General features: G+C 64.2%; 46 protein-coding genes, 5 tRNA genes and 7 pseudogenes (2 of these 58 cut by a window edge). 37 read left to right on the top strand and 21 right to left on the bottom strand.

What is annotated here, in order from left to right; genetic code table 11:
* A protein-coding gene (locus NDY25_RS00475) for an Nramp family divalent metal transporter (RefSeq protein WP_168957681.1) crosses the window boundary here: on the bottom strand, positions 1–46 show its beginning. 1,301 nt of this gene lie to the left of the window's left edge; the window shows 46 of its 1,347 coding nt (coding positions 1–46); it begins with the start codon at positions 44–46; its stop codon lies off the left edge, out of view.
* A gap of 145 nt (positions 47–191) precedes the next feature.
* Between NDY25_RS00475 and mntR the strand changes: the two genes are divergently transcribed.
* The 3 genes from mntR (at position 192) to orn (ending at position 1,826) form a co-directional block, all read left to right on the top strand.
* On the top strand, positions 192–659 hold the full coding sequence (gene mntR, locus NDY25_RS00470; protein WP_168957694.1) for a manganese-binding transcriptional regulator MntR: 468 nt from the start codon (positions 192–194) through the stop codon (positions 657–659).
* A 14-nt stretch (positions 660–673) separates the two neighbouring features.
* Positions 674–1,171, top strand: a complete 498-nt coding sequence (gene tadA, locus NDY25_RS00465) for a tRNA adenosine(34) deaminase TadA (protein WP_115040309.1) — start codon at positions 674–676, stop codon at positions 1,169–1,171.
* Between the two features lie 70 nt (positions 1,172–1,241).
* The gene (gene orn / locus NDY25_RS00460; protein WP_023904122.1) at positions 1,242–1,826 is read left to right on the top strand and encodes an oligoribonuclease; all 585 of its coding nucleotides are present in this window, start codon (positions 1,242–1,244) and stop codon (positions 1,824–1,826) included.
* A gap of 192 nt (positions 1,827–2,018) precedes the next feature.
* Here orn and NDY25_RS00455 read toward each other — a convergent pair whose 3' ends face one another.
* Positions 2,019–2,990 (bottom strand): mechanosensitive ion channel family protein, encoded by a 972-nt coding sequence (locus NDY25_RS00455; protein WP_168957680.1) that lies wholly within the window; start codon positions 2,988–2,990, stop codon positions 2,019–2,021.
* Positions 2,990–5,372, bottom strand: a pseudogene (gene ppsA / locus NDY25_RS00450) (phosphoenolpyruvate synthase). The gene NDY25_RS00455 and the pseudogene ppsA overlap by 1 nt, the downstream one beginning before the upstream one ends.
* 142 nt (positions 5,373–5,514) lie before the next feature.
* Here ppsA and ppsR point away from each other — a divergent pair.
* From ppsR to NDY25_RS00435, 3 genes are all read left to right on the top strand, one after another.
* Complete coding sequence (gene ppsR, locus NDY25_RS00445; protein ID WP_168957678.1) at positions 5,515–6,336, top strand: posphoenolpyruvate synthetase regulatory kinase/phosphorylase PpsR; 822 nt, start codon at positions 5,515–5,517, stop codon at positions 6,334–6,336.
* A 204-nt stretch (positions 6,337–6,540) separates the two neighbouring features.
* Positions 6,541–7,044: a DUF1249 domain-containing protein gene (locus tag NDY25_RS00440; RefSeq protein ID WP_168957677.1), complete on the top strand. Its 504-nt coding sequence runs from the start codon at positions 6,541–6,543 to the stop codon at positions 7,042–7,044.
* Between the two features lie 98 nt (positions 7,045–7,142).
* Positions 7,143–7,631, top strand: a complete 489-nt coding sequence (locus NDY25_RS00435) for an NUDIX hydrolase (RefSeq protein ID WP_168957676.1) — start codon at positions 7,143–7,145, stop codon at positions 7,629–7,631.
* A gap of 192 nt (positions 7,632–7,823) precedes the next feature.
* Here the strand turns inward: NDY25_RS00435 and NDY25_RS00430 are convergent.
* A pseudogene (locus NDY25_RS00430) lies at positions 7,824–8,586 on the bottom strand (3-hydroxybutyrate dehydrogenase).
* A 133-nt stretch (positions 8,587–8,719) separates the two neighbouring features.
* On the opposite strand from NDY25_RS00430, the gene NDY25_RS00425 reads away from it, so the two are divergent.
* The 5 genes from NDY25_RS00425 (at position 8,720) to NDY25_RS00405 (ending at position 12,432) form a co-directional block, all read left to right on the top strand.
* Positions 8,720–9,334 carry a CDP-alcohol phosphatidyltransferase family protein gene (locus NDY25_RS00425; protein WP_043889235.1) on the top strand — a complete coding sequence of 205 codons (615 nt, stop codon included), beginning with the start codon at positions 8,720–8,722 and terminating at the stop codon, positions 9,332–9,334.
* 55 nt (positions 9,335–9,389) lie between these two features.
* Positions 9,390–10,559, top strand: coding sequence for a class III poly(R)-hydroxyalkanoic acid synthase subunit PhaE (gene phaE / locus NDY25_RS00420; RefSeq protein WP_168957674.1), 1,170 nt, complete (start codon positions 9,390–9,392; stop codon positions 10,557–10,559).
* Positions 10,556–11,632 (top strand): class III poly(R)-hydroxyalkanoic acid synthase subunit PhaC, encoded by a 1,077-nt coding sequence (locus NDY25_RS00415; protein ID WP_115040110.1) that lies wholly within the window; start codon positions 10,556–10,558, stop codon positions 11,630–11,632. The genes phaE and NDY25_RS00415 overlap by 4 nt, the downstream gene beginning before the upstream one ends.
* Before the next feature lie 114 nt (positions 11,633–11,746).
* Positions 11,747–11,947, top strand: a complete 201-nt coding sequence (locus NDY25_RS00410; protein WP_006450932.1) for a PspC domain-containing protein — start codon at positions 11,747–11,749, stop codon at positions 11,945–11,947.
* Positions 11,944–12,432, top strand: coding sequence for a hypothetical protein (locus NDY25_RS00405; RefSeq protein ID WP_168957673.1), 489 nt, complete (start codon positions 11,944–11,946; stop codon positions 12,430–12,432). Before NDY25_RS00410 ends, NDY25_RS00405 begins: the two co-directional genes overlap by 4 nt.
* Here the strand turns inward: NDY25_RS00405 and NDY25_RS00400 are convergent.
* Positions 12,390–13,601, bottom strand: a complete 1,212-nt coding sequence (locus tag NDY25_RS00400; protein ID WP_168957672.1) for an NAD(P)/FAD-dependent oxidoreductase — start codon at positions 13,599–13,601, stop codon at positions 12,390–12,392. The two genes, NDY25_RS00405 and NDY25_RS00400, sit on opposite strands and share 43 nt — an antisense overlap.
* A gap of 193 nt (positions 13,602–13,794) precedes the next feature.
* On the opposite strand from NDY25_RS00400, the gene NDY25_RS00395 reads away from it, so the two are divergent.
* Positions 13,795–14,022 (top strand): hypothetical protein, encoded by a 228-nt coding sequence (locus NDY25_RS00395; RefSeq protein ID WP_006450935.1) that lies wholly within the window; start codon positions 13,795–13,797, stop codon positions 14,020–14,022.
* 102 nt (positions 14,023–14,124) lie between these two features.
* Positions 14,125–16,491 (top strand): Tex family protein, encoded by a 2,367-nt coding sequence (locus NDY25_RS00390; RefSeq protein WP_251754971.1) that lies wholly within the window; start codon positions 14,125–14,127, stop codon positions 16,489–16,491.
* A gap of 606 nt (positions 16,492–17,097) precedes the next feature.
* Here the strand turns inward: NDY25_RS00390 and NDY25_RS00385 are convergent.
* The 3 genes and pseudogenes from NDY25_RS00385 to NDY25_RS00380 all read right to left on the bottom strand — a co-directional run.
* A pseudogene (locus tag NDY25_RS00385) lies at positions 17,098–20,088 on the bottom strand (PAS domain S-box protein); the annotation flags it as partial.
* Positions 20,089–20,130: 42 nt separating this feature from the next.
* Positions 20,131–20,397 (bottom strand): annotated as a pseudogene (locus NDY25_RS22900) (hybrid sensor histidine kinase/response regulator); the annotation flags it as partial.
* Between the two features lie 687 nt (positions 20,398–21,084).
* Positions 21,085–21,465 (bottom strand): response regulator, encoded by a 381-nt coding sequence (locus NDY25_RS00380; RefSeq protein WP_023904110.1) that lies wholly within the window; start codon positions 21,463–21,465, stop codon positions 21,085–21,087.
* A 139-nt stretch (positions 21,466–21,604) separates the two neighbouring features.
* Here NDY25_RS00380 and NDY25_RS00375 point away from each other — a divergent pair.
* Both NDY25_RS00375 and NDY25_RS00370 read left to right on the top strand, forming a co-directional pair.
* Positions 21,605–21,691, top strand: a tRNA-Leu gene (locus tag NDY25_RS00375).
* A 360-nt stretch (positions 21,692–22,051) separates the two neighbouring features.
* Entirely contained in the window at positions 22,052–22,228 is a 177-nt protein-coding gene (locus tag NDY25_RS00370; protein ID WP_104550866.1) for a hypothetical protein, read from the top strand.
* A gap of 79 nt (positions 22,229–22,307) precedes the next feature.
* Here the strand turns inward: NDY25_RS00370 and NDY25_RS00365 are convergent.
* The 6 genes from NDY25_RS00365 to NDY25_RS00340 all read right to left on the bottom strand — a co-directional run bounded on the left by NDY25_RS00365 (position 22,308) and on the right by NDY25_RS00340 (position 23,733).
* Positions 22,308–22,383 (bottom strand) — tRNA-Glu (locus NDY25_RS00365).
* 48 nt (positions 22,384–22,431) lie between these two features.
* Positions 22,432–22,507: transfer RNA gene (locus tag NDY25_RS00360), tRNA-Ala, on the bottom strand.
* A 180-nt stretch (positions 22,508–22,687) separates the two neighbouring features.
* Positions 22,688–22,763 (bottom strand) — tRNA-Glu (locus NDY25_RS00355).
* A 46-nt stretch (positions 22,764–22,809) separates the two neighbouring features.
* Positions 22,810–22,885 (bottom strand) — tRNA-Ala (locus tag NDY25_RS00350).
* 105 nt (positions 22,886–22,990) lie between these two features.
* Complete coding sequence (locus NDY25_RS00345) at positions 22,991–23,452, bottom strand: c-type cytochrome (protein WP_168957669.1); 462 nt, start codon at positions 23,450–23,452, stop codon at positions 22,991–22,993.
* Positions 23,453–23,460: 8 nt separating this feature from the next.
* Positions 23,461–23,733, bottom strand: coding sequence for a c-type cytochrome (locus NDY25_RS00340; protein WP_256627698.1), 273 nt, complete (start codon positions 23,731–23,733; stop codon positions 23,461–23,463).
* A 329-nt stretch (positions 23,734–24,062) separates the two neighbouring features.
* Here NDY25_RS00340 and NDY25_RS00335 point away from each other — a divergent pair.
* The 3 genes and pseudogenes from NDY25_RS00335 to NDY25_RS00325 form a co-directional block, all read left to right on the top strand.
* Positions 24,063–25,169: pseudogene (locus tag NDY25_RS00335) on the top strand (efflux RND transporter periplasmic adaptor subunit); the annotation flags it as partial.
* Between the two features lie 62 nt (positions 25,170–25,231).
* The gene (locus tag NDY25_RS00330; protein WP_256627697.1) at positions 25,232–28,714 is read left to right on the top strand and encodes an efflux RND transporter permease subunit; all 3,483 of its coding nucleotides are present in this window, start codon (positions 25,232–25,234) and stop codon (positions 28,712–28,714) included.
* Positions 28,711–31,797: an efflux RND transporter permease subunit gene (locus NDY25_RS00325; RefSeq protein ID WP_168957666.1), complete on the top strand. Its 3,087-nt coding sequence runs from the start codon at positions 28,711–28,713 to the stop codon at positions 31,795–31,797. Before NDY25_RS00330 ends, NDY25_RS00325 begins: the two co-directional genes overlap by 4 nt.
* A gap of 1,074 nt (positions 31,798–32,871) precedes the next feature.
* On the opposite strand, the gene NDY25_RS00320 is transcribed toward NDY25_RS00325, so the two are convergent.
* The 5 genes and pseudogenes from NDY25_RS00320 to zwf form a co-directional block, all read right to left on the bottom strand.
* Positions 32,872–33,531: a bifunctional 4-hydroxy-2-oxoglutarate aldolase/2-dehydro-3-deoxy-phosphogluconate aldolase gene (locus tag NDY25_RS00320; RefSeq protein WP_023904102.1), complete on the bottom strand. Its 660-nt coding sequence runs from the start codon at positions 33,529–33,531 to the stop codon at positions 32,872–32,874.
* A 51-nt stretch (positions 33,532–33,582) separates the two neighbouring features.
* A complete protein-coding gene (gene edd / locus NDY25_RS00315) occupies positions 33,583–35,499 on the bottom strand; it encodes a phosphogluconate dehydratase (RefSeq protein WP_023904101.1) in 1,917 nt (638 codons plus the stop codon).
* Between the two features lie 120 nt (positions 35,500–35,619).
* Complete coding sequence (pgl, locus tag NDY25_RS00310; protein WP_168957665.1) at positions 35,620–36,339, bottom strand: 6-phosphogluconolactonase; 720 nt, start codon at positions 36,337–36,339, stop codon at positions 35,620–35,622.
* Complete coding sequence (gene glk / locus NDY25_RS00305) at positions 36,336–37,343, bottom strand: glucokinase (protein WP_023904099.1); 1,008 nt, start codon at positions 37,341–37,343, stop codon at positions 36,336–36,338. The genes pgl and glk overlap by 4 nt, the downstream gene beginning before the upstream one ends.
* Positions 37,340–38,770: pseudogene (zwf, locus tag NDY25_RS00300) on the bottom strand (glucose-6-phosphate dehydrogenase). The gene glk and the pseudogene zwf overlap by 4 nt, the downstream one beginning before the upstream one ends.
* A 421-nt stretch (positions 38,771–39,191) precedes the next feature.
* Here zwf and NDY25_RS00295 point away from each other — a divergent pair.
* On the top strand, positions 39,192–40,280 hold the full coding sequence (locus NDY25_RS00295) for an ABC transporter ATP-binding protein (protein WP_168957663.1): 1,089 nt from the start codon (positions 39,192–39,194) through the stop codon (positions 40,278–40,280).
* Here NDY25_RS00295 and ygfZ read toward each other — a convergent pair.
* Entirely contained in the window at positions 40,277–41,149 is an 873-nt protein-coding gene (ygfZ, locus tag NDY25_RS00290) for a CAF17-like 4Fe-4S cluster assembly/insertion protein YgfZ (protein WP_251754996.1), read from the bottom strand. The genes NDY25_RS00295 and ygfZ overlap by 4 nt on opposite strands.
* Here ygfZ and NDY25_RS22890 point away from each other — a divergent pair.
* From NDY25_RS22890 to lolD, 10 genes are all read left to right on the top strand, one after another.
* Complete coding sequence (locus NDY25_RS22890) at positions 41,051–41,359, top strand: DUF1674 domain-containing protein (protein WP_306308862.1); 309 nt, start codon at positions 41,051–41,053, stop codon at positions 41,357–41,359. The genes ygfZ and NDY25_RS22890 overlap by 99 nt on opposite strands.
* Positions 41,360–41,415: 56 nt before the next feature.
* Positions 41,416–41,808, top strand: a complete 393-nt coding sequence (gene sdhC, locus NDY25_RS00285; RefSeq protein WP_006449605.1) for a succinate dehydrogenase, cytochrome b556 subunit — start codon at positions 41,416–41,418, stop codon at positions 41,806–41,808.
* Entirely contained in the window at positions 41,805–42,191 is a 387-nt protein-coding gene (gene sdhD, locus NDY25_RS00280) for a succinate dehydrogenase, hydrophobic membrane anchor protein (protein ID WP_023904094.1), read from the top strand. The genes sdhC and sdhD overlap by 4 nt, the downstream gene beginning before the upstream one ends.
* A 34-nt stretch (positions 42,192–42,225) precedes the next feature.
* Positions 42,226–44,016 carry a succinate dehydrogenase flavoprotein subunit gene (gene sdhA, locus NDY25_RS00275; protein ID WP_023904093.1) on the top strand — a complete coding sequence of 597 codons (1,791 nt, stop codon included), beginning with the start codon at positions 42,226–42,228 and terminating at the stop codon, positions 44,014–44,016.
* A gap of 9 nt (positions 44,017–44,025) precedes the next feature.
* A complete protein-coding gene (locus NDY25_RS00270; protein WP_425510755.1) occupies positions 44,026–44,229 on the top strand; it encodes a hypothetical protein in 204 nt (67 codons plus the stop codon).
* 16 nt (positions 44,230–44,245) lie between these two features.
* Entirely contained in the window at positions 44,246–45,028 is a 783-nt protein-coding gene (locus NDY25_RS00265; RefSeq protein ID WP_115040093.1) for a succinate dehydrogenase iron-sulfur subunit, read from the top strand.
* Positions 45,029–45,137: 109 nt separating this feature from the next.
* Positions 45,138–45,386 carry an FAD assembly factor SdhE gene (locus NDY25_RS00260; RefSeq protein ID WP_043907911.1) on the top strand — a complete coding sequence of 83 codons (249 nt, stop codon included), beginning with the start codon at positions 45,138–45,140 and terminating at the stop codon, positions 45,384–45,386.
* On the top strand, positions 45,337–45,807 hold the full coding sequence (locus NDY25_RS00255; RefSeq protein ID WP_168957661.1) for a YgfX family protein: 471 nt from the start codon (positions 45,337–45,339) through the stop codon (positions 45,805–45,807). The genes NDY25_RS00260 and NDY25_RS00255 overlap by 50 nt, the downstream gene beginning before the upstream one ends.
* 5 nt (positions 45,808–45,812) lie before the next feature.
* Positions 45,813–47,054 (top strand): lipoprotein-releasing ABC transporter permease subunit, encoded by a 1,242-nt coding sequence (locus NDY25_RS00250; RefSeq protein ID WP_168957660.1) that lies wholly within the window; start codon positions 45,813–45,815, stop codon positions 47,052–47,054.
* On the top strand, positions 47,047–47,781 hold the full coding sequence (gene lolD / locus NDY25_RS00245) for a lipoprotein-releasing ABC transporter ATP-binding protein LolD (RefSeq protein WP_168957659.1): 735 nt from the start codon (positions 47,047–47,049) through the stop codon (positions 47,779–47,781). The genes NDY25_RS00250 and lolD overlap by 8 nt, the downstream gene beginning before the upstream one ends.
* A gap of 220 nt (positions 47,782–48,001) precedes the next feature.
* Here lolD and NDY25_RS00240 read toward each other — a convergent pair whose 3' ends face one another.
* The gene (locus NDY25_RS00240) at positions 48,002–49,066 is read right to left on the bottom strand and encodes an SDR family oxidoreductase (RefSeq protein ID WP_168957658.1); all 1,065 of its coding nucleotides are present in this window, start codon (positions 49,064–49,066) and stop codon (positions 48,002–48,004) included.
* A gap of 167 nt (positions 49,067–49,233) precedes the next feature.
* Here NDY25_RS00240 and NDY25_RS00235 point away from each other — a divergent pair.
* The 8 genes and pseudogenes from NDY25_RS00235 to NDY25_RS00200 all read left to right on the top strand — a co-directional run.
* Positions 49,234–51,795: pseudogene (locus tag NDY25_RS00235) on the top strand (DNA internalization-related competence protein ComEC/Rec2); the annotation flags it as partial.
* Positions 51,689–52,351 (top strand): MotA/TolQ/ExbB proton channel family protein, encoded by a 663-nt coding sequence (locus NDY25_RS00230; RefSeq protein ID WP_023904085.1) that lies wholly within the window; start codon positions 51,689–51,691, stop codon positions 52,349–52,351. The pseudogene NDY25_RS00235 and the gene NDY25_RS00230, both read left to right, overlap by 107 nt.
* Positions 52,352–52,354: 3 nt before the next feature.
* Positions 52,355–52,819, top strand: a complete 465-nt coding sequence (locus NDY25_RS00225; protein WP_168957656.1) for an ExbD/TolR family protein — start codon at positions 52,355–52,357, stop codon at positions 52,817–52,819.
* Positions 52,816–54,585, top strand: a complete 1,770-nt coding sequence (gene msbA / locus NDY25_RS00220; protein ID WP_115040086.1) for a lipid A export permease/ATP-binding protein MsbA — start codon at positions 52,816–52,818, stop codon at positions 54,583–54,585. Before NDY25_RS00225 ends, msbA begins: the two co-directional genes overlap by 4 nt.
* A complete protein-coding gene (lpxK, locus tag NDY25_RS00215) occupies positions 54,582–55,619 on the top strand; it encodes a tetraacyldisaccharide 4'-kinase (RefSeq protein WP_256627696.1) in 1,038 nt (345 codons plus the stop codon). The genes msbA and lpxK overlap by 4 nt, the downstream gene beginning before the upstream one ends.
* A 319-nt stretch (positions 55,620–55,938) precedes the next feature.
* Positions 55,939–56,718 carry a 3-deoxy-manno-octulosonate cytidylyltransferase gene (gene kdsB, locus NDY25_RS00210; RefSeq protein WP_168957654.1) on the top strand — a complete coding sequence of 260 codons (780 nt, stop codon included), beginning with the start codon at positions 55,939–55,941 and terminating at the stop codon, positions 56,716–56,718.
* On the top strand, positions 56,715–57,179 hold the full coding sequence (locus NDY25_RS00205) for a low molecular weight protein-tyrosine-phosphatase (RefSeq protein WP_168957653.1): 465 nt from the start codon (positions 56,715–56,717) through the stop codon (positions 57,177–57,179). The genes kdsB and NDY25_RS00205 overlap by 4 nt, the downstream gene beginning before the upstream one ends.
* A gap of 23 nt (positions 57,180–57,202) precedes the next feature.
* Positions 57,203–57,320, top strand: partial view of a hypothetical protein gene (locus NDY25_RS00200; RefSeq protein ID WP_168957652.1) — the 5' end (the start) only. The gene runs 1,301 nt beyond the window's last position; the window shows 118 of its 1,419 coding nt (coding positions 1–118); the start codon lies at positions 57,203–57,205; its stop codon lies off the right edge, out of view.

Here is a 57,320-nt window from a genome sequence, read left to right as displayed (position 1 = left end):
GCGCAGGGTGGGGCGAATGGGTAGGTGAGAGGGTGTCGGCGGACATGCGAGACGGCATCGGCGAGGAATCGGAGCGATGATATAGCAACTGCTATTCTGTTGAGCATTGGCAATCTCAATCGTAATGATCGGCGGCGTGCTTCACACTACGCAGACCGGCACTGGCGCCGGACGTGATGATGAGGAAGAGGGTGGGCAAGAGCGAAGAACAGGAAGCCGCCGCGCCGGTGTTGATCGATGCGCAGGTGCATATGGAAAGCTTCCGTCAGGTGCGCGAAGCGCGCCGCGCCGAGTTGGTCGAGGACTATGTGGAGCTGATCTCCGATCTGCTGGTCGACGGTGGCGAAGCGCGCCAGGTCGATATCGCCGCGCGTTTGGGCGTGGCCCAGCCGACCGTGGCCAAGATGCTCAAGCGGCTGGTGCGCGATGGCTGGGTGGTGCAGCGTCCGTACCGCGGCGTGTTCCTGACCCCGGCCGGCGAGGCGCTGGCCGCGTCCAGCCGGCAGCGCCACCAGATCGTCGAGCGCTTCCTGCTGGCCCTGGGCATCGACGAGGCTACCGCGCGCCGCGATGCCGAGGGCATCGAGCACCATGTCAGCGAAGCCACCGTTGCTGCGTTCGCCGCCTTCCTGGATCGCCAGTGCGGCAGCGCCGCGTGAGCACATCGGTGGAGATGCCCTTCGACGCGGCGCAGTCGCCGATCGACCAGCAATGGATGCAGCGCGCCTTGCAACTGGCCGAGCGTGCCGAGCGCGACTATGACGAGATCCCGGTGGGTGCGTTGCTGGTCGATGCCGATGGCAACGTGCTGGGCGAAGGCTGGAACTTCAATATCGCCAGCCACGACCCTACCGCGCATGCCGAAATCATGGCCATGCGCGAGGCCGGCCGCCGGCTGGCCAATCACCGGCTGATCGGCTGCACCTTGTACGTCACCCTGGAGCCCTGCGCGATGTGTGCGATGGCCATGATCCATGCGCGTATCGCGCGGGTGGTGTTCGCCGCCAGCGACCCCAAGACCGGCGCCTGCGGCAGCGTGTTCGACCTGTTGGCCGACCCGCGTCACAATCATCGCGTGCAGGTCAGCGGCGGCGTGCTTGCAGCAGAAGCGAGCCTGCGGCTGACCAATTACTTCAGGGCCAAGCGTGGCAAGCCGCCCCTCGCGCCCTGAGCGGCGCGGCCGCGGTATGATGCGCGCCCTTCAGCATCTGGCCGGCGACGGCCCTCCACAGGACGGCGATATGGCAGACAACCTTGCGGGCAACGACCGACTGATCTGGATCGATCTGGAAATGACCGGGCTGGATACCGATCGCGACTCCATCATCGAGATCGCCACCATCGTGACCGATGCGCAGTTGAACGTGCTTGCCGAGGGGCCGGAACTGGCCATCGCCCACCCGCTGGAAAAACTCGAAGCGATGGACGAATGGAACCGCAATCAGCATCGCCGTTCGGGCCTGTGGCAACGCGTGCTCGACAGCCAGGTCACCCATGCGCAGGCCGAAGCGCAGACCGTTGCGTTCCTGAGCGAATGGATCCGCGCCGGCGCCTCGCCGATGTGCGGCAACTCGATCTGCCAGGATCGCCGCTTCCTGCACCGGCAGATGTCGCGCCTGGAGCGCTACTTTCACTACCGCAATCTCGATGTGTCCACCATCAAGGAGCTGGCACGGCGCTGGGCGCCGACGGTGGCCAATGGGTTTGCCAAGAGCTCGGCGCATACCGCGCTGAGCGACGTGCGCGATTCGATCGACGAGCTACGCCACTATCGCCAGTTCATGGGCGCGTTGGGTGGTGCAAACCAGGGTGGCGCGCAGGGATAAGGGCGGCACTGGTTCGCGGCACGCCGACGGCGTGCTGCGACTGGTGTGCAGCGAACGTTGCGACTTGGAAATTGCGTATCTTCAGACTCATCTGTTCGATGCAGCAGGGGCCAGAGACGCCACACAACAAAAAGGCCGCATCACTGGATGCGGCCTTTTGCATGACAGATTGCTTTACACGCGAAAACGCACTCAACGCGCCAACGACGGCCCCTTGCTCACATCGCCATCGTCGGCGATGCCTTTCAGCAGCAGATCCGAGATCGGCTTGCCGTCGGCATCGTGGTGATACACATGCAGGTCGCGCTGCGGGTACGGGATATTGAGCCCGTTTTCCAGCAGCTGGTTGCGGATCTGCTCCAGCGTGGTGCTCTTGGCCGCGCCGAAGTTGCCGTTGGTGGCATACGCAAACAACATCAGATCCACCGTGCTTTCGCCCAGGTTGGTGACCTGCACGAATGGTGCGGGCGAATCCAGCAGGTTCGGATTCTCCTTGGCGATCTGCAGCAACAGCTGTTGGGCTTTTTTCAGATCGTCTCCATAGCCCACGCCCACGGTCACTTCCAGGCGACGGTTGGGCAGGGTGCTGTAGTTGACGATCGGTGAGGTGGTGATCGTGCTGTTGGGCAGGGTGGTCATGCGTTCGTCGAATGAGCGCAGCCGGGTCTGGAAGATCCGGATCTCGTCCACGATGCCTTCCTGGCCTGCGATCACGACATGGTCGCCATCGCGCATCGGTCGCAGCACGATCAGCATCACGCCTGCGGCGATGTTGGACAGCGAGTCCTTCAACGCCAGACCGACCGCCAGACCGGCCGCGCCCAGCACCGCAATCAGCGAGGTTGGCGGCACGCCGATCTTGCTCAACGCGCTCACGAAGACCAGTACCAGCAACAACGCATACAACACGTTGCGCAGGAAGTTGGTCAGCGTGATCTCGATACGCGCGCGGGTCAGCGCACGATGCAGCCACTGGCTGAGCTGTTTGGCCAGCCACATGCCGACCACCACGATCAGCAGCGCCAGCCCCCAATTGAGCGCGTACTGCGCCCACGGGATGTTGGCCCAATTGAACGCCGGCTCCGCCACCTTGGTGGCCGCCGCTGCCGGCTTTGCGGCGACTGCTCCTGCAGCCGCCGCCCACACCACACCCAACATTCCCATCAGCTCTCGCTCTTCAACTTGGCCAGACGCAACCAGGTGTCGACCACGGTGTCAGGATTCAGCGACACCGACTCGATGCCTTCCTGCATCAACCACTCGGCCAGTTCCGGGTGATCCGACGGCCCCTGGCCGCAGATACCGACGTACTTGCCCTTGGCGCGCGCCGACTTGATCGCCATCGACAGCAGCTTCTTGACCGCCGGATTCCGCTCATCGAACAGATGCGCCACGATCGAGGAATCGCGATCCAGGCCCAATGTCAGCTGGGTCAGATCGTTGGAGCCGATCGAGAAGCCGTCGAAGATCTCCAGGAACTCATCGGCCAGCAGCGCGTTGGACGGCAGTTCGCACATCATGATGATCTTCAGGCCGGGCTTTCTCGCCCTTCTTCAGGCCGTTCTGCTCCAGCACCTCGATCACCTTGCGACCTTCTTCCAGCGTGCGCACGAACGGGATCATCACCCAGAGGTTGTCCAGGCCCATCTCGTTGCGCACCTTCAGCACCGCCTTGCACTCCAGCGCGAACGCCTTGGTGAAGGACGGGTCGACGTAACGGCTGGCGCCGCGGAAGCCGATCATCGGGTTCTCTTCATGCGGCTCGTAACGCGAGCCGCCGATCAGGTTGGCGTACTCGTTGGACTTGAAGTCCGACAACCGCACGATCACCGTGTTGGGCGCCACCGAGGCGGTCAGCGTGGCAATGCCCTCGGCCAGGCGGTTGATGTAGAAGCTCACCGGATCGCCGTAACCGGCGGTCTTGGCGTCGATCTTCTTGCGAACATCTGCGTCCTGCTTGTCGTATTCCAGCAGTGCATTGGGATGGATGCCGATATGCGCGGCGATGATCATTTCAAGACGCGCCAAACCGATACCGGCATTGGGCAGCTGACCGAAGTCGAACGCACGCTCCGGGTTGGCCACGTTCATCATGATCTTGAGCGGGGCAGGCGGCATGTTGCCCAGATCGGTGGTGGTGCGCTCGAACGGCAGCAGGCCGTCGTAGATGAAGCCGGTATCGCCTTCTGCGCAGCTGACCGTGACTTCCTGGCCATCGCTGATCATGTCGGTGGCGTTGCCCGAGCCGACCACGGCCGGCACACCGAGCTCGCGCGCGATGATCGCCGCATGGCAGGTGCGGCCGCCGCGGTTGGTGACGATCGCCGAGGCGCGCTTCATCACCGGCTCCCAATCGGGATCGGTCATGTCGGCGATCAACACGTCGCCGGCCTGCACGCGATTCATATCGTCCAGCGAGCGCACCACGCGTGCGACGCCGCTACCGATCTTGGCACCGACCGCACGGCCTTCGACCAGGATCTTGGCGTCCTTGGCATCCAGCGAAAAACGCTCGATCTGGGTGGCGTGACTGCGCGACTTCACCGTCTCAGGGCGCGCCTGCACGATGAACAACTTGCCGCTGACGCCGTCCTTTGCCCACTCGATATCCATCGGGCGGCCGTAATGCTTTTCGATCACCAGGGCCTGCTTGGAGAGCTCCTGCACGTCTTCGTCGCTGATCGAGAAGGTGTTGCGCAGTTCCACCGGCGTGTCTTCGGTGCGCACACGCTCACCGGGCACATCCGAATACACCATGCGGATCGCCTTGCTGCCGAGCGAGCGACGCAGGATCGCCGGCTTGCCTGCGCTGAGCGTGGGCTTGTAGACATAGAACTCGTCCGGGTTGACCGCGCCCTGCACGACCATTTCGCCCAGGCCGAAGCTGGAGGTGACGAACACCACATCGCGGAAGCCCGATTCGGTGTCCAGGGTGAACAGCACGCCGGCCGCACCCACGCCCGAGCGCACCATCAACTGCACGCCGGCCGAGAGGAACACGTCTTCGTGCTTGAAGCCGTGATGCACGCGATAGGCAATCGCGCGATCGTTGTAGAGGCTGGCGAACACTTCCTTGACCTTGTGCACCACATCGTCGGCGCCGGTCACGTTGAGGAAGGTTTCCTGCTGACCGGCGAACGAGGCATCGGGCAGATCTTCGGCGGTGGCCGACGAACGCACCGCCACGGCCACTTCGCCGCCGCCGTTTTCGGCGCACAGCTGTTCGTAGGCGGTGCGGATGTCGCGGTCAAGTTCGGGCTGCAGCGGCGCATCGATCACCCAGCCGCGGATTTCCTTGCCGGCGATGGTCAGCGCAGTGACATCTTCCACATCCAGCGTGGCCAGCTTGTCGAAGATGCGCTTGGATAGATCGTTGTGTGCGATGAAGTCCTTGAAAGCTTCCGCAGTGGTCGCATATCCACCGGGAACCGAAACGCCAAGCCCGGCCAGGTTGCCAATCATCTCGCCAAGCGAGGAATTTTTACCGCCTACGCGGGCCAGATCGACCAGGCGTAGCTCATGCAACCACAGGATATTCTCGTTCAAGCGCGATGCTCCGTAAGGCCATCGCCCGAGCGGGCTGGATGGCCGCGACCGTAGGAAGAAGCCGCTATGATGCAGTGCACAGCGGAATCTGCACAAGCATGAACCCGTAAGTTTTGAACACCAGTTCAAAGAGGTGGCCTTGATGTCAACAATTCGACCGGTGTTCTACGTCTCCGATGGAACCGGTATCACCGCTGAAACGATTGGGCATAGCCTGCTCACGCAGTTCAGCGGATTCAACTTCGTCACCGACCGCATGTCGTTCATTGACGATGCAGAAAAAGCGCGCGATGCAGCGCTGCGTGTGCGTGCCGCAGGCGAGCGGTACCAGGTGCGCCCGGTGGTGGTCAATTCGTGCGTCGATCCACAGTTGAGCATGATCCTGGCCGAAAGCGGCGCGTTGATGCTGGATGTGTTCGCGCCCTTCATCGAGCCGCTGGAGCGCGAGCTCAATGCGCCGCGGCACTCGCTGGTGGGCCGCGCGCACGGCATGGTGGACTTCGAGACCTATCACCGCCGCATCAATGCGATGAACTTCGCGCTAAGCCACGACGACGGCATCGCACTCAATTACGACGAGGCCGACGTGATCCTGGTCGCGGTGTCGCGCGCGGGCAAGACGCCCACCTGCATCTATCTGGCATTGCATTACGGCATCCGCGCCGCCAACTATCCGTTGACCGAAGAAGATCTGGAAAACGAACGTTTGCCACCGCGCTTGCGCAACTACCGCAGCAAGCTGTTCGGTCTGACCATCGACCCGGAGCGGCTGCAGCAGATCCGTCAGGAGCGCCGCGCCAATTCGCGTTACAGCGCGGCGGAGACCTGCCGGCGTGAAGTCGCCACTGCCGAGCGCATGTTCCAGATGGAGCGGATTCCCACCTTGAGCACAACCAATACCTCGATCGAGGAAATCTCCAGCAAGGTGTTGTCCACGCTGGGGCTGCAGCGCGAGATGTTTTGAGGCCGGGATTGGTGGGCGGGATTCGGGATTGGACAAGCAGGCGGCGCGTTCACACACAATCCGGGTGCTGCCGCGACGCGGCTCACGGCTTGCTGACAAGCCAAGCGAAATCAAGCGGGCGGGACAGTACTCGAATAAAGTAGGCCTGCCGATGGGCAGTCGTCAATGCTGCCCGTGCGGCAGCGCAGCGTGTAGGATCGGTTTATGGCGCAAGCACTGAGCAAACTCGAACGCATCCCCAAGTTGAGCCGATTTGGCTGGCTGATGGGCTTGTACGCAGAAAACTTCCAGCACCTGACCCGGCTGTTCGCGCCGGCCGACCTCGCTCCCGGTTCCTATGTGTCTTCGATCGGCGATGGGCTGAATCTGCGTTTGGACGTGATCGAGTGCCACCGCTATACGGTGGAGCTGCGGCTGACCTACGACCTGTGCGACCCGGTGACCGGCGAACCCGATCCTTCCGCCTATGTGCGGCTGTACCGCGATGCGCGCCAGGCCGAAACCACGCATTGCTATGTCGGCCGCCGCTGGCAGGACGTGATGGGCATGTTCCCGCCGCCGGCCGAGCTGATCAGCCACCGCATGCGCATGAATACGTTCCTGGGCAAGTGGCTGGACTATCTGGCCGAGCGCGGTCACGGTGTCGCCACGCTGCGCCGGGATCACGATTACGTTGCACCGCCGCGCGCCGGTTCGCAGATCGGTTGAGCGGGCGCGTCGCTGCCGTGCCCACTCGTTGTTGACGACGCGTCCGCTGTTGATGGCGCATCGGTCATACTGATGTGCTTCGTGTCAGATCGCGTGCCATGCCCTATACCCCTATCGTCGCCACACTTGGCTACCTGTTGTCGCCGGACGGCAGCCAGGTCCTGATGATCCACCGCAATGCCCGCCCCGGCGATCAGCACCTGGGCAAGTACAACGGGCTCGGCGGCAAGGTGGAACCGCATGAAGACGTGCTGGCCGGCATGCGCCGCGAAATCCGCGAAGAAGCGGGCGTGGAATGCGGCCAGATGCAATTGCGCGGCACCATCAGTTGGCCCGGCTTCGGCAAGCACGGCGAAGACTGGCTGGGCTTCGTGTTTTTGATCCGCAGCTTCGAAGGCACCCCGCAGGCCTCGAACCCGGAGGGCACGCTGGAGTGGGTAGCGCTCGATCGCATGGAGCAGCTGCCGATGTGGGAAGGCGACCGCAATTTCCTGCCGCTGGTGTTCGACGGCGACCCGCGTCCGTTCCATGGCGTGATGCCGTATCGCGACGGGCGTATGCAATCGTGGACGTACTCGCGCATCTGAGCGCGTGGGTCCGCTAGCGAGCGCGAGGGTGGTCTTTTCCCGCCTATCGAGGCTGCGTTGAACCCAGCTGTCGCACCGAGCACTTCTCCACATCCGCTGTGGATGAAAGCTGCGCAAGTCTGTGGACAACTGTGCACGCGCCTTGCGGCGCAAGGCTGTCAAGTCGACTGGTGAAATTTTCGCCAGTCGCGATTACTGCGCCGTCCAGCCGCCATCGATGGCGATCGACTGCCCGGTGATGTTGCGCGCGGCATGCGACATCAGGAACGCGACCGTGCCAGCCAGTTCGTCGTACGCGATAAAGGCGCCCTTGGGCATCGGCTTGAGCATCACATCGCGGATCACCGCATCCTCGGCAATGCCGCGCGTACGTGCTTGGTCGGCGATCTGCCGCTCCACCAGCGGCGTGCGCACATAGCTGGGGCACAACGTGTTGACAGTGATGTCGCAGTCGGCGGTTTCCAGCGCGATGACCTTGGCCAGCCCGACCAGGCCATGCTTTGCCGCGACATACGCACTCTTGTACGGGCTGGCCACCAACGAGTGGATGCTGCCGATGTTGACGATGCGCCCGTAGCCAGCTTCACGCATACCGGGCAACACTGCACGGCTGAGCCGTGCGGCGCCGGTCAGCATCACCTCCACCAGCAACGCCCAGCGCTGCATCGGGAAGTCTTCCAGCGCGGACACGTGCTGCAGGCCGGCGTTGTTGATCAGCACTTGTGGCGCGCGCGATGCGTTGGCCAGCGCACGTACAACGCTATCTTCATCAGTCACGTCCAGCGCCAGCGCGCGCTTCGGCCGAACCGCCGGCGTCGCGCAGAGCGCACGCAGTATGCTCTGCGGCCGCCAGGTCCATATCGCTGACGATCAGATGGTGACCAGCGACGGCCAGCTCGGTGGCGATGCCGGCGCCAATGCCGCTGCCTGCACCGGTGATCAGGATGCTGCGCATCGGGTGTCCTTCTCGGGAATCGTGCGCGGCCAGGGCGGCAACGCTGTCCGTCAGACTAGCCGAGTCCCGCGAAATGGTCGCCTGCGTGGCGCGCGCGCGTTACCCTTTGCGCCTCGATCACCTCAGGCTGCGCATGAAACGCCATTTCTCGATGCTGCGCGATTTCCAACTCGCGGACTGGTTCACCCTGGCCAACGCCTTCTGCGGCACCGGTGCGGTGTTTGCCTCGATGCGCTTTCTGCAAGAAGGCCATCGCGGGGACCTGCTGCTGGGCATGGCGCTGATTCCGCTGGCGTTCGTCTTCGATGCGCTGGACGGGCACGTGGCGCGCTGGCGCAAGGCATCTTCAACGCTGGGGCGCGAGCTGGATTCGCTGGCCGATGTGATCTCCTTCGGCGTGGCGCCGGCGGCGCTGGGCTATGCCTGCGGCATGCGCGGCGGCTGGGACTGGTTGGTGCTGAGCTATTTCGTCTGCTGCGGCGTGAGCCGGTTGGCGCGCTACAACGTGACCGCCGAAGAGATCGCAGGCGAAGCCGACAAGGTGCCGTATTTCGAAGGCACGCCGATTCCCAGCAGCCTGCTGCTGGTGATCCTGCTTGCGGTGGCCGCCAGCAGTGGCCATATCGGTCAAAGCCTGTGGTGGGGCCAGTGGCAGCTCGGGCCGTGGCAGCTGCATCCGTTGGTGCTGCTGTTTGCGGTCTCCGGCTCGCTGATGATCAGCAAGACGCTGCGTATTCCCAAACCCTGACCGGCACGCCGGGACACACGCGGTAGGATGGCTCGGTGAACAGGCACAGGAAGGGATGATGGCAAGCAGCGGTTCGGACAATGGCAACGAAGACAAGGCGCGCCAGTACTGGAACGCCTGGGGAGATGCCATGCGCCACGGCCAGTCCGGCTCCGCTGCGCCGCCGGGTGCGGTTCCAGGCATGGGGCCGGGCACGGACGCACCGCAGGACTGGCGCAAGGCGATGGACTGGTGGTCGCAGTTGTTGCCCACCCAGGCCGCACCGCAGGCGCAGGAGGCGATCGACCGCTTCCGCAATCAGGCCGGCGACTGGTTCGGCACCATGCAACAGGTGGCCGCGCAGTTTGCCGGGCGCGATACCTCGGCCAACGAAGTTTCCGATGCCTGGCGACAGGCCGTGCAAGGGCAGGGCGAACAACTGATGCAGTGGACGCTGGGCTCGTTGCGCGGCGGCAGCCCGGGCGGGTTCGATCCGTGGCTGCAGCAGGCAGCGCAGACCCTGGAAAAGTGGCAGCAGGAAAACGCGCCCTGGCTGCAGATGCCGGCATTCGGCTTGAACCGCAATCATCAAGCGCGCCTGCAGACGCTGGCACGCGCGCAGCAGGACTATCAGGCGCAGTCGCAGGCCTATGGCGAACAACTCAAGTCGGCCATCGAGCAGGCGTTCGGCCGGTTTACCTCCAAGCTGGGCGAGCATGAAAGCAGCGGCAGCCAGCTGACCAGTGCGCGCGCCCTGTTCGATCTGTGGATCGAAGCGGCCGAAGAGTCTTACGCCGACATTGCGTTGTCCGACCGGTTCCGCGAGGTGTACGGCGGCTTTGCCAACGCGCATATGCGCCTGCGTGCCGCACTGCAGGAAGAAGTGGAGCAAATGAGCGAGCGCTTCGGCATGCCGACCCGTTCGGAGATGGATGCTGCGCATCGCCGCATTGCCGAGCTGGAGCGCGCGGTGCGGCGGATGCTGCGCACTGCAGCCAGCCCGGCGAGCAAACCTGCGGCAGCGCCGGCAGCAGATCCGGTGGCATCGGCCACGGCCAAGCGTGCGTCGTCGTCCAAGGCGAGCGCAGTGTCCGAAGCAGCGCATGCAGCGAGCGCCGTCAAAAAGACCGCAGCTAAAAAGTCTCCGGCCAAACAAGCGACCGCTTCGAAACCGGTCTCCAGGCCAGCCACTGGCAAACCCGCCGGCAAGCAGACCGCACGCAAGCCACGTGGAGCGCAGGCATGAAAGGCCCGTTGGGATTCAGCGCCGAAGACCTGATGCAGGAAACCCTGTCGATGCAGCGCAAGCTGCGCGAGGGGCTCAAGCTGCTGCCCGGTGTGGAAGACGTGGATTACGGCGTCACCGAGCGCGAAGAAATCTGGCGCGACGGCAAGGTGGTGCTGTATCGCTTCGTTGGCGAACAGGCGCCGGTGGCCAAGACGCCGCTGTTGATCGTCTACGCGCTGGTCAATCGCCCGTACATGGTCGACCTGCAGGCCGACCGCTCGCTGGTCAAGGGCCTGTTGAGTCATGGCCAGGACGTCTATGTGCTGGACTGGGGCTACCCGGACCGCTCCGAACGTTACCTCACGCTCGAGGATTATCTGCTGCGCTATATCGACGGCGCGGTGGACCATTTGCGTGCGCAATCAGGTCTGGAAGCGGTCGATGTGCTCGGCATCTGCCAGGGCGGCACGTTCTCGCTGTGCTACGCCGCCTTGCAACGGCCCAAGGTGCGCAACCTGATCACCATGGTCACGCCGGTGGATTTCCACACCCCCGACAACATGCTCTCAAACTGGGCGCGCATGGTCGATGTGGACCTGTTCGTCGATACGATGGGCAACGTGCCGGCGGATCTGATGAACGCCAGTTACCTGATGCTCAAGCCGTTCCGGCTGAATCTGCAGAAGTACGTCGGCTTGCTCGACATTCTCGACGACAAGCAGGCGCTGGAAGATTTCCTGCGCATGGAAAAGTGGATCTTCGATTCGCCCGACCTGGCCGGCGAAGCCTTCCGCGAGTTCGTCAAGCTGTTCTATCAGCGCAATGGGCTGGTGACGGGGCAGGTGAGCATCGGCGGGCAGGCGGTAGATCTGCAGGCCGTCGACATGCCGGTGCTGAACATCTACGCCGAACACGATCACCTGGTGCCGCCCGATGCCTCGCGCGCGCTACGTGGCCTGGTCGGCAGCGACGATTACAGCGAGCTGAGTTTTCGCGGCGGGCATATCGGTATCTACGTCTCCGGGCGTGCGCAGCGCGAAGTGCCGGTGGCGATCCATCGCTGGCTGCAGGAGCGTGGCGGCAACGCGTGATGCATGTTTGGTAGCGCAATCCAGACGCCTGCCATCAAGCATGCCGCCGTCGCCATCACCACACGCTGTCGCCGGTCTTTTTAGACTACACGCAACGTTTGCAGGAGCCTTGCCATGTCCACCAGCACCACGCTGTCCCGTTCTCTCAACGATCGCATGATTGCTGGCGTTGTCGGCGGCATCGCACGCCGGCTCGGCTGGAGCTCCACGTTGCTGCGCGTGTTGTTCGTGATCGTGTCGATCGCTTCTGCCGCATTCCCTGGCATCCTGGTCTATCTGATCCTGTGGCTGCTGATCCCCAATCAGGCCGATTGACGTCCGCCCCGCGCGGGTGGCCCGCAGTGCAGGTGTTGGGCGCGTTGTGGACGCTGCCCAACACCGTGCTTGGCATCGTGATCGGTGCGGTGGGCAGCTGTTTCGGCGCACGCCCGCACTGGTCCAGCCAGGAGCTGGCACTGGTCTTCCACGCCTGGCCGTGGGGGCCGGGCGGGGCGATGACGCTGGGCAACGTGATCCTGTTGAAGGGTGCCTCGCTCGATCTGCAGTGCAGCACCTATGCGCATGCCGCCGGCCGCTGCCAGCATCCGCCGGTGCGTCTCGGCGATCACGAACGTGCACACGTCTATCAATACATGCTGCTCGGGCCGCTGTTCTTGCCGGTCTATGTCCTGTGCGGCGGCATCCATGTGCGCAATCCGCTGGAGCGGGCTGCCGATCACTATGCGATGCACGGCCACGGGTGGTGGCCGTGGTGGGTTCAGCCCAGTCGCGAGAACCCGAACAACTCGGACAAGGGATGAGATCTGCCCTCCAGTTGCGCGCGCAGTAACCCGGCGCCGATCGCGCTATAGGTGATGCCGTTGCCGCCGTAGGCCATTGCGAACGACACGCGCGGCCCGTATTGAGGGTGAGTGCCGAAGAACGGCAATCCGTCTGCGGTTTCGGCGAAGGTGCCGCCCCAGGCAAACACCGGGCGCAAGCTCACATCCGGCATCGTCTGCCGGATCTTCTTCAGCAGGGTCTTCAGCTTGCGCATGACGCGCGCATCGCGACGTGCCGGGAGATCGACGTTGTCGTCTTCGCCACCGGCCACCACGCGCCCATCCGGCGTGCTGCGCAAGTACAGATACGGACGCGCGGTTTCCCACATCATGGTGTGCTTGAGCGCACCCATCTCGCTGTCGTGCAAGGGATCGGTCACGAATGCGTAGCTGCTGCGATTGCGCGCCACGCGTTGCGATAGCCACTGCTGATTGCCATAACCGGCAGCCATGATCACGTGGCGCGCGCGCAGGCTGACACCGTCCTGGGTGCGCAATGCCACATGCTGGTCGTGAGGTTCGAGCGTGGCAATCGTGCTGCGGTCGTAGATGCGCGCACCGTACTGCTCGCACTCGGCGAACAGGCGATAGCACAGCCGGTACGGGTCGACGCTGGCGGCCAGGCGGCTGAGGATCGCACCCTCCGAGCGTACGCCGTAGTTGTGCCATAGCGGCGCGCGCTCGATCCACTCCACCGGCAAGGCATGCGCCTGGCGTGCCTTCAGCTCGCTGCGTAACTCCTTCAGATCGCGTGCCCGGCTCGCGTAATACAGGCTGTCCTGGCGGGTGAAGTCGCAGCCGCCCAGCGTATTGCACAGGCCTTGCAGGTCGAGGATGGCTTGCGCACAGGCGCTGTAAGCGAGCGCGGCCGCCGGCATGCCGTGTTGCCTGGCCAACTCGATCATCGGCGTATCGATTTCGTATTGCAGCAAGGCGGTGCTGGCCGAGGTGCTGCCCCAGCCGATCTCGCGTTGTTCGACCACCACCACATCGTGCCCGTGCTTGAGCAGTTCGTGCGCGATCAGGGCTGCGGTGACGCCGCCACCGACGATGGCGACCTCGCAGTGGGCGTCTTGTTCCAGGCGCGGATAGGCGCGCATCAACCCGTTGCGGATCGACCAGAACGGGTAGCCACTTTTGAGGTCCATGCGGTGTCGTCAGAGAGCGGGCGGTCTGCAATTTGACAGCCAAGCGGGGTGAAGCGGTCGTGCAGATCGAGCAGACCTGCGGCCGTCACCAAACCGCAAACAGCCGGCGTTAACGTGCGTGGAAAGCTCCTCACGGCACGGTCGTTATGCTCGCGCCACTAACGTAGTCACAGTTGTTAACGAGGGTGTGGGTATGTCGATCGTTCTGTACGTCGGTGGCAGCAAAGATGGCGACAAAGGCGTTGTGCCTTATGGGTTCAGCAAGTCGCGTGCTATGACCGATGCCGGCCCGGAGGTCTATGTGGAGCGCATGGTGCCGCTGAAAGACGTCGGAAAGATCCGTGTGATGGCGCTCGAATCGCTGCACGAAAGCATTCTGGTCGAGCGCGCAGCCACCCATTACGCGCGCCGCGTCAGCTGAGCGCGTCGGCATAGGTTTACGGGTGCCCTGTCAACGGGTTCCCGCGGCGGGCCAGCACTGCGAAAATGCTTTTTTCAGTGAAGCGGTTCTTACCGCGCCGTCATGATCGATAGTCAGCTTGCCCAGCAGATCGCTCGCACCATCGCCGATGAGATCGGTGCCCAACCCGCGCAGGCGCGCGCCGCCATCGCCCTTCTCGACGAAGGCGCCAGCGTTCCGTTCATCGCCCGCTACCGCAAGGAAGTCACCGGCGGTCTGGACGACACCCAACTACGTAATCTGGAAACGCGCCTGACCTATCTGCGCGAGCTGGAAGAGCGCCGCGCAGCGATCCTGTCCAGCATCGGCGAGCAGGGCAAGCTCAGCGACGAATTGCGTGATGAGATCGGCGCGGCCGACACCAAATCGCGACTGGAAGATCTGTATCTGCCGTACAAGCCCAAGCGCCGTACCCGCGCGCAGATCGCGCGCGAAGCCGGCCTGGAGCCGCTGGCCGATGGGTTGCTGGCCGATCCGAGCCAGGCGCCGGAAGTGGCCGCCGCGCCGTTCATCGATGCAGACAAGGGCGTTGCCGACATCAAGGCGGCGCTGGAAGGCGCGCGCGCGATCCTGATGGAACGCTGGGGCGAAGATGCCGCCCTGGTCGGCGAGCTGCGCAGCTGGTTGAACGACAACGGCGTGATTCGCGCGCGCGTGGCCGAGGGCAAGGAAGAGGCCGGCGCCAAATACCGCGATTACTTCGACCATGTCGAATCATTGGCAAAGATTCCCTCGCACCGCTTGCTGGCGCTGTTCCGCGCGCGTCGCGAGGAATTTCTGTATCTGGACCTAGACCCGGGCAGCGACGCCGAGGCCGGCCACCAGTACGCCGAAGGCCGGGTGGCACTCAGCGCCGGCGTGTCCAACCAGGGCCGCCCGGCCGACCGCTGGCTGCTGGACGCCTGCCGGCTGACCTGGCGGGCCAAGCTGCACATGCATCTGCTGCTGGACCTGTTCAACCAGGCGCGCGAAAAGGCCGAGGCCGAGGCGATCGCGGTGTTCGGCGACAACCTCAAGGACCTGATGCTGGCCGCGCCGGCCGGCGCACGCGTGGTGCTCGGGCTGGACCCGGGCATCCGCACCGGCTGCAAGATCGCCGTGGTCGATGCCACCGGCAAGCTGGTGGCGACCGAGACGATCTATCCGCATGAGCCCAAGCGGCAGTGGGATCAGTCGCTACAGACGATCAAGCAGCTGTGCCTGCAGCACAACGTGGAACTGATCGCGATCGGCAACGGCACCGCCAGCCGCGAGACCGACAAGCTGGCCGGTGAAGCGATCGCGCTGTGCGGCGCGGCCAAGCTGCAGAAGGTGGTGGTCAGCGAAGCCGGTGCGTCGGTGTATTCGGCGTCCGAATTTGCGGCCAAGGAATTTCCGAATCTGGATGTATCGCTGCGCGGCGCGGTGTCGATCGCGCGGCGTCTGCAGGATCCGTTGGCCGAGTTGGTCAAGATCGAACCCAAGGCGATCGGCGTGGGGCAGTACCAGCACGACGTGGATCAATATCGTCTGGCCAAGGCGCTGGAAGCGCGCGTGGAAGACTGCGTCAATGCGGTCGGCGTGTACGTCAACACCGCCTCGGCGGCGCTGCTGTCACGGGTGTCGGGGCTGTCGAGCACGGTGGCGGAAAACATCGTGCGCCATCGCGACGACAACGGCCCGTTCAAGCGCCGCAAGGACTTGCTCAAAGTGCCGCGCCTGGGCGACAAGACCTTCGAGCAGTGCGCCGGTTTCCTGCGCATCGCCGATGGCGACGAGCCGCTGGAGGTGTCGGCGGTGCATCCGGAAGCCTATCCGGTGGTGGAGCGCATCGTCGGCAGCACCGGCAAGCCGATCAAGGCGTTGCTGGGCGACGGCAGCTTTCTGCGCGGGCTCAAGCCGGAGCTGTTCACCGACGAACAGTTCGGTGTGCCGACCGTGCGCGACATCCTCAAGGAGCTGGAAAAACCCGGCCGCGATCCGCGCCCAGAGTTCAAGGCCGCGCAGTTTGCCGAAGGCATCGAGGACATCAAGCATCTCAAGCCCGGCATGGTGCTCGAAGGCGTGGTCAGCAACGTGGCCGCGTTCGGCGCCTTCGTCGATATCGGCGTGCACCAGGATGGTCTGGTGCATATCTCGGCGTTGTCGGACACCTTCGTCAAGGATCCACGCGATGTGGTCAAGGCCGGCGACATCGTCAAGGTCAAGGTGTTGGAAGTGGACGTGGCGCGCAAGCGCATCGCGCTGACCTGCCGCCTGTCCGACACGCCGCCGCCGGCCGATGCTGCGGCCCAGTCGCGTGATCAACGCGGCAATGGCGGCCCGGGGCAGGGCCGCCGCGACGGTGGTGGTGGGCGAGGCCCTGGGCAGGGCAACAACAAACCGCGCACCACTGCACCGCCGGCCGACAACGCGCTGGCAGCCGCGTTTGCACGCGCCAAGCGCACTTGAGGGATGTTGCCCGGCTGCTGTCTTGGGGGCGTTGGGTAGTGCTGCGGATAGATCAGTTGTAAGGCGGGGGATCTGCAGCTTGGCTGCAGGGTCCTTGCCCGCCCACCATTGCGGGACACGCCGCAAGTACGTCCATGTAGGCTCTTCTGCGGCATCCATGCCGCATAAGGTCCCGCAACGGTGGGCGGGCAAGGACCAGTCGGGATGGTCGGTGTTTCCGGTTGCGAGCAAGTGCATGACGTTTTAACTCGCTAGCTTTCATCTAGTGCTGCGAACTGCACAAGCAAGCCAACGCAACCCGCGAGATGACGCGATTTTTAAACCAGCTACCGACTAGCTTTCTGGTGCGGTGTCCTTACCGCTTGCGGGACCATGTGGCGGCATGGATGCCGCCACTGAGCCTCCACGGACGGATTCACGGCGTGTCCCGCGGGCGGTGAGGGCACCGCGCACTCGACTCAGTAGCTTTTGATCTACTAGCTTTTGACCTATCTCAGTAACGCACTAGCCGAGCAGCGCACGAAGCGGTTGAGCATCGTCAATGTCGGTCTAAAGTGCGCGCCCGATGGTAAACAAGGTCGTTTTAGTCAGCCGCTCCCAGCGATATCAAACCTCGTCCAGTAGCGCGCGCTTCGGCAACATCAAACGTTCGATCAGATCGACCAGACCGGGCGGCTCTACCGGCTTGCCCATGTGCGCATCGAACCCGGCGATGACGGCGCGGTCGCGGTCTTCTTCGCGCACATAGGCGGTCAGCGCGATCGCCGGAATATGCTGCGGCAGGTCGGCGCGGCCGGAGCGCACGGTGCGAATCAGATCGTAGCCATCGCGTCCCGGCATCGCGATGTCGCTGACCAGTATGTCGAATTGCCCTTGTGCCAGGCATTGTTCGGCGGCGTCCACCGAGCCGGCCGCATGCACCTGCGCGCCCGCGTGCATCAGGAACTGCATCACCGCCTCGCGTGAATCCTGGTCGTCGTCGACCAGTAGCAAGCGCACGCCCTCCAATCGCCCATGGCAATCGGCCGGCAACGGGCCGACCTGCTTGGTTTCTGTCGAGGCCGGACGTAGATCGCTGACGCCGTGCTGAAACGGCAGCACGATGGTGAACATCGATCCCTTGCCTTCGCCTTCGCTGGACGCGCCCAGACTGCCGCCATGCAGATCCACCAGCTGGCGCGAGATCGACAAGCCCAATCCCAGCCCGCCGACACGACGCGTGGTGCCTGCATCGGCCTGCCGAAAACGGTCGAACACGTGTGGCAGGAAGTCGGCCGCAATGCCCATGCCGCTGTCCTGCACGCATAGCCGCAGTCGCTCGTCTTCGATGTCCAACGCCACCCGCACCGTGCCGCCGGGGGCGGTGAACTTGAGCGCGTTGCTGAGCAGGTTGGTCAGCACCTGCTGCAGGCGCCCGGCATCGCCAAAGAACCACAATTCGCCTTGCGTGGGCGCATCCAGCTCCAATGTGATCTCGCGTGCGAATGCGGCCGGCTGCATCAATTCCACCGTGCTGCGCGCCAGCCCGGCGATGTCGAAATGCTCCGGCTGCAGGCGGAGCTTGCCGGACAGGATCGCGCTCATGTCCAGCAGGTCGTCGATGATCTGCGTTTGCGCACGCGCGCTGCGCTCGATGATGACCATGCCCTTGCCCAGATTGGCCGGCTCGAAGATGTCCGACTGCATCAGCCGCGACCAGCCCAGGATGGCGTTGAGCGGCGTGCGCAATTCGTGGCTGAGCGTGGCCAGAAACTCGTCCTTGACCCGGCTGGCATGTTCGGCCTGGCCGCGCGCGGTGGTTTCCGCTTGCAACGACAGCTTGAGCTTGGCATCCACGCGCGTGCGTTCGATGACGATGCCGGCCAGATGCGATGCAGAGCGCGCCATCGCCTGTTCGCGCAGCGAGGGCAGGTGAGTGCGGTCGTAATAGATGTTGAGCGCGCCCAGCACCTGGCCATTGCTGTCCAGGATCGGCGTCACGCAACAAGCCACGATGCCCAGTGCCGACGAGACGGCGTGATGGTCGCTGAAGCTAGGATCTGCCTGGATGTCCTCGCAGATCACCTGCCGCCCAAGGTAAGCCGAGCGCGCGCAGGGCGGCCCGCTCAGCCCGATCGGCGATGCTTCGAACGGCCCGCGGTACTCGATTGGAAAATGTGGCGCCGAGCCGAAGCTCAGTGTTTTTCGTACCTCATCCAGCACCATCACCGCGCAATACAAGGGGATTTCGCCACGCGCTTCCACGCTCAAGGCGATGGCGTCCAGCACCACCTGCAGCGGTGCGCCGGTGGTGATCAGACTCAGGATGGCGCGGTCCGAGGCAGTGGCATCTTCGATGTGCTTGCGTTCGGAGATGTCGGTGAGCGAACCGATGTGGCCCAGAAAACGTCCATCGCTGGCGAAGTGCGGCGAGGCGTTATCGATGCACCAGCGGTATTGCCCGTCATGGCGACGCACGCGGTATTCGGCCAGAAATTCACCGCGCTGCTGCAGCGATTGTTCGAACGCATCGCGCACGCGCGCGGCATCGTCCGGATGCATCACATCCCACCAGCCCTGATCCATGGCCTGGTCTTCGGCCTGCCCGGTGAAGTCGTACCAGCGCGGATTCCAGTACACGCAGTCGCCTTGCGCGTCGGACATCCAGATCATTGCCGGCACGGTCTCGCACAAGGCGCGGAAGCGCGTCTCACTTTCGCGCAATTGCTGCTCGAACGCGCGCCGGTCGTGGATGTCGGTATAGGTACCGATCCATTCGCTGATGCTGCCATCGTCACCGCGCACCGGCAGCGCACGCGCTAGATGCCAGCGCGTCTGGCCGTCGTGCTGCCGCAGTTCGCATTCGACCTCGTAAGCGCGCTCGCCACGCAATGCCTGCGTCCACGCCTGCGCGGACAGTTGCAGGCCGTCGGCGGTATGCGCTTGCTGCCATGCAGCCGCTTCGCTGTCTGCGGGATTCAGCCCGGTGTACTCGTACCAACGTTGGTTGAAGTAGTGCGGATGCCCATCCGCTGCGGCAATGAAAATGATCTGCGGCAGCGTGTCTGCCAGGCGGCGCAGACGTGCTTCGCTGGCAGCCAGTTGTTGCTGCGTCTTGGCCCGTTGCATGGATTCCCAGCAGCGTGCCGCGACCAGGCGGACCAGTTCGATCTCGGTCGACAACCAGCGTCGCGGTGCGCGCTGATGCACGCCGATCGCCGCGACCAGGCGGCCATGCTTGTGCAACGGAATGGCCAGCGATGCACGCAGGCCGGAGCGGCGATATTGCTCTGCCACGTAGTCAGGTGCACCGGGCGCGGTGGCATCGGTGGTGAACCAGGGGCGATTTTCCAGTAAGGCATCGCGCAGTCCTTGCGCCACTTCCAATGGGAAATCGCCTTGCAGGCTCGGCATGTCCTGCACGTGGTCGCTGATCACGTGCATGGTCTTGCCGTCCGCACCCGCCAGACCGAACGCACAGCGATTGGCCTGCAGATGTTCGCCGAGCAAACGCACGCTGGTGTCGATGATCTGGCGCGGATCGGAGACGTGCTGCAGCGCGTCCTCGAGCATCAACAGAAAGCTGTCGCGACTTTCGCCGCGGCGTTGTTGGGTGACATCGAATCCGTGCACCAGAATCGCATCGATACAGCCTTCGCTATCGCGCATCGGCTGATAGAGAAAATCCACGAAGGTTTCATCCAGCGCACTGCCGGGCGTGCGCTGCAGGTAGGCGGTCATCGATTCGCCAATGAAGGGCTGGCCACTGCGACGCATTTCATCGAGCAGACCCAGATAGCCCTGGTCGACGATTTCCGGCATCGCTTCGACCAACGGGCGACCAATCAGCAGACGGTCGCCAACCAGTTCGTGGAAGCGTTGATTGACGCTTTCGATGATGTAGTCGGGTCCGCGCAGCACCGCCATGAAGGCGGGCGATTGATCGAGTGTCGTGGACACGGCAAGCGGCTCGGGGTCGCTGGCGGCAGCGCGTACATTGGCGGCCGGTGTGCCGGCAACATACAAGGAGCCCACGCGTTCGCCGGCATCCAACACCGGGCTGCACGACCATGCCGCCAGATTCAGTGCAGGCGTCGCTTCGACACGCACGCCGTTGGAGGTGCGCGCGTCGATCGGTGTTGCAAGCGTCAGTGTTGCAAGCGGTTGTCCGAATGCGGCCGGGTGGCGCTCACCCAGTAACGCAATGCAGGCGTCGTTATAGATGCAGTGCGACGCCTCGCCCCAGACCAGCAGCATCGGAAGCTGCGCGTGCAGACACACCGACAAGGTGGTGCGCAACGCCGCACTGTTGCGCAACAACGTGTCGGCAGTGCACGTGGAGGCATGCAACAACACGGCAGTTTCGCTCGTCTCCGGCAGCAGGCCGGCAAACGGCAACACGGCGCTATCCATCCGGCGGCCCGCCTGTAAACCTTCAATCCACGATTCTAGTGGCAACCAGGGTGGTAGCGGCTGCTTTGGACCGGCTGATAAGCGCAGCAGGTGCCCACCATTTAGATGCGGGCACGCACAAACTGCGACATAGGTGGAAAACCTGCGGATTTCGAACGGCGGCCGCGCTCGCTTTGCGCTGTGGTGGTGCTGTTCGCTGCTTTAGCTGTTTGCGTCGCTCAGCTGCCGCGCCCTGGACAGAGCACCGACGAGTTCTTCGGACAAATAGGGCTTGGTCAGGATCACGCCGCGTTCGAAGCCGCTCGGGATGCTGCCGCTGGCAACACCGGTGGCCAGCACGAACGGAATTCCGAGCTCCGACAACAGCCGAGCGATCGGCTCGCTGGTCTGACCATTGCCGAGACGGTAATCCAGCACTGCAATATCGGGCGCGTCGGCATTGATCAGCTGCAACGCTTCGGCGACTTCTCCAACAGGGCCCAGCACGGCGGCGCCAGCCTGGACGAGCTGCAACTCGAGCAGCATGGCATTCATGTCATCGTTTTCGACCACGAGTACCCGAATTCCACGCAACACCGACATTGCCCACTCCTTCACGTAAGTCGGCCAGTATATCGACACCGGTTCGCCCACGGGTTGCAGACCCCGCTTGCAGCTGAATTCGTCAGGCACGTGCTGACACTGTTCGTTTCGCTCGCGAGTCGCTATACTGCGCGGCCGCGCCGAAGTGGCGGAATCGGTAGACGCAGCGGATTCAAAATCCGCCGCCCTTAAAAGCGTGTGGGTTCGAGTCCCACCTTCGGCACCAGGTTACTGCAGTACAAGCGAAAGCCCTTCCGGCGAAATCTGGAGGGGCTTTTTGCTTTGCGTGGTTCGGTGGTGATGGAGAGGGCGCGACTGGGTTGCTGATGTGCTTCATGACGCACGCTGAGGTTGTCGCATGCGGGGGCTTTTTCGCACCCTGCGGTCGAACCGTGCGATGTGGCGTATGTCTGTGTTGTGGCGCAGTGCGTTCTGTTCGCACGGGCGGGCACATGATCGGCATGGCATGGCGCAGTGCGAGCGCATGCACGCGAGATGATCTCGATACGCGTCGAGCGACGTGCAGGCACGCAACCATCACGCCCGGTCCGTACCGTGGAGGGCTCTTTACAAGCAGGTGACCTCCATGGATTTTGACTCTACGCAGCAACTGCGCATTCTTCGCGACATCCACGACACCACGCCGGTCGCCGACGAAGAAGCCAATTGGGCAGTGCGCGCCGGCTACGCGACGCAGGCCGAAGACGGCGATATCGATCTCACCCACGAAGGTCGCAAGGCATTGGATGACGGGCAGACCTGACGCAGCTTTTTGCGTAGACGTTCGCACACGTAAACGTCAGGCAAAAAAAGCCCCGGCAGTGCCGGGGCTTCTGGATGATTGGCGTCCCCACGGGGATTCGAACCCCGGTGTCCACCGTGAAAGGGTGGTGTCCTAGGCCTCTAGACGATGGGGACGCGTATCAAAACCTGGTTGTAGATTCCAGACGGCCTATGTCTAGAATTTGGTGGAGCCAGGCGGGATCGAACCGCCGACCTCCTGCATGCCATGCAGGCGCTCTCCCAGCTGAGCTATGGCCCCGCAGTGTTGCGAGCCGGCAATCATAGCGACATCGAGAGCACTTGGGAAGTAATTCGTAGAAAAATTTGCTGGATGCATCTGCCGCTGGATGCATCGACTAACTGCATCTGCTCGCCCGCAGTGGTCGCAACAAAAAGCACGCAAAAAAAAGCCCCGGCAGTGCCGAGGCTTTCAGATGATTGGCGTCCCCACGGGGATTCGAACCCCGGTGTCCACCGTGAAAGGGTGGTGTCCTAGGCCTCTAGACGATGGGGACGCGTATCAAAACCTGAGTTGTCATCCTGACGGCCTAATGCCAGGAGTGGTGGAGCCAGGCGGGATCGAACCGCCGACCTCCTGCATGCCATGCAGGCGCTCTCCCAGCTGAGCTATGGCCCCACGAAACTGAGAACGAAATGATAGCGGCCGGTTAAGGTTCGCGCAAGTGGTTTTTCATTCGGAATGAGACGGAGCGTGCGCCCGATACGGCACGCACGCTATGACTCAATTGACGCCGTGCAGATCGCGCAACTGTGTCTGCCGTGCACCGAAATACGCGGCCAGATCGGCGATGTCCTGGTCGCTCAACGCGGTGGCCTGCGCGGTCATCAACACGTGTTGGCGGTCACCGCTGCGGTAGGCCTGCAAGGCACGCGCAAGATAGTCGCCATACTGGCCGCCGAGTTTGGGATAGCTGGGGTCGATCGGCGCATTGCCATCGGCGCCGTGACAATCCACGCAGCTCTGGCCGGTGGCTTTGCCCTTCGCGTGAGCCAGCTTGTCGCCGGCGGCGGCGCGGCCGGTCGGCAGGCCGGCCGACGAGCCGGAGCCGTGTTCGCCGCTGGCGTGGCCGGCATCGCCAGCAGAATGATCGGTGGATTCCACTTGGGATTGGGAGCAGGCCGCCAGCATCAGGGCAGCGACCAGGGCGATGGCTAGACGCGGAGCGTACAGGGCGTTCGTCATGTGGGCGCTTATTTGAGGGTGGACAGGTAGGCGGAGATATCGGCGATATCCTGCTCGGAAAAGCTCTGTGCCTGTGCCTGCATGGTCGGGTGTTTACGCTTGCCCTGGCGATATTCGGTCAGCGCCTGCGTGAGGTACTGGCTGGACTGGCCGCCGATCTTGGGCACGCGATAACTGGGGTAGGCGTTCTTGTAGCCGGTCACGCCATGGCAGCCCTGGCAGGTGTAAGCCAGTAGCCGGCCATTCGACGGATTGCCGGTGGGCGCTGCAGGTGCTGCCACTGCCTGCCGCGGCGGGCGCAGGCGTGGACGGAACTGCAGGCGGGATTGACGGTGTCGCTGATGCGCCCCCAAACGGCAGGAAGACGACCAGAGCGAGACAAGCGGCGAGCGGCTGCGGGCGCATGGATTCGTATCCGGAAGACTGATTGAGCGTCCGCACGTGGGGGCGTGACGAACCGGTCCGAGTATGCCTGCGATTTGGCGCGGCGCAAACCGGGGGTGACTAGAGAAACTTGAACAGACCATGACCTTTGGCGCATTGGCGACATGATCGTTCGGGTGGTCTACTTGCCTACAACACCTGTTCACGCATCCACTAGGACACGACGATGTCGCCACTCTCTTTCTTGCCCGGCCGCAGCGGAATCTGCGCCGCCGCGTTGTTGATCACCACTAGCCTGCTGCTGGGCGGTTGCAAGACCGGAGACGGCGAGGCCAAGGCCGCCGAGGAAAAGAAAACCGTCGATGCGGTGCCGGTGGAAATCGCCAAGGCCGCGCGCCGTGCGGTGGCGGCCAGCTATACCGGCACCGCCGCGCTGGAGCCACGTGCCGAAGCACAGGTGGTGGCCAAGACGTCCGGCGTGGCGTTGGCGGTGATGGTGGAAGAGGGGCAAAAAGTGTCGGCTGGCCAGGCATTGGTAAGGCTGGACCCGGACCGCGCGCATCTGGCGGTGGCGCAAAGCGAGGCGCAATTGCGCAAGCTGGAAAACAGCTATCGCCGTGCCACGCAACTGGTCGGCCAGCAATTGGTCAGCGCCGCAGATGTCGATCAGCTCAAGTTCGATGTCGAAAACAGCCGCGCGCAGTACCGGCTCGCATCGCTCGAGTTGTCCTACACCACGGTGCAGGCGCCGATTTCCGGGGTGATCGCCTCGCGTTCGATCAAGACCGGCAACTTCGTGCAGATCAACACGCCGATCTTCCGCATCGTCGACGACTCGCAGCTGGAAGCCACGCTCAATGTGCCCGAGCGCGAACTGGCCACGCTCAAATCCGGCCAGCCGGTGACCTTGCTCGCCGACGCATTGCCGGGTCAGCAATTCATCGGCAAGGTCGATCGCATCGCGCCGGTGGTGGATTCGGGCAGCGGCACGTTCCGTGTGGTGTGTGCGTTCGGCCAGGGCGCCGAAGCGCTGCAGCCGGGCATGTTCGGGCGCATCCGCATCGATTACGACCAGCGCAAGGATGCCTTGGTGATCCCGCGCCTGGCGCTGCTGGACGATGGCGAACCGGCGGTGTTCGTGGTGCGCAATGGCAAGGCCAGCCGGGTGCCGGTGAAACTCGGTTATGCCGAAGGTCCGTGGCTGGAAGTGCGGCAAGGCCTGAAGGAAGGCGACCAGGTGGTCACCGCCGGCAAGGTGGCGCTACGCGATGGCACCGTGGTGCAGATCATCGGTCAGCCTGAGCGCAAGCCGGTGGCGGCGGCACCGGCAGCCGGCGACAACACCGGCAGCGATGAGAAACGCTCGCGAGCGATCACGGCAACGCGCACGGACCCGTGCACGACCCGCACGCGCCTCTGCACGGAGGCGGCGGTGGATTGGTTGCCTTCGCCACGCGGCGGCGGGTGACCATCGCGATGATCACCGTGACCATGCTGCTGTTCGGGCTGATCGCGCTGCGTAGCCTGAAGGTCAATCTGCTGCCGGATCTGAGCTATCCCACGCTGACCGTGCGCACCGAATACACCGGTGCAGCCCCTGCGGAAATCGAGACGCTGGTGACCGAGCCGGTGGAAGAAGCGGTCGGTGTGGTCAAGAACCTGCGCAAGCTCAAGTCGATCTCGCGCACCGGGCAAAGCGATGTGGTGCTGGAATTCGCCTGGGGCACCAACATGGACCAGGCCGGCCTGGAAGTGCGCGACAAGATGGAAGCCTTGTCGCTGCCGCTGGAAACCAAGCCGCCGGTGCTGTTGCGCTTCAATCCCTCGACCGAGCCGATCATGCGGCTTGCGCTGTCGCCCAAGCAGGCGCCGGCCTCCGACAGCGATGCGATTCGTCAGCTCACCGGCTTGCGTCGTTATGCCGACGAGGATCTGAAGAAGAAGCTCGAACCGGTGGCTGGCGTGGCCGCGGTCAAGGTCGGCGGCGGGCTGGAAGACGAGATCCAGGTCGATATCGACCAGCAGAAACTCGCCCAGCTCAATCTGCCGATCGACAACGTGATCACCCGGCTCAAGGAAGAGAACGTCAACATCTCCGGCGGCCGCCTGGAAGAAGGCTCGCAGCGGTATCTGGTGCGCACGGTCAACCAGTTCGTGGATCTGGACGAGATCCGCAACATGCTTGTGACCACGCAAAGCAGCAGCGGCAGCGCGGCGGAAGCAGCGATGCAGCAGATGTATGCGATTGCCGCATCCACCGGCTCGCAGGCGGCATTGGCTGCGGCGGCCGAAGTGCAGAGCACCTCGTCGTCGGCCAGCAGCAGCATTGCCGGCGGCATGCCGGTGCGATTGAAAGATGTGGCCGAGGTGCGCCAGGGCTACAAGGAACGCGAGGCCATCATCCGCCTGGGCGGCAAGGAAACGGTGGAACTGGCGATCTACAAGGAAGGCGATGCCAATACCGTGTCCACGGCGGCTGCGTTGCGCAAGCGGTTGGAGCAGTTGAAGGCGACCGTGCCCGGCGATGTGGAGATCACCACCATCGAGGACCAGTCGCACTTCATCGAGCACGCGATCAGCGACGTCAAGAAAGATGCGGTGATCGGTGGCGTGCTGGCGATCCTGATCATCTTCTTGTTCCTGCGCGATGGCTGGAGCACGTTTGTGATCAGCCTGTCGTTGCCGGTGTCGATCATCACCACGTTCTTCTTCATGGGCCAGTTGGGACTGAGCCTCAACGTGATGTCGCTGGGCGGCTTGGCGTTGGCGACCGGCCTGGTGGTGGACGATTCGATCGTGGTGCTGGAAAGCATTGCCAAGGCGCGCGAACGTGGCTTGAGCGTGCTGGATGCGGCGATTGCCGGCACCCGTGAAGTGAGCATGGCGGTGATGGCCTCCACGCTGACCACGATCGCGGTGTTTCTGCCGCTGGTGTTCGTCGAAGGCATTGCCGGGCAGCTGTTCCGCGACCAGGCGATGACGGTGGCGATTGCGATCGCGATTTCGCTGGTGGTGTCGATGACGCTGATTCCGATGTTGAGTTCGCTCAAGGGCGCGCCGCCGATGGCGTTCCCGGACGAGCCGAGCCATCCGCAGTGGCAGCCGGAGCAGCGCTGGCTCAAGCCGGTGGCAGCTGGTCGGCGTGGCGCGGGTGCGAGCGTGCGCTATGCGTTCTTCGGTGCGGCGTGGGCGGTAGTCAAGCTGTGGCGTGGTGTGGCACGGGTGGTGTCGCCGGTGATGCGCAAGGCCAGCGACCTGGCGATGGCGCCCTATGGGCGTGCCGAGCGTGGTTATCTGGCGATGCTGCCGGCGGCGTTGCGTCGACCCGGGTTGGTACTGGGATTGGCAGCGGCTGCGTTTATCGGCACGGTGTTTCTGGTGCCGATGTTGGGCGCGGACCTGATCCCGCAGCTGGCGCAGGACCGTTTTGAAATGACGGTGAAGCTGCCTTCCGGCACGCCGCTGGCGCAGACCGATGCGTTGGTGCGCGAGTTGCAGCTGGCGCACGACAAGGATCCGGGCATCGCCTCGTTGTACGGCGTCAGCGGCAGCGGCACGCGGCTGGATGCCAACCCTACCGAGAGCGGCGAGAACATCGGCAAGCTCACCGTGGTGATGGCCGGCGGCGGTAGTCCTGAAGTGGAAGCTGCGGCCACCGAGCGGCTGCGCAGCAGCATGGTCGGGCATCCCGGGGCACAGGTGGATTTCGCGCGGCCGGCGTTGTTCAGCTTTTCCACGCCGCTGGAAGTGGAGCTGCGTGGGCAGGATCTGGGCGAGCTGGAACGCGCAGGGCAGAAGTTGGCGGCGATGCTGCGGGCCAATGGCCACTACGCCGACGTCAAATCGACAGTGGAAGAAGGCTTTCCGGAAATCCAGATCCGTTTCGATCAGGAACGTGCCGGTGCGTTGGGGTTGACCACGCGTCAGATCGCCGATGTCATCGTCAAGAAGGTGCGCGGCGATGTGGCCACGCGTTACAGCTTTCGCGATCGCAAGATCGATGTGCTGGTGCGTGCGCAGCACAGCGACCGCGCCAGTGTGGAGGCGATCCGGCAGCTGATCGTCAACCCGGGCAGCAGCCGACCGGTGCGTCTGGCGGCGGTGGCCGAGGTGTTGGCGACGACCGGGCCGAGCGAGATCCATCGCGCCGATCAGACCCGCGTGGCGATCGTCTCGGCTAGCCTGCATGACATGGATCTGGGCGGTGCGGTGCGCGAGGTCGAGTCGATGGTGCGCAACAATCCGTTGGCTGCCGGTGTGGGCATGCATATCGGCGGGCAGGGCGAAGAGTTGGCGCAGTCGGTGAAGTCGCTGTTGTTCGCGTTCGGGCTGGCGATCTTCCTGGTCTATCTGGTGATGGCCTCGCAGTTCGAATCGCTGCTGCATCCGTTCGTCATCCTGTTCACCATCCCACTGGCAATGGTCGGCGCGGTGCTGGCCTTGCTGATGACCGGCAAGCCGGTGTCGGTGGTGGTATTCATCGGCTTGATCCTGCTGGTGGGGCTGGTGACCAAGAACGCGATCATCCTGATCGACAAGGTCAACCAGTTGCGCGAGGAGGGCGTGCCCAAGCGCGAGGCCTTGATCGAAGGCGCGCGTTCGCGTTTGCGGCCGATCGTGATGACCACGCTGTGCACGCTGTTCGGCTTCCTGCCGCTGGCGGTGGCGATGGGCGAGGGCGCGGAAGTGCGCGCGCCGATGGCGATCACCGTGATCGGCGGCCTGCTGGTGTCCACGCTGCTGACGCTGCTGGTGATTCCGGTGGTGTACGACTTGCTGGATCGCCGCGCGGACGCGTACTACCTGGAGCGCGGCCGGCGCATGGCGCGGCAGCAGGCGCAGGCGCGCGATAACACCGACGGACTGGAGGCGCTATGAGCGTTGCCGCCTTCAGCATCCGTCGCCCGGTCACCACCATCATGTGCTTCGTGTCGCTGGTGGTGGTGGGGTTGATCGCCGCCTTCCGGCTACCGCTGGAAGCACTGCCGGACATTTCCGCACCGTTCCTGTTCGTGCAACTGCCGTACACCGGCTCTACGCCGGACGAGGTGGAACGCAACCTGGTGCGGCCGGCCGAGGAAGCGCTGGCGACGATGACCGGCATCAAGCGCATGCGCTCCACTGCCACCGCCGATGGCGCGAATATCTTCATCGAGTTCTCCGACTGGGACCGCGACATCGCCATCGCCGCATCGGATGCGCGCGAGCGGCTGGATGCCATTCGCGATGATTTTCCGGAGGATCTGCAGCGCTTCCATATCTTCAAGTGGTCCAGCAGCGACGAGCCGGTACTCAAGGTGCGCCTGGCCAGCCAGACCGACTTGACCGGCGCCTACGACATGCTCGACCGCGAGTTCAAGCGGCGCATCGAACGCATTCCCGGCGTGGCCAAGGTGGAGATCTCCGGCGCACCGCCGAACGAGGTCGAGATCGCCATCGCGCCGGACCGGCTGACCGCGCACGACCTCAGCCTCAACGATCTGAGCGAGCGTCTGAGCAAGCTCAATTTCTCGGTATCTGCTGGCCAGATCGATGACAACGGCCAGCGCATCCGCGTGCAGCCGATCGGCGAACTGCGCGATCTGCAGGAGTTGCGCGATTTGGTGCTCAACGCAAAAGGACTGCGTTTGGGCGATATCGCCGAGGTGCGGCTCAAGCCGACGCGGATGAATTACGGGCGTCGTCTCGATGGACGCCCGGCGATCGGGTTGGATGTCTACAAGGAGCGCAGTGCCAACCTGGTGGACGTGTCCAAGGCCGCGTTGAAGGAAGTCGAAGATATCCGCGCCGAACCTGCGATGCGCGATGTGCAGGTCAAGGTCATCGATAACCAGGGCAAGGCGGTGACCTCCTCGCTGGCCGAACTGGCCGAAGCCGGTGCGGTGGGCTTGCTGTTGTCGATCACGGTGCTGTTTTTCTTCCTGCGGCATTGGCCCTCGACGCTGATGGTGACGCTGGCGATTCCGATCTGCTTTGCGATCACGCTGGGCTTCATGTACTTCGTCGGCGTCACGCTCAACATCCTCACGATGATGGGCTTGCTGCTGGCGGTCGGCATGTTGGTCGACAATGCGGTGGTGGTGGTGGAAAGCATCTATCAGGAACGCGAGCGCATGCCCGGCCAACCGCAGCTGGCTGCGCTGCTGGGCACGCGCAGCGTGGCGATCGCGCTCAGTGCCGGCACCTTGTGTCACTGCATCGTGTTCGTGCCCAATCTGTTCGGCGAGACCAACAACATCAGCATTTTCATGGCGCAGATCGCGATCACCATTTCGGTGTCGCTGTTGGCGTCGTGGCTGGTGGCGATCAGCCTGATCCCGATGTTGTCGGCGCGCATGAAGACACCGCCGATGGTGACCTCCGAACATGGCGTGATCGCGCGGCTGCAGCGTCGCTATGCCAAGGTGCTGGCATGGACGCTTGCTCATCGCGGCTGGAGCGTGGCCGGCATCGTGTTGGTGAGCGCGATCAGTCTGGTGCCGATGAAGTTGACCAAGGTCGACATGTTCGGCGGCGATGGCGGCAACGAGGCCTTCATCCAGTACCAATGGAAAGGCTCGTACACACATGAGCAGCTCGGCGAGGAAATCGGACGGGTCGAAAATTTCCTTGAAGCCAATCGCGACAAGTACCACATCACCCAGGTGTATTCGTGGTTCAGCGAGGTGGAAGGCAGCAGCACCACGGTGACCTTTGACGCGAGCAAGGTCAAAGACCTGCCCGCATTGCTGGAGCAGATCCGCAAGGCATTGCCGCGTTCGGCGCGTGCCGATTACAGCATCGGCAACCAGGGCGATGGCGGCAGCGGCAATCAAGGCGTGCAGGTGCAGTTGGTCGGCGATTCGACCCAGGCATTGCAGGCGCTGGCTGACGACGTGATTCCATTGCTGGCACAGCGCAAGGAATTGCGCGATGTGCACGTGGACACCGGCGACCGCACCAGCGAGTTGGCGATCCGGGTGGACCGCGAGCGCGCGGCGGCCTTCGGTTTCAGTGCCGAGCAGGTTGCGAGCTTCGTCGGGCTGGCGTTGCGTGGCACGCCGCTACGCGAGTTCCGCCGCGGCGACAACGAGGTGCCGGTATGGGTGCGGTTTGCCGGTGCCGAACAGAGCAAGCCTGAGGATTTGGCCAGCTTCACTGTGCGTACCAAAGATGGACGCAGCGTGCCGTTGCTCAGTCTGGTGGACGTGCAGATTCGCCCGGCGGCGACGCAGATCGGCCGCACCAATCGGCAGACCACGTTGACCATCAAGGCCAATCTGGCCGAAAAGGTGACCGTGCCCGAGGCACGCGCGGCGATGGAAAAACCGCTCAAGGCGATGAGCTTCCCGGCCGGTTACAGCTATACCTTCGACGGCGGCGATTATCAGAACGACGGCGAAGCGATGGGCCAGATGGTGTTCAATCTGGTGATCGCGCTGGTGATGATTTACGTGGTGATGGCGGCAGTGTTCGAGTCGCTGCTGTTTCCGGCGGCGATCATGAGCGGTGTGCTGTTTTCGATCTTCGGGGTGTTCTGGCTGTTCTGGATCACCGGCACCTCGTTCGGAATCATGTCCTTCATCGGCATTCTGGTGCTGATGGGGGTGGTGGTGAACAACGGCATCGTGATGATCGAGCACATCAACAATCTGCGCCGCCGCGGCATGGGCCGCACGCAGGCACTGATCGAAGGCTCACGCGAGCGCTTGCGGCCGATCATGATGACAATGGGCACCGCGATCCTGGCGATGGTGCCGATCTCGCTGACCAGCACCACGATGTTCAGCGACGGCCCACCGTACTTCCCGATGGCGCGCGCGATCGCGGGCGGGTTGGCGTTTTCGACGGTAGTGAGCCTGCTGTTCCTGCCGACGATCTACGCGATTCTCGATGACATGAGCAACGGAGCAGCAGCGCTGGTACGACGTGCGCGTGGTGTGCCGAAGACGCCGCAGGCGAGCGCTGCTTTGGAGTCCTGAGCAGTCAATCGTGCTGAGGTCTTTCATGGCGTAAGTCATCGACCAGTGTGCTGGAGTCTTCAAACAACCCCAGGTACATAAAGCCCCTCTCCCGTCGGGAGAGGGGTTGGGGTGAGGGTACGGTTTCTCCGGGTACAACCCGTCTGTAAGTTACTGGCTTCGGTAAGCGGCGCCAGCGCGGCCGGGGACTGGCTCCTCGGCTCGGTCAGACATCCTGTCTGACTCGCCGCCGCGGCACATCCCTGTGCCGCTCTCCGCCAATCCCCGGCCACGCTGCCGCCCCGGCGAGTCACTGCAACGCCTTAGTTAAGGCAAGCGAATTCCCTTTCCTGTTTTCCGTGACCTGCGCGATTTTCGATGACAGCAGCAGATCAGGTATCTGCTGGCGTGTCGTGGTGCGCCGAAAACGGCACCGCTACGTAGCGCTAGAGTCTTGAATGTCATGAGCCGCCTGAAGCCCCTCTCCCGTCGGGAGAGGGGTTGGGGTGAGGTACGGTTTCCGGGTACTGCCAAGTGCGCGCCTGTTGGTTACTGGCTTCGGTCAGGGGCGGCAGCGCGGCCGGGGATTGGCTCCTCGGCTCGGTCAGACATCCTGTCTGACTCGCCGCCGCGGCACATCCCTGTGCCGCTCTCCGCCAATCCCCGGCCACGCTGCCGCCTCGGCGAGTCGCCATCATGATCTTGATCAGGTAAAGCAATTTTTCAAAGCTTGGCGGGGAGCGTGCCCGACAGTAATCGCTGCTCCACGTTCCGCCAACACAGGAACATTCGAAGAGTGGTCCGCGGGCGCCGGGGCAGGACCTTACACGACATGGACGTCGTGTAAGAGCCCCCATGGATGGGTTCACGGCGTGTCCTGCCCCGGCGCCCGTGTACCGCTCCCACGCACAAGATCAAGGCGCCAGCTAACCACGCTTTCCTCAGCCAAATCAAAGCGCAAATAAACTGCGCTTTCCTCAGTCACCTGAAAGCGCTAGCCAACCAGGCTTTCCTCAGCCAACCAGCTTTTTGTCACTAAATCAGCTTTCCACCGCAGCCCGGCTTTTTCAACTCGCTGGATGCGGCGCCCAGAAATCAGCCCGCACGCACCTGTCGAACAATCGCCGCCGCCTTGGCCGAGCTTTCCTTGACCTTGTCCCACTGACCCTGGGCCAACCAGTCTTTGGGCACCATCCACGAGCCGCCGATGCACACCACGTTCGGTTGCGACAGGAATTCGGCCGCGTTGGCTTCGCTGATGCCGCCGGTAGGGCACAACTTGAGCTCGGACAGCGGACCTGCCAGGCCCTTGAGCATCTGCAAGCCACCCACGGCGGTGGCCGGGAACAGCTTGCACACACGGAAACCCAGGCCCATCAGGGTCAGCAGTTCGGTCGGCGTGGCCGCGCCAGGCACGGCCGGAATCGGCGCATCGGCGAGCAGGCGTGCCAGCGGCGCGGGGGTGCCTGGGGTGACCAGAAAGTCCGCACCGGCATCCACCGACTGACGCAGTTGCAGCTCGCTCAGCACGGTGCCGGCGCCGATCACGATGTTGGGCAGTTCGCGCTTGAGCATGGCCAGCGCTTCGATCGCGATCGGGGTGCGCAAGGTCAGCTCGATCGCGGGCAGGCCGCCTTCGAGCAGCGCATCGGCGACGCGGCGCGCCTGGTCCAGCGTATCGACGGTGACCACCGGCAGGATGCCGGCGTCGCGCAGCAGCTGTTCGGCGGTGTTTTGGGTCTGGGCAATCGTCATTGCAACTCCGTTAGACGGCGACCGCCAGGCGGTCGCTCAGAGGGAAGGGGATCAGGCGTCCTTGGACTCGTGTGGTGCCGCAGCAGCGGCGGCATCGGCACCGAGTTCGTACTCGGCGTCGTAGCTCCACAGTGCGCCGTCCTGATGGGTCGGGCCGCAGGAAATCGAGATCGCGCCCTGGTCTGCCGGGCCCACGACCTGGCGGTTGATGCCGAACAGGTTGCGGCCCAGGTCATTGCCGGCCACCGTGGTGTTCGGTGCGACTTCGCGCGATGCCCATTCTTCGGCCGAGACCAGCACTTCCAGCGTGCCGGCTTCGCCATCCAGGCGCACGATGTCGCCTTCGCGCACGCGCCCGATCGGACCGCCGCGTGCGGCTTCCGGGGTCATGTGGATCGCGGCCGGGAATTTGCCCGAGGCGCCGGACAAACGGCCGTCGGTGACCAGCGCCACACGCCGGCCCTGGTTCTGCAGCAGGCCCAGCAGCGGGGCCATCGAATGCAGTTCCGGCATGCCGTTGGCGCGTGGGCCCTGATAGCGCAGCACCACCACAAAATCGTGCGGCAGCACACCGGCGGCATGCAGTTTGTTGAGCACCTGCGGTGTATCGATCACTACCGCCGGCGCCTCGATGGTGCGGTGTTGCGGCTTGACCGCCGACAGCTTGATCAGCGAGCGGCCGAGATTGCCGCGCAGCAGACGCAGCCCGCCTTGCGATTCGAATGCGGCGCTGACCGGACGCGCCACGCTGTCGTCGGCGGTGGTCGCAGTGCCGGGCACGTACACGACCTTGCCGTCCTGCAGCCGCGGCTCGTTGGCGTAGGCACGCATGCCGCCTTCGACCACGGTGGGGATGTCGTCGTGCATCATCCCGGCGTCCATCAGCTCGCGGAACACGAATGCCGTGCCGCCAGCGGCCTGGAAGCGGTTCACGTCGGCCTCGCCGTTCGGGTAGACGCGGGTCAGCAGCGGCACGGTCTGCGAGATCAGATCCATGTCGTCCCAGGTCAGCACGATGCCGGCCGCACGCGCCACCGCAATCCAGTGGATGGTGTGGTTGGTCGAACCGCCGGTGGCCATCAGCGCGACCACGGCGTTGACGATGGCGCGCTCGTCGATCAGGCGGCCGAACGGGCGGAAGTCCTGACCCAATCCGGAAATCGCCAGCGCACGCGCGGTACCTTCACGCGTCAGCGCATCGCGCAACGGCAGTTCCGGGTTGACGAACGAGGCGCCGGGCAACTGCACGCCCATCGCTTCGAGCAACACCTGGTTGGAGTTGGCGGTGCCGTAGAAGGTGCAGGTGCCGGGCGAGTGGTAAGACGACGACTCGGCCTCCAGCAACTCGGCGCGGGTGGCTTCGCCGGCGGCATAGCGCTCGCGTACTTCGGCCTTCTGCTTGTTCGGAATACCCGGCGTCATCGGGCCGGCCGGCATGAACAGCGCCGGCAGATGCCCGAACGCCAGCGCGCCGATCAGCAGGCCCGGCACGATCTTGTCGCACACGCCCAGATACACCACGCTGTCGAACATGTCGTGGCTGAGGCCGATCGCCGCGGCCTGGGCGATGTTGTCGCGCGAGAACAGCGACAGCTCCATGCCGGCACGGCCCTGGGTCACGCCGTCGCACATCGCCGGCACACCGCCGGCAACCTGTGCGGTGGCACCGAGCGCACGCGCGGTTTCGCGGATCAGCTGCGGGTAATGCTCGAACGGCTGATGCGCCGACAGCATGTCGTTGTAGGCGGTGATGATGCCGAGGTTGGGCGTTGCGGCACCGCGCAGGCGCGACTTGTCGGTCGGCTCGGACGCGGCAAACCCATGTGCAAGATTGCCGCAGCTCAAACGGCTACGGAACGGCCCCTCACGCAGGGCGGCATCGAGACCGGCCAGATACGCCGCGCGCGACGGCGCGCTGCGCTTGCGGATACGGTCGGTGACAGCTTGGATATTCGGATGCAGGCTCATTGGCTACCGGCTATGAGAAACGGGGAAGAAAGTAATCACGCTCTTTTTGATACCCGCACAAGGATGTGCGGGCTTTTGCGAGGGATTCGCACAAAATCGGCTCTTGCGAGGGATTCGCACCTAAGAGCACCAGTGAACCCGCAAACGTGGACCCGGCTGCTGCAGCGCCACCCGGATCGGATATTCGCTGACATCGTCACCGGCCAATGCAGCCTGCAGCACGTCAAGCTTCTGCTTTCCGCGCAGCAATAGCAGGCGGGTCGGGATCGCAGCGAGCCCAGCCGGCGTCAGTGTGATGCGCAGCGGCCACTGATTGGAGCCTGGGCAGCCGGTGGCATCCAGTGAAGCGTACGGCTGCGGGCTGGCCAGCGCCTTGGGCAGATCGGTGGCGCCGGGAAACAGCGAGGCGGTATGCCCGTCGCCGCCCATGCCCAGCACCGCCAGGCAGGCGGGTTCGGCGTGCGTGGCCTGCAGGTTCGCGGTGTGCACGCACTCGGGCAACTGCTTGCCCGGGCGCACCAGCGGGATGAAGGTCGCTGCCGGCGCATGGCTCAGGAAGCTGTGATTCACCAGCCAGGCATTGCTGTCCTGATCCTGCGGCGACAGCCAGCGCTCATCGACCAGGCCCACTTCCACCCGCGACCAGTCCAGCGCACGGTGGGCGAGGGATTCGTACACCGGCGCCGGCGTGGTGCCGCCGGACAGCAGCATGCGCGCCTGACCGCGCCGCGAAATCTCCTGTTCCAGCAGATCGGCCATCTCGCTGGCCACCGCCTCGGTCCATTCGGCCGGGTCTTCGTAGCGCACCAAGGTGATGCGCGGATTGTCCTGCAGGCTCATCGCTGCTCTCCTGGATGCTGACGCTGCGCATCCACCGCATACGCGGCGGCGCCGAGCAGGCCGGCATGCGGATGCATGACGGCCAGCGACGGCACCCGCGACATGATCGCGGAGAAGCGTCCCTTGTGTTCGAAGCGCTGGCGGAAGCCGGAATGCTGCAGCGAATCCAGCACCTTGGGCACCAGCCCGCCAGTGAGGAACACGCCGTCCCAGGCGCCCTGCATCAACACCATGTCGCCGGCGATCGCACCGAAGATGGCGCAGAACAGATCGATGGTGCGCGACGAGCGCGGGTCGCCCGCAGCCGCACGCGCGGTGATGTCCTTGGGCTGCAGCGGGCCCGGGTCGACCCCGGCAATCTCGCTGAGCGCGCGATGGATGTTGACCAGGCCCGGCCCACAGATCAGGCGCTCGTTGGAGACCCGGCCGAACTGCTCGGAAAGGATCTCCAGGATGCGGATTTCTTCCGGCGTACCCGGCGGGAAGCTGACATGGCCGCCTTCGGTTTCCAGCGGAAAACAGCGCCCGTTGCGCACGATCAGACCACCGACACCCAGGCCGGTGCCGGGGCCGATCACACCGTAATTGCGCGGTTGATCGATCGCCGCCGGCCGCCAGCTGGCGCCGCCCACCTGCACCACGTCCTGCGGGCGCAGCAGGCTGATCGCCATGGCCTGCGCGGCAAAATCGTTGATCAGGTGCAGGGTGCTGAAGCCCAGCATGGCCGCGGTACGCGAGCGCGAGATCACCCACGGGTGGTTGGTGATGCGCGCCTCGTCGCCATCCACGCGGCCAGCCACGGCGAACACGCCCTGGGTAGCCTGCACGCCGATCTGGTCGAGGTAATACCGTGCGGCTTCGCCGAGCGAACCGAAATCGACCACCGCAAATTCGCGCGAGGTGTCATCCAGCAGCGGTACCGAGGCGTCGACGTCGGCCAGCGCGAAGCGCGCATTGGTTCCGCCGATATCGGCAACCAGCACCGGCTTGGAAGGAGCGGTCATGCGGTGTGTCCCTGTGCTTCGGTGGCCGGGGGCAGGAAGGGCGCCGCGCTATCGGGTCCCCAACTGCCGGCCGGGTAGGTCTGCAGCGGCAACTGCGCGTCTTTCCAGGCATCGCTGACGCTGTCGATCCACGACCAGGCGGCCTTGACCTCGTCGTCGCGCACGAACAGCGCCGGGTTGCCGTTGAAGGCGTCCACGAACAGGCGCTCGTAGGCGATGCGGCGGTGCAGGCCGGTGGGGACCGACAGTTCCAGTTCCAGCGGCTGCAGTTCGATCGCGCCCCATTCCGGGCCGGCGAGGCTGCTCATCAGGCCGAGCTCGATGTTTTCCTGCGGCTGCAGTTGGAAGGTCAGGCGGTTGGGCACCGCGTTCTGACGGTCCGGGCGCTCGAACAACCAATGCGTCACCGGCTAGAGCGTGACCACGATGCGGGTGGAACGTTCGGCCAGGCGCTTGCCGGTGCACAGGTGGAACGGCACGCCGGCCCAACGCCAGTTGTCGATATGCGCGGTCACCGCGACGAAAGTCTCCACGTCGCTGCCTTCCGGCGGGTGGTAGGCCTGAGCCGGCTGGCCGTTGATCGTCCCGGCGGTATAGCGGCCGCGCACGCTGTCGTGGGCGGCGTGTTCGGCGGTCATCGGGCGCAGCGCACGCAGCACCTTGACCTTCTCATCGCGGATGCGGTCGGCTTCCAGCGAGGCCGGCGGCTCCATCGCCACCAGACACAGCAGTTGCAGGATATGGCTCTGCACCATGTCGCGCAGCGCGCCGGAGCGGGCGTAATAAGCATCGCGCCCGTCCACGCCTTCGCTTTCGGCCACCAGGATCTGCACCGACTCGATGTAGGTGCGGTTCCACACCGCCTCCAGCAGCGTATTGCCGAAGCGCAGCGCGATCAGGTTCTGCACCGCCGCCTTGCCCAGGTAATGGTCCAGGCGGAACACGCGGTCTTCGTCGATCAGCGCGCCGATCGACTGCAAAATCTCGAGAGCGCTATCCGAATCATGGCCGATTGGCTTTTCCAGCATCAATCGATGCGGGGCGGCCAGCGCGCCACCCAGGGCCAGCCCCTGACAGGTGCTGATGTACAGGCCCGGCGGAATCGCCAGATAGCTTACGCACTGGCGGCTGGACAGCTCGCGTACTGCATTGGCCACCGACTCGGCGTCGCGCAGATCCACCGAGCGGTAATCGACCCGCTGCAGCAGCGTCTCGATCTGTTCGGGCGTGGCGATCGGCAAGGCCTGGGTCAGACGCGGCCGCAGCACCTCGCGGAAGGCCTCGGTGTCGTGCGGCGACAACGCCAGCGCACGGATACGGAAATCCTCCGGCAGCAGGCCGTCGACGAACAACCGCAACAGGGAAGGAAACAGATAGCGCTGGGCAAGATCGCCGGTGGCGCCGAACAGGATCAGGGTGTTGTGCATGGACCGAATTTCAGATTCTGGAGACATCGTTATCAGCAGCTTGTCGGAAAGGCGCCGGACAGCCGGCGGTCGGTACGTCTGTTCCTGAGCGACACTGACGTGCGCGCAGCGGAGGATGGACGCGCACGCCCAATCCCCGATTGTTGCAGCAAGTGGCCGTCAGCGGTTAGCGCTGCGGCGGTAGACCTGCACATGCGTGGCGAAATGCCTGGCCTCGCACGGTAGGCTGCACCGCTTGAAACAGCGGCGTGGGTAACTGGCGTCATGGTCCCTCCCGAGATCGATGTTGCCATGTGAAAACGATTACATGTCAGAATAAACCAATGCATTCGTTTGCAGGAGATTTCCTTGCAGGCGCATGTGGCGTCACCGCCGTCGGGAGGGCCGAGGGCAGGGCGCACAACTTACGTTGAGGCCGAAGATGGCGAAAGTGCAGTTGGAAGGTGTCCGCAAGGTCTACGAGAATGGCCAGGTCGCGGTGCAGGGCGCGAGCTTCGAAGTCGCCGATGGCGAGCTGATGGTGTTGGTCGGGCCGTCCGGCTGCGGCAAGTCGACCCTGCTGCGCATGATCGCCGGGCTCGAAGACATCAGTGCCGGCACGCTGAAGATCGGCGAGCGCGTGGTCAACGACGTGGCGCCGAAAGACCGCGACATCGCCATGGTGTTCCAGAGCTATGCGCTGTATCCGCACATGACCGTGGCCGAGAACCTGTCCTTCGGACTCAAGCTGCGCGGCCATCCCAAGCAGGTGATCGCCGAGCGCGTCAATAACGCCGCCGAATTGCTCGGCCTGACCCCGATGCTCGACAAGCTGCCCAAGGCGATGTCCGGCGGCCAGCGGCAGCGTGTGGCGCTGGGCAGGGCGATGGTGCGTGAATCGTCGGTGTTCCTGCTCGACGAGCCGCTCTCCAATCTGGATGCCAAGCTGCGCCACAGCGTGCGTACCGAGATTGCGCAGCTGCACCGCAAGCTCGGCACCACCATGATCTACGTCACCCACGACCAGGTCGAGGCGATGACGCTCGGCCAGCGCATCGTGGTGCTCAAGGATGGCGTGATCCAGCAGATCGACAGCCCGATGGCGCTGTACGACCGCCCGGCCAATCTATTCGTGGCCGGCTTTCTCGGCAGCCCGGCAATGAACATGCTGCAGGGGCGGCTGGACGAGCAGGACGGCCTGCATCTGGTCATGGCCGACGGCTGGCGAGTGCCGCTGGGTGCGGGGCGGGTGGATGGCTGCTGGTTCGGTCGCGAGGTGATCGTCGGCGTGCGCCCGGAGCATCTGCAGCCGTCGAGCGATGCGCTACTGGGCTTCGATGCGAAGGTGGAAGTCATCGAGCCGGTCGGCAACGAGATCTTCCTCAACCTGGATCGTGGCGGTCAGCCGCTGGTCATCCGCGTCGCGCCGCAGGCCTTGCCGGCGGTCGGTCAGCCACTGCGCCTGGCGTTGCGCAGCGAGGCGCTGCACTTCTTCGACCCGGCCACCGGCGAGCGGCTGGATCCAGCTTAACGCTCCAATCCAGGTGTCAAGGCAAGTGGGCGTGCGCTGTGTGCGCCTGCTTGCAGTGCGGTGTTGGCGTCCAATGTCAGCTCCAGCGGCAGCACCGTCAGCGCAAGAGTGCCGGCAACACTCACCAGCGAGCCGATGGCCGTGCCATCCAGCGTGACCGCATCGCCCGCCTCGATGGCGCCATCGACTTCCAATAGCTGCAAGGCGCGTTTGGCCTTGCCCAGGAAGTGCGTGCGCGCGACGATTTCCTGGCCGGGGTAGCAGCCTTTTTTCACGCTGAAGGCGTGCAGGCGATCCAGTGCCAGCTGTTGCGGTGTCCACTGCTCGCGTTGTGCATCGGGCAGGCGGACCAATCCCAGTTGCAGATCGGCGCGGCGCCACTGCGCATCCACACCCGGCACTTCGATAGGCGCTGCCAATGCCGGGTCGGTGTGCAACAGCAAGGTGCGGGGCAGGGCGGCCGTGCCCATATCCAATTCGATACGCTGCGTTCCGATATCGGCCTGTGCGCCCCGTGCGCGTTGCGCTGCTTCGAATCCACCGTAGGCAGATAGCGCTGCAACAACGATCTTGAGCTTGCGCCGGAACACGAAACGGCCCAGTTGCAAGGCGATCTCGGCCGCGTTGCCGTCGGGCAACAGCATCAATACGTGTGTGTCGTCCTCACGCAACAGTGCGAAGATGGCAATCACGCGCCCCTTCGCAGTCAACCACGCATTCCACTGCCACTGCCCAACCGCCAGCGCCTGTACGTCGTTGGCAAATTGCGCATGCGCGAACGCCACTGCATCCGTCCCGATCAAGCGGACGTATTGCATGTCGTGCAGGGAGCCAAAACCCTGCGGAATAAGATTCAGGTTGTCAGCCACGGAAGGGGAGGACTAAAATCGCACTGTTGTGAGACCACTATGATAGGCCATCCAACCCCCACCCCAGCGCAGGATTCCGAAACGCAGCCTTCTTCTCAGGAGCACATTCCCGAGAAGCAGCCACTGCCCAAGGAGATTGGTGGGCGCGACGGCCCTGAGCCAACGCGCTACGGCGACTGGGAAAAAAATGGACGCTGCATCGATTTCTGATCAGCTTTTAGCCACAGCGGCCTAGTGCCGCCCAGCCGAGATAATGAGCCCAGCGAATGGCGATCCGAGAACGTCCTCTTTCCCCGCATCTCCAGGTGTACCGCTGGCAGATACAAATGGTCACCTCGATCCTGCATCGAGCGACCGGCATCATTCTGTCAGGAGGAGCGCTGGTGATTGCCGCCGCTTTGCTGGTGTTGATGCTCGGCCAGGACCACTGGACCTGCCTCACGCAACAGCTTGGCGCCTGGTATGGCCAGCTGTTCCTGTTCGGTTGGACATGGGCATTTGCCTACCATCTGTCCAACGGCATCCGTCATATCGTGCAGGACTTCGGGTATGGCTACAGCATTCCCGCCTTCGTGCGTAGCGGCTGGGCCTCGGTTGTGGTCAGCCTGCTGATCACCGCTGCGATCTGGGCCTATGTATTAATTGGAGCTGGCGCATGAACCGTTACCGCACCCCGCTGAAAAATGTGCGCGGTCTGGGCGCGGCCAAGACCGGCACCGAGCATTTCGTTCTGCAGCGACTGACCGCCACCGCGCTGGTGGTGTTGTCGATCTGGTTCCTGGTCTTCGTGCTGAGCCTGCTCGGTTCGGACTACCCGACCGCCGTTGCGGCCGTGTCCAAACCCTGGAACGCGATCTTGCTGGTCGGCTTCCTGGTTGCGATGTTCTGGCATGCGCAGATCGGTCTGCAGGTCGTGCTCGAGGACTACATCCACAACTCGTTGCTGGCGCTGGCGTTGCAGACCACGGTCAAGTTCGTCGCCGCGCTCGGTGCGATCGTCAGCATTTTCGCAGTGGCGCGCATCGCGCTGGGCGGTGCCTGAGTCATCGGGCACCCAGAACAGGAATCCAGATTAGATGTCCGCTTATAAGATTACAGAACACAAGTACGACATGGTCGTGGTGGGCGCCGGCGGCGCCGGCCTGCGCGCCACGTTCGGCCTGGCCCAGAAAGGCCTGCAGACGGTCTGCCTGACCAAGGTCTTCCCGACCCGCTCGCACACCGTGGCAGCGCAGGGCGGCATTTCCGCCGCGCTCGGCAACATGGGCGAAGACGATTGGCGCTACCACTTCTACGACACCATCAAAGGCTCCGATTGGCTGGGCGACCAGGACGCGATCGAGTACATGTGTCGCGAGGCGATCCCGGCCATCATCGAGCTTGAGCACTACGGCGTGCCGTTCTCGCGCACCGAAGAGGGCAAGATCTATCAGCGCCCGTTCGGTGGCATGACCACCAAGTACGGCGAAGGCCCGTCTGCACAGCGCACCTGCGCGGCGGCCGACCGTACCGGTCACGCCATGTTGCACACGCTGTATCAGCAGTCGCTGGCGCATAACGCGCGTTTCATGATCGAGTACTTCGCGCTCGACCTGATCTTCGACGAAGAAGGCGTCTGCCGTGGCGTGCTTGCGCTGGACATGGCCGACGGCACCTTGCATCTGTTCCGCGCCCACGGCGTGGTGCTGGCGACCGGCGGTTATGGCCGTGCCTACTTCAGCGCCACCTCCGCCCACACCTGTACCGGTGACGGCGGCGGTTTGGTCATGCGTGCCGGCCTGCCGGTGCAGGACATGGAGTTCGTTCAGTTCCATCCCACCGGCATTTACGGTGCGGGCTGCCTGATCACCGAGGGCGTGCGCGGCGAAGGCGGCATTCTGCGCAACAGCAACGGCGAGCGCTTCATGGAGCGCTACGCACCGCATTACAAGGATCTGGCATCGCGCGACGTGGTCTCGCGTTCGATGACGGTAGAGATCCGCGAAGGCCGCGGCGTGGGCGAGCACAAGGATCACATCCTGCTCGACCTGACCCATCTCGGCCCGGAAGTCATCAACGAAAAGCTGCCCGGCATTGCCGAAAGCGCGCACATCTTTGCCGGTGTGGACGTGACCAAGCAGCCGATTCCGGTGCTGCCGACTGTGCACTACAACATGGGCGGCATTCCGACCAATTTCTACGGCGAAGTCGTGCGCAAGCAGGGCGACGACCCGGATGCGGTGGTGCCTGGCCTGTACGCGATCGGCGAAGCCGCCTGCGTGTCGGTGCACGGTGCCAACCGGTTGGGTTCCAACTCGCTGCTGGATCTGGTGGTGTTCGGCCGTGCGGTGGCAAACCGCTGCGCCGAGACGGTCAAGCCCAACCAGCCGCACAAGACGTTGCCTTCGGATGCCTGCGACAAGGCGCTTGGCCTGCTGGACAAGTTGCGCTACGCCAACGGCTCCACGCCGACCTCGGTGATCCGCGACAACATGCAGCGCACCATGCAGTCAGATGCTGCGGTGTTCCGCACCAGCAAGACGCTGAAGGAAGGCGTGGACAAGATGGCTGAGATCTTCGCCACCTTCGAAGACGTCAAGGTGTCCGACCGCTCGCTGGTCTGGAACTCGGATCTGATCGAGACCTACGAGTTGAACAACCTGCTGCTCAATGCGGTGGCGACGATCAATTCGGCCGAGCAGCGCAAGGAAAGCCGTGGCGCGCATTCGCACGAAGACTTCCCGGACCGCGACGACGTCAACTGGCAGAAGCACACGCTGGTCACCGTCGACGACAAGGGCAAGTGCGAGTTCGAATATCGCCCGGTGCACATGTACACGCTGAGTCAGGACGTGGATGTCGTCCCGCCGAAGCCGCGCGTCTACTGATCGATGCGCATGCAACGCTCCCTCGCTGCATTGAAGCCAGTCGCCGGGTTGTCCTGGCGCAGCGGCAATCGCTTGCAGCGGTCGGGGCGTTTCATCACGCAGGGGCAGCGCCGGCAATACGCCGGTCGCTGCACCGCCGCTTCGGTGGCGGGATCCATCGTCTTTACCTTCATGCGCACGGTGCGGCTGTCGTTCGCACCGCGCATCGCCTGAGCCAACGAGAGCAGCTATGGCAGAGTTCACCCTCCCCAAGAATTCAAAGATCGGCAAGGGCAAGCATTACCCTGCACAGGGCGCCAAGAATACGCGCACCTTCAAGGTCTACCGCTGGGATCCGGATGGCGACGCCAACCCGCGTACCGACAGCTATGAGATCGATCTCGACAAGTGCGGCCCGATGGTGTTGGACGCGCTGATCAAGATCAAGAACGAGATCGACCCGACGCTGGCGTTCCGCCGTTCGTGCCGCGAAGGCATCTGCGGTTCGTGCGCGATGAACATCGACGGCACCAACACGCTGGCCTGCACCAAGGCGATCGATGCCTGCGGCAAGGCCGAAGTGCCGATCTATCCGCTGCCGCACATGAGCGTGATCAAGGATCTGGTGCCGGATCTGACGCATTTCTACGCGCAGTACGCGTCGATCAAGCCGTGGATCCGTACCCAGACGCCGCCGCCGCCGGATCGCGAGCGCCTGCAGTCGCCGGAAGATCGCCGCAAGCTCGATGGGCTGTACGAATGCATCCTGTGCGCCTGCTGCTCGACCAGCTGCCCAAGCTACTGGTGGAATGGCGAGCGTTATCTGGGCCCGGCGATCCTGCTGCAGGCGTACCGCTGGATCGTCGATTCGCGCGATGAAGACACCGGCGCGCGTCTGGACGATCTGGAGGATCCGTTCAAGCTGTATCGCTGCCACACGATCATGAATTGCGCGCGGACCTGTCCGAAGGGGCTGAACCCGGCGCTGGCGATTGCCGAAATCAAGAAGTTGATGATGGCGCGCCGCGCCTGATCGCAGGGCAATGCCGCCCCGCCTTGGCGGGGAGGTGGTTCACAGCGGCACCGGCCCTTGGTCTGGTGCCGCTGTCGTTTTCGGCGCCGCGTCAGGCGAGGAGAGTGAGATGGACGAAGAAACCCTGCTGAAAAAACTGCGTTGGCGCTGCCGGCGCGGTATGCGCGAGCTCGATCAGTTGTTCGGGCGCTATCTGGATCAACGCTGGGCGCAGGCGTCCGAGCCCGAGCGCGCGGTTTTCCTACAGCTGCTGGATTGCGAAGACGATAAGTTGTGGCGCTGGTTCATGGGATACGAGGCCTGCCCCGATGCCGACAACGCCGCACTCATTGCCGATATCCGCGCCTTGCCAGCTTGAATGGCGGCCCTCGCGCGGGTTGGTTTGCGCACTCAGTGTGTTGAGCGCGCTGGCGCTGTGGGCGGTCTGGCGTAGTGGGGTGCCACTGTGGCTGGCAGCGGCGTTGTTTGCCTACACGCTGTTGGCAGGTGGGCGATCGTTGTGCGTGCTGTTGCGCTCGCCAGTGCGAGAAGTGATCGTGCCCTGGGGCGAAACGCCCGCTAGCGTTGACGGCGCGCAGGTGCAAAGCCTGCGGGTCGCATGGCGCGGGCCGATCGCGGTGGTGTCGTGGACGCGTCTGGATGCACGCCGCGAACGCCTGCATTTCTGGCCGGATACGTTGCCGGCAGCGCAACGACGTGAACTGCGTCTGGCCGCTCAGGCACACGCCATTTCGTCCGGGCCGCCGCAAGTGGCACCATGGCGTCCCTTTCCTGGTTGAACCGCATGTTCAAACCTATCCCGGTTGCCATCGGCTTGCGCTATCTGCGTGCCAAACGGCGCAATGGCTTCATCTCGTTTATCTCGATGGCATCGATCCTGGGCATTGCCCTGGGGGTGACGGTGCTGATCACCACGCTGGCGGTGATGAGCGGTTTCCAGAAGGAAATCCGCGATCGCCTGTTGCAAATGGCCGCGCATGCCACGGTCAGTGCGGACGGCGCGCCGATGCGCGACTGGCAGCATGCGGTCGAGGTCGCCACCGCTGACCCGCGTATCGCCGGTGCCGCGCCTTACATCGAAACCGAATCGTTGCTGCAGGGCCCGCGCAAGCAGCCGGCGATCGTGCGCGGCATCATTCCTGCCGAGGAAGGCAAGGTCTCGGTACTTGCCAAGAAGATGCAGCAGGGCTCGGTGGATAGCCTGACCCCGGGCTCCTACAACATCGTCATCGGCAAGGAGCTGGCAATCTGGCTGGGTGTGGACGTGGGCGACAGCATCGTCGTGTTGCTCAGCGATACCCAGGCCACGCCGCTGGGTGCGATGCCGCGGCTCAAGCGCTTCACCGTCAGCGGTATTTTCGAGGCGGGCTACAACGAGATCGACCGCGGTCTGGCGGTGGTCAACATGCAGGACCTGGCCCGCGTGCTGCGCATGGATGGGGTCACTGGCGTGCGGTTGCGGCTGCACGATATGGATCAGGCCTGGACGGTGGCGCGTGATCTCGCGATCAAGTTGCATGGTCCGTACCGAGTCAGCGACTGGACCCAGGAGAACGCCAATCTCTACCACTCGTTGAAGATGGAAAAGACCGTGATGGGCATCCTGCTGTCGTTGATCGTGGCGATGGGCGCGTTCAACCTGGTGTCTTCGCAGGTGATGCTGGTGACCGACAAACAGGCAGATATCGCGATCCTGCGCACGCTGGGTCTGTCGCCTGCGGGCGTGATGCAGGTGTTCATGGTGCAGGGCTCGCTGATCGGCTTCATGGGCACGATCATGGGGGTGATCGGCGGCATCGTGCTGACGCTCAATCTCGAGCGCATCCTCGGTGTGATCGAGACGATTTTCAACGTCAAGCTGTTGCCGGAGGACGTGTATTACATCACCGGACTGCCGACCGATATGCAGACCCAGGACGTGGTGGTGATCACCTTGGTCGCATTGGTGATGAGTTTTCTGGCGACCTTGTATCCGGCATGGCGCGCATCGCGTACACAGCCGGCGGAGGCGCTGCGTTATGAATGAGAACCGGGAATCGGCCGTGCAAAAGTCAGGTCAAGCAGAGACGGTGATCCGCGCCGAGGGTCTGGCCAAGACCTACGCCGAAGGCAAGATGCGCACGCCGGTGTTCGATGGATTGGACCTGTCGGTGGCGACCGGCGAAACGGTGGCGATCGTCGGTGCGTCAGGCGCGGGCAAGAGCACGCTGTTGCATCTGCTCGGCGGGTTGGATATTCCGACCTCGGGCGAGGTGTATGTGGCCGGGCGTCGCATGTCGGCGCTGTCCGATGGCGAGCGCGGCAAACTGCGCAATCAGGCGTTGGGCTTCGTGTACCAGTTCCATCATCTGCTGCCGGAATTCACCGCGTTGGAAAACGTGATGATGCCGGTGCTGCTATCCGGCAAAGACGTGTCGGTAGCCCGCGCGCAGGCATTGCAGTTGCTGGAATCAGTCGGGCTGGGGCATCGCATCGAGCACAAACCCAGCGAGTTGTCCGGCGGCGAGCGCCAGCGTGCTGCCGTGGCACGTGCGCTGGTGAACAAGCCGGGCTGCGTGCTCGGCGACGAGCCCACCGGCAATCTGGACGACAAGACGGCGGAGACCGTGTTCGAGCTGATGCTGGAACTCAATCGTGCCCAGCGCACCAGTCTGGTCCTGGTGACGCACGATCGCAGCCTGGCGCGGCGTCTGGATCGCGTGCTGGAGCTGCATCAGGGCAAGCTGCGCGAGTTGGCGCCGTCTGCGGTGTGAGCCACGCCCAGCTGTCGGAATCTCTGGCGGCGGGGTCGTGTTGAACTCCGGATTTCAGTTTGAAATCCTGATTCCGGTTGCCGATGTATCGGCGTGATGCATCGGCCGGATGTTGCAGCAACACGCTTGCTCATCATGTGGTGCTCGCAAGCGCTATCGAGTCAACCGTCGCTTCGACAACACGCGGTCGCCGCCACGCATGTGACGGCGACCTTGCGCATCAGGGAATGATGCGCTGCGCACGCAGTCGTGTGAACAGCTCCAGGAACGAGGCGCGGCTGTCGTAGAAGTCCAGAAAGCCCAGCTCGCGGCTCTTGGTCATATCGTTGACGCACTCGATCTCGCGGCCCAGGTCGGCGTCGGTATGCCACCACGATGCCAGTCGGTTGACGTCGGCTTCCGCCAAACCATGCTGCTTGGCGATCTCTGCCCACACGGCCGGCGCGGTCTCGCTCAAGCGTGCTTCCAGCGGTGCTGGCGTTTCGGGGCAGGGAAGCGCGTCAAGTCCGAAGAATTCGGCAATCTGGCCCCACATCCAGCGCCAGCGGAACACATCGCCGTTGACGGTATTGAAGGCCTGATTGCGTGCGGCCGGACTCAAGCCGGCCCAGGCCAGCTGCCGGCCGAGCAGGCCGGCGTCGGTGAGATCGGTGAGGCTGTTCCATTGCGCTTGCGAGCCGGGGAACACGAACGGCTGACCGGTGTGTTTGCACAGCGACGCGTACACCGCCAGCGTCACGCCCATGTTCATCGCATTGCTGCCGTTGGCCATGCCGATCATGGTGTGCGAGCGATGCACGCTCCAGCCGAAGCCGTGCCGCTCGGCGTTCGCGAACAACAGATCTTCCAGCGTGTAGTAGAAGTTTTCGCCAGGCTGGCGCGGCTCGCTTTCGCGAAACGGTGTTTCGGCCTTGCCGCTGCCGTAGTTCTCGAACGCACCCAGATAGTGCTTGGTGCCGGTGACCAGCGCCATATGCTGCAGCGGTGCATCGCTCAGCGCCTCGCACAGATGCCGCATCATCGCGCCGTTGGCCTCGACATTCTCACGCTCGGTATCGCGGCGTGTCCAGGTGCAGAAGAACACGTGGGTGATCGGCAGGCCACGTAGCGCGTTGGCGGTGCTCTCGGCATCCAGCAGATCGGCTGCCACCGGAATCACGCCGTCCTGGGCGAGCGGACGCCGTGCCAGGCCGTAGACGGTCCAACCATCGGCGACCAGCACGTTGGCGAGGTTGTAACCGGAAATGCCGGTCACGCCGACAATCAATGCAATGCCTTTACGCATGGGGGAGCTCCTCGAAGACAGCGTTGAACATAGCGCTGCGGCCATGAAATCGAGGCGAATGCATTGCGGAGTGATGCGTGTGTCACGTGCACAGCCGTCTTCCTACCCGCCAATGCGCCGATCGCCGCTGTGGTCCAGCTGTGCGATCAACTAGCTTGAGTCGGTGGATGAACCACAGACGGGAGGCGACCGGCAGCATGGATGTGTCAGCACCAGTGCCGTCGGCGCCGCGCGCCGGATCGGCGGTCGCCGCCGCAGCGGCGTTGCTGCTGGGCGTGGTGGCGTGCGCCTGGTCGCCTGCGGTGTTGCCGCGTGCGGTCTACGCGATCTTTGTGTGTGCAGGTGGGCTGGGTATCGGCTTGACCCTTTGGCTGAGGCCGCAGCGGATCTTGTTGCTGCTGGCGATGGCGATGGCACTGTGCGGCTTCGGTCTGATGGGGTGGCAGGTCGCCAGCACCTTGCAGGCGCAGCTGCTCCCGCAAGACGAAGCGCGCGAGCTGGCTGTGCGCGGCCAGATCGTCGGGCTACCGGTGGCCGAGCAACGACGCACGCGCTTTCAGCTGCGGGTGGATGACGACCACACACAACCCGCATCGCTGCGCGGCAAGCTAGTGCAGTTGGCCTGGTACGACGACTTTGGTGCCGAACACATCGGTCCACGCGCAGCACTGCGCGCCGGTGCAGGTTGGCAATTGCGCCTCAAGCTGCGGGCGCCGCGTGGCCTGCGCAATCCTGGCGGGTTCGATGCCGAACGTCAGGCCCTGGCGCAGCGCATTGCCGCGACCGGTTACGTGCGTGTCCCTGCTGCCGCACGGCAGATCGCGCCACCGCGTGGCGTGGATGCCTGGCGCGAACGCATGTCGCAGCGGATTGCCGAGCACGTGCCCGGGCCTTCAGCGCCTTATCTGCGCGCACTTGCGCTAGGCGACACACGCGGGCTGGACGATGCGGCCTGGGCGACGCTGCGTGCGACCGGGCTCAGCCATTTGATCGCAATCTCCGGATTCCATGTCGGATTGGTCGCCGCGTTCTTCGCGATGCTGGTGGCCGGACTCTGGCGAGTGTGGCCCGGTCTGGGAACGCGCCTTCCACGCCTCCACGCCGCGGCCATCGCGGCATTACTCGCCGCCGCTGCGTACGCGGTGCTGGCAGGATTGGCGCTGCCCACCGTACGCACGGTGTTGATGATTGCCGTGGTCGCGCTGGCGCGGGTGGTGCGCCGCCGTGCCACGACCGCGCAGATCCTTGCGCTCGCCTTGTTGGCTGTCGTGCTGTGGGACCCGCTGAGCGTCCTGGTCGCCGGCTTCTGGCTCAGCTTCGCCGGTGTGGCCTGGTTGGTGTGGTGCCTGCCGTCCGACGATCGCGCCATCCTGCGCGGCTTTTTGTCGGCGCAGACCGTCGCCACTGTGGGCCTGCTGCCGCTGACGGTCAGCCTGTTCGGGCAGGCGTCGTTGGTCGGACCATTCGCGAATCTTGTTGCAATCCCATGGTGGACCTTCGTGGTGGTGCCGCTCGCCTTGCTGGGCACTGCGCTCGAAGCGCTCCATCCAGGCGCGGGCGTGTGGGCATGGCGATTGGCCGGCTGGTGTTTCGAGCTGACCTGGCCGGGCTTCGTCTGGCTTGGGCAGACCTCGGTGGCGTTGTGGTGGGTGCCCGAATCCGATGCGATAGCGCTGGTGTTGGCCTTGCTCGGCGCGTTCTGGCTGTTGCTGCCGCGCGGTACGCCCGGCAAGTCACTGGCCTTGCTGTTGTGGTTGCCACTGCTATGGCCGGACCGTGAACTGCCTGCAGCCGGCGAGGCGGATGTGCAGGTGCTGGACGTGGGGCAGGGCCTGGCGGTGCTGGTGCGCACGCAACGGCATGCGCTGTTGTTCGATACCGGCCCTGCAGTGCGCGATGGCTTCGATGCCGGCGAGCGGGTGGTGCTGCCGGCATTGCGTGCGCTTGGCCTGCGCCGCCTGGATGCGATCGTGCTCAGTCATGCCGATGCCGATCATGCCGGCGGCTACGCGGCGGTACGTGCGGGATTGCCGGTTGCCATGACCACTGCGCCGCCGGATGCACCGCTGGACGTCAGCACGCGCTGCCATGCCGGCCAACAGTGGGAATGGGACGGCGTGCGCTTTCGCTTCCTGCATCCGAGTGCCGGTTTTCCGTATCTGCGCAATCAGTCCAGCTGCGTGCTGCGGGTGGAGACGCGGTATGCAAGCGCGCTGCTGCCGGGCGACATCGGCGAGATCGTCGAACGTCGATTGCTGCATGGGCATCTGTCCGAGCTACGCGCCGATCTGGTGATCGTTCCGCACCATGGCAGCGCCGACGGCTCGCATGCCGGGTTCATTGCCGCGACCGGCGCGCGGCTGGCGTTGGTGTCCTCCGGGCACGGCAATCGCTTCGGTCATCCGCGTGCGGAGGTGGTGCAGCGCTGGCAGGGCAATGGCGCCGAGCTGCTCGACACTGCGCAGGCCGGCGCGATCCGGGTCTGGCTGGGCGCCGACGGCCTGCAGGTCCGCGAGCGACGGCGCTGGCAGCCGCGGCTGTGGGATGCTGCAGAACGGCGGCGGTCGGCTGCTATCCTATCGGCCAGCGAATAGGCGGCCGCGTTGCCGGAGGAATCGAATCGTGTTGGAGCTGGTCAAGGCGGGCGGTTGGCCGATGGTGCCGTTGCTGTTGCTGGGCGTGATCGCCCTGGCGATCGTGCTGGAGCGTCTGTGGAGCCTGCGCCGCAACGAGGTGACTCCGCCAGGTCTGGGCGAAGAGGTCCGCAACTGGGCCGCGCGCGGCAAGCTGGATCCCGGCCATATCGAGTCGCTGCGTCGCAATTCGCCGCTGGGCGCCTTGCTCGCCGCCGCGTTGGACGTGCGTGGCCGCCCGCGCGAGTTGATCCGCGAACGTATCGAAGACACCGGCCGACATGTGGTGCATCGCATGGAGCGCTATCTGAATGCCTTGGGCACGATTGCCTCGGCTGGGCCGTTGCTGGGTCTGCTGGGGACCGTGGTTGGCATGATCCAGATGTTCATGGGCATCCTCGATCATGGTGTTGGCGATGTGAACCAACTGGCTGGCGGCATCGGCAAGGCCTTGGTGTGCACGGCCACCGGCATGATCATCGCAGTGCCCGCATTGATGGCGCATCGCTTCTTCAAGGGCCGCATCGCCGGCTACATCATCGAGATGGAGCAGGAAGCCACGTTGTTGCTGGATACGATGGATGGACGTGCGATGCCGGTCGCTGCGGCACCGGTTGCGGCGGGTACCAAGCCCGTCATGGCAAAGGGCTGACGGATGCGCATCGGCAGTGACCGAAGCCAGGACGAGCCGCATATCGACCTGGTGCCATTGATTGACGTCATTCTTGTCCTCATCATCTTCTTCGTGGTGACCACGACTTTCGACGCACGCTCCACGCTGCAATTGCAGCTGCCGACTGCCAGCGACCAACACACCAGTGCGCCGCCACGTGCGTTGAGCGTACTTGTCAATGCCGATGGGCATTACTTCATCAACGACCAGGAAGTGCTGCGCTCGGATGTCGATTCGCTCAAGCAGACCATCGCGCAGATCGCCGGCGATGACCGTGAGCAGACGGTGCTGATGCGCGCCGATGCGCGTACGCCATACCAGGCCGTCGTCACCGCGCAGGATGCCCTGGGGCAACTCGGCTTTCGGCGCATCGCGATTGCGACTGCGCCCGAAACCGGCACTTCCGGTACTACCGGCACGACAAGCAAGCACGGAACCCGCCAGTGAACATCTCCAACGACCGCCCGGCGCCAGTCTCGTCCTGGCGCACGTACCGTCGCCTGCTGGCCTTCGCCAAGCCGTACCGTCTGTTGCTGATCGCCGCGCTGATTGCCGCGCTGGTCGAAGCGGCGGGCACCACCGGCTTTCTGGCGTTGATGAAGCCGATCACCGACGAAACCTTCATCTACAAGAACGCCGAAGTCAGTCGCTGGCTGCCGGTGCAGATCATCCTGTTGTTCGTGGTGCGCGGCATTGCCGGTTACATCACCGATATGGCGATGGGCAAGTCCGCACGCAGCATCGCGCGCGATCTGCGTGTCAAGGTGATGTCCAAATATCTGCGCCTGCCGGGATCGCGGTTCGATTCCGAACCGGTGCCGTCGATGCTGATCCGTCTGGGCTCGGACTCGGACCAAGTGGCGCAGGCGGCGGTGGATGCGGTCAAGGTGATGATCCAGCAGTCGTTGCAGGTGATCGGTGCGTTGGCACTGATGCTGTGGCATAGCTGGCAGGTCACGCTGACCATTCTGGTGCTGGCACCGGTGCTGGCCTGGGTGATGGACAAGGTGGCGCGGCGGTATCGCCGCATCAGCCACAGCATCCAGGAGAGCGGCGCGCATCTGTTGCAGGCAGCCGATCAGACCTTGTCCAGCCATCAGGAGGTCAAAATCTACGGCGCGCAACAGACCGAAATGGAGCGCTACGGCGCGCTGGCCGACCGCAATCTGCGTCTGGCGATGAAGGTCGAATCCACGCGTGGCATTTCCACTGCCACGGTGCAGATGATCGGTGCGATCGGTTTGTCGGCGCTGTTGTTCGTGGCCGGTGCGCAGGCACTGGCGGGGCGGCTGACCGCAGGCGACTTCGTGGTGCTGATGACCTCGATGCTGACAATCATTCCTGGCCTCAAGCAGCTGACCAATGTGCAGAACATGGTGCAACGCGGCCTGGCGTCGGCCGAGCGCTTGTTCTCGGTGCTCGACAGCCCCGACGAGCCGGACCAAGGCGCCATCCCGCTCAAGCGTGCGAAGGGCTTGATCGAATTCCGCGATGTCACCGCGCGCTATCCGGGTCAGGTGAATCCGGCGCTGGCGGGGGTGAGTTTTGTTGCGCAGCCGGGCACGGTGACGGCGATTGTCGGGCGCTCGGGCAGCGGCAAATCCAGCCTGATCAAGCTGATTCCGCGCTTCTACGAGGCCGAGGCCGGGCAGATCCTGCTCGACGGTCATCCGGTGCAGGCGTACTCGTTGGCCGATCTGCGCCGGCAGATCGCGCTGGTCGGCCAACAGGTGATGTTGTTCGACGGCAGCATCGCCGACAACGTGGCCTATGGCGAAATGCGCAGCGCAGATGCGAGCCAGTTGGAGCGCGCGATTCTGGGTGCCAATGCGATGGAGTTCGTCGCGCAGTTGCCGGACGGTTTGCAATCGCACGTGGGCACCAAGGGCGGGCGTCTGTCCGGCGGGCAGCGCCAGCGCTTGGCGATCGCGCGCGCGATGCTCAAGGATGCGCCGATCCTGATTCTGGACGAAGCCACCGCCGCGCTGGACAACGAGTCCGAGCGGCTGGTGCAGGATGCCTTGCACAAGCTGATGCCGGACCGCACAACGCTGGTGATCGCGCACCGCCTGTCCACCATCGAACATGCCGATCAGGTACTGGTGATGGATCAGGGCCGCATCGTGGAGCGTGGTACGCACAGTGAATTGCTGGCGCAGGGCGGGCTGTATTCGCACCTGCACGGCATGCAGTTCCGCGAACGGCAGGCATGAGCAAGCGCGGCGCCCGCACGCCGGGCTATTGGTACGACAATGCGCCGATTCCGCTATCGGCGCGCATGCTTGCGCCGGTCTACGGTGCCGCCATCGCGCTGCGACGCGCGCTGTATCGCCGCGGCTGGCGCAAGCGCCACGGCGTACCGGTGCCGGTGATCGTGGTGGGTAACGTCACTGCCGGCGGCACCGGCAAGACGCCGCTGACGATCGCCTTGGTGACCAAATTGCAGGAAGCCGGTTGGACGCCGGGCGTTGCCAGTCGTGGCTATGGCCGTGACGAATCGGGCACGGCGCGTTGGGTCGAAGCGGACACGCCTGTGGCGCTCGGCGGTGACGAGCCGGTATTGATCGCCTGGAAAACCGGCGCGCGCGTGCGCGTGGATAGCGATCGTCCGGCCGCGGCGCGTGCCTTGGTCGAAGCAGGTTGCGACATCGTCGTCTGCGACGACGGGTTGCAGCATTACCGGCTTGCGCGCGATGTGGAAATCGAAGTGGTCGATGGTCAACGCCGCTACGGCAACGGGCGCCTGCTGCCGGCCGGGCCGCTACGCGAACCTGCAGCGCGTGCGCGCGATTGCGATTTCCGTGTGGTCAATCTGGGGCAGGGCAGCGCTGCGGCGACACCGCAGACAGCTGAAGACGCCGGTTTCGGCGAGTGGCAGATGCGCCTGAGCATCGACAGCGTGCAACCGATGGATGGCAAGCGTGTGCAGCCGTTGAGCATGCTTGCCGGGCAACGTGTGCACGCGGTGGCCGGGATCGCGCATCCGGAACGCTTCTTTGCGATGCTGCGCGCGCGCGGCATTGGCGTGGTGCCGCATGCCTTCCCCGATCATCACGTGTATCGCGCTGCGGATTTCAGTTTCGGCAGCCGCTTGCCGGTGCTGATGACCGAAAAGGACGCAGTGAAGTGCAGGCCGTTTGCCGACGAGTGGTTGTACAGCGTGCCGCTCAAGGCGGAGTTGCCGGCCGCGTTCTGGGTGAGTCTGCTGGATCGTCTGGACAAGTTGGCGAGTCGGCAGGGTGTGTGAGTGCGGTTTTTCTGGCAATGGTGATCTTGGTTCGGCTGCAGGGTCCTTGCCCGCCCACCGTCGCGGGACACGCCGCAAGTACGTCCCTGTAGGCTCTTACGCGGCATCCATGCCGCGTAAGGTCCCGCGACGGTGGGCGGGCAAGGACCAGTCGAGATGGTCGGTGTGCATGTGCGAGCAGTGTATGCAGCGGCGTCCTAGTGATGTAGCGCATCGCTGCTCCAACCGAATACCGCTATTTCGCTCAATCACATAGATACATCATGCTATTCGGTTATCTCGTTTCTCCAAATCTTCCTGGCTCCCAGAGCGCGTACGCATGACCACCACAACGCCTGCAGATTTCGTCGTCGCCATTCCCGCGCGCTATGCCTCCACGCGGTTGCCGGGCAAGCCGCTGCAACTGATCGGCGATCGCCCGATGATCCAACATGTGGCCGAGCGGGCGCTGCTCGCAGGTGCGCGCGAGGTCTGGGTGGCCACCGACGATGCGCGCATTGCCGAGGCGATCGAAGGCCTGGCCGGCGTGCATGTGGCGATGACCGGCAGCGAGCACATGTCCGGGACCGACCGGCTTGCCGAATGTGCACGGATCGCCGGCTGGGAGGCCGAGACCTGTGTGGTGAATCTGCAGGGTGACGAACCGTTTGCGCCTGCTGCCGGTATCCGCGCAGTCGCCGAGCTGCTGCTGCGCTCCGGCACTGAAATGGCCACGCTTGCCGCGCAGGTGGATAGCGCGCACGAGCTGTTCGATCCGAATGTGGTCAAGCTGGTGCGCACGGCGCACGGCGATGCGCTGTACTTCAGCCGCGCGCCGATTCCCTGGCATCGCGACAGCTTCGCTAATCAGCGTGAGAGCTTGCCCGATGACGGTCAGTGGCTGCGCCATATCGGTATCTACGCGTACAGCGCCGGATTTCTGCAGCGTTTTGCGGCGATGCCGCCCGGCCTGCTGGAGCGCATCGAATCGCTGGAACAATTGCGCGTGATGGAGGCAGGCTACCGCATCGCGGTGGCGTTGACGCCGGAGCAGTTTCCGCCCGGCATCGATACGCCGGACGATCTGGCGCGTGCGCAAACGCGGGTGGCGTCGGCATGAAGGTCTTGATCGTATGTCTGGGCAACATCTGCCGCTCGCCGATGGGCGAGGGCGCCTTGCGTGCGCGGCTGGACGAAGCGCGGTTGTCGCGGCGTGTCGAGGTCGATTCGGCCGGCACCGGCGACTGGCATGCCGGCGAGCCACCCGACCCGCGCGCCATTCGCTGCGCACGCGGTCATGGCGTGGATATTTCCGGATTGCGCGCCCGTCAGGTGCGTGCAGCGGACTTCGAACACTTCGATTGGGTGCTGTGTGCCGACAACAGCAATCTGCGCGATTTGCAGCGGCTTGCCCCGGCGGCGCTGCGCGACAAGGTCGCACTCTGGCTGCCATGGGCGGGCGTTGCAGAGCGCGACGAGATCCCCGACCCCTACACCGGCGGCATGGACGATTTCGAGCATGCCTGGCAGCTGGTCGATACCGCTGCAAGCCAGACCGTGGCCAGGCTCACCCGCAGCTAATCGGGCTTGGGCATAATTACCGGATGACTGCCCAGCTCACTCAGGAACTGCCGGAATTCCCTACCTGGCTCAACGCCAGGCCATCCACCTTGCAGGAGCATCGTGGACGCGCGCTGGTGCTGGCGTTCGTCAATGCCAGCT

The sequence above is a fragment of the Xanthomonas hortorum pv. pelargonii genome, assembly GCF_024499015.1.
GTDB classification, from domain to species: domain Bacteria; phylum Pseudomonadota; class Gammaproteobacteria; order Xanthomonadales; family Xanthomonadaceae; genus Xanthomonas; species Xanthomonas hortorum_B.
The sequence above is the reverse complement of the archived record's forward strand: the minus strand, read 5'-3'. Positions and strand labels throughout refer to the sequence as shown.

Bases quoted from the DNA above. Each gene is read 5' to 3' on its own strand.
- sdhA (WP_023904093.1), top strand. From the start codon at position 42,226: ATGTCCGCTTATAAGATTACAGAACACAAGTACGACATGGTCGTGGTG.
- lpxK (WP_256627696.1), top strand. From the start codon at position 54,582: ATGAGCAAGCGCGGCGCCCGCACGCCGGGCTATTGGTACGACAATGCG.
- NDY25_RS00295 (WP_168957663.1), top strand. From the start codon at position 39,192: ATGGCGAAAGTGCAGTTGGAAGGTGTCCGCAAGGTCTACGAGAATGGC.
- NDY25_RS00390 (WP_251754971.1), top strand. From the start codon at position 14,125: ATGATCGATAGTCAGCTTGCCCAGCAGATCGCTCGCACCATCGCCGAT.
- NDY25_RS00415 (WP_115040110.1), top strand. From the start codon at position 10,556: ATGAAAGGCCCGTTGGGATTCAGCGCCGAAGACCTGATGCAGGAAACC.
- tadA (WP_115040309.1), top strand. From the start codon at position 674: ATGCCCTTCGACGCGGCGCAGTCGCCGATCGACCAGCAATGGATGCAG.
- NDY25_RS00320 (WP_023904102.1), bottom strand. From the start codon at position 33,531: ATGACGATTGCCCAGACCCAAAACACCGCCGAACAGCTGCTGCGCGAC.
- NDY25_RS00435 (WP_168957676.1), top strand. From the start codon at position 7,143: ATGCCCTATACCCCTATCGTCGCCACACTTGGCTACCTGTTGTCGCCG.
- NDY25_RS00255 (WP_168957661.1), top strand. From the start codon at position 45,337: ATGCCGACAACGCCGCACTCATTGCCGATATCCGCGCCTTGCCAGCTT.
- NDY25_RS00265 (WP_115040093.1), top strand. From the start codon at position 44,246: ATGGCAGAGTTCACCCTCCCCAAGAATTCAAAGATCGGCAAGGGCAAG.
- NDY25_RS00410 (WP_006450932.1), top strand. From the start codon at position 11,747: ATGTCCACCAGCACCACGCTGTCCCGTTCTCTCAACGATCGCATGATT.
- NDY25_RS00380 (WP_023904110.1), bottom strand. From the start codon at position 21,465: ATGTCGGTGTTGCGTGGAATTCGGGTACTCGTGGTCGAAAACGATGAC.
- NDY25_RS00250 (WP_168957660.1), top strand. From the start codon at position 45,813: ATGTTCAAACCTATCCCGGTTGCCATCGGCTTGCGCTATCTGCGTGCC.
- NDY25_RS00425 (WP_043889235.1), top strand. From the start codon at position 8,720: ATGAAACGCCATTTCTCGATGCTGCGCGATTTCCAACTCGCGGACTGG.
- lolD (WP_168957659.1), top strand. From the start codon at position 47,047: ATGAATGAGAACCGGGAATCGGCCGTGCAAAAGTCAGGTCAAGCAGAG.
- NDY25_RS00260 (WP_043907911.1), top strand. From the start codon at position 45,138: ATGGACGAAGAAACCCTGCTGAAAAAACTGCGTTGGCGCTGCCGGCGC.
- orn (WP_023904122.1), top strand. From the start codon at position 1,242: ATGGCAGACAACCTTGCGGGCAACGACCGACTGATCTGGATCGATCTG.
- ppsR (WP_168957678.1), top strand. From the start codon at position 5,515: ATGTCAACAATTCGACCGGTGTTCTACGTCTCCGATGGAACCGGTATC.
- NDY25_RS00395 (WP_006450935.1), top strand. From the start codon at position 13,795: ATGTCGATCGTTCTGTACGTCGGTGGCAGCAAAGATGGCGACAAAGGC.
- NDY25_RS00270 (WP_425510755.1), top strand. From the start codon at position 44,026: ATGCAACGCTCCCTCGCTGCATTGAAGCCAGTCGCCGGGTTGTCCTGG.
- edd (WP_023904101.1), bottom strand. From the start codon at position 35,499: ATGAGCCTGCATCCGAATATCCAAGCTGTCACCGACCGTATCCGCAAG.
- phaE (WP_168957674.1), top strand. From the start codon at position 9,390: ATGATGGCAAGCAGCGGTTCGGACAATGGCAACGAAGACAAGGCGCGC.
- glk (WP_023904099.1), bottom strand. From the start codon at position 37,343: ATGACCGCTCCTTCCAAGCCGGTGCTGGTTGCCGATATCGGCGGAACC.
- NDY25_RS00345 (WP_168957669.1), bottom strand. From the start codon at position 23,452: ATGACGAACGCCCTGTACGCTCCGCGTCTAGCCATCGCCCTGGTCGCT.
- NDY25_RS22890 (WP_306308862.1), top strand. From the start codon at position 41,051: ATGCGCGAACGCCACTGCATCCGTCCCGATCAAGCGGACGTATTGCAT.
- NDY25_RS00370 (WP_104550866.1), top strand. From the start codon at position 22,052: ATGGATTTTGACTCTACGCAGCAACTGCGCATTCTTCGCGACATCCAC.
- pgl (WP_168957665.1), bottom strand. From the start codon at position 36,339: ATGAGCCTGCAGGACAATCCGCGCATCACCTTGGTGCGCTACGAAGAC.
- sdhD (WP_023904094.1), top strand. From the start codon at position 41,805: ATGAACCGTTACCGCACCCCGCTGAAAAATGTGCGCGGTCTGGGCGCG.
- NDY25_RS00400 (WP_168957672.1), bottom strand. From the start codon at position 13,601: ATGGACCTCAAAAGTGGCTACCCGTTCTGGTCGATCCGCAACGGGTTG.
- kdsB (WP_168957654.1), top strand. From the start codon at position 55,939: ATGACCACCACAACGCCTGCAGATTTCGTCGTCGCCATTCCCGCGCGC.
- NDY25_RS00205 (WP_168957653.1), top strand. From the start codon at position 56,715: ATGAAGGTCTTGATCGTATGTCTGGGCAACATCTGCCGCTCGCCGATG.
- NDY25_RS00240 (WP_168957658.1), bottom strand. From the start codon at position 49,066: ATGCGTAAAGGCATTGCATTGATTGTCGGCGTGACCGGCATTTCCGGT.
- NDY25_RS00225 (WP_168957656.1), top strand. From the start codon at position 52,355: ATGCGCATCGGCAGTGACCGAAGCCAGGACGAGCCGCATATCGACCTG.
- NDY25_RS00325 (WP_168957666.1), top strand. From the start codon at position 28,711: ATGAGCGTTGCCGCCTTCAGCATCCGTCGCCCGGTCACCACCATCATG.
- NDY25_RS00440 (WP_168957677.1), top strand. From the start codon at position 6,541: ATGGCGCAAGCACTGAGCAAACTCGAACGCATCCCCAAGTTGAGCCGA.
- NDY25_RS00455 (WP_168957680.1), bottom strand. From the start codon at position 2,990: ATGGGAATGTTGGGTGTGGTGTGGGCGGCGGCTGCAGGAGCAGTCGCC.
- sdhC (WP_006449605.1), top strand. From the start codon at position 41,416: ATGGCGATCCGAGAACGTCCTCTTTCCCCGCATCTCCAGGTGTACCGC.